Source organism: Micromonospora sp. B11E3 (assembly GCF_039871625.1).
Classification (GTDB): Bacteria; Actinomycetota; Actinomycetes; order Mycobacteriales; family Micromonosporaceae; genus Micromonospora.
Map to the genome: position 1 here is coordinate 1 of NZ_JBDPMC010000030.1, position 56,042 is coordinate 56,042.

57 protein-coding genes and 2 pseudogenes (1 of these 59 running past the window's edge) are annotated in these 56,042 nt (G+C 69.9%); 21 read left to right on the plus strand and 38 right to left on the minus strand.

Translation table 11 applies throughout. The annotated features are described in order from the left end of the window. Positions 1-125: 125 nt before the first annotated feature. Both ABGB16_RS16740 and ABGB16_RS16745 read right to left on the minus strand, forming a co-directional pair. On the minus strand, positions 126-638 hold the full coding sequence (locus ABGB16_RS16740) for a PQQ-binding-like beta-propeller repeat protein (protein WP_347668989.1): 513 nt from the start codon (positions 636-638) through the stop codon (positions 126-128). 13 nt (positions 639-651) lie between these two features. Further along, positions 652-1,113 (minus strand): MSMEG_3727 family PQQ-associated protein, encoded by a 462-nt coding sequence (locus tag ABGB16_RS16745; protein ID WP_347668990.1) that lies wholly within the window; start codon positions 1,111-1,113, stop codon positions 652-654. A gap of 475 nt (positions 1,114-1,588) precedes the next feature. Between ABGB16_RS16745 and ABGB16_RS16750 the strand changes: the two genes are divergently transcribed. From ABGB16_RS16750 to ABGB16_RS16760, 3 genes are all read left to right on the plus strand, one after another. Next, on the plus strand, positions 1,589-1,990 hold the full coding sequence (locus tag ABGB16_RS16750) for a heme-binding protein (RefSeq protein WP_347668991.1): 402 nt from the start codon (positions 1,589-1,591) through the stop codon (positions 1,988-1,990). Between the two features lie 343 nt (positions 1,991-2,333). Next, on the plus strand, positions 2,334-2,648 hold the full coding sequence (locus ABGB16_RS16755) for a transposase family protein (RefSeq protein WP_347668992.1): 315 nt from the start codon (positions 2,334-2,336) through the stop codon (positions 2,646-2,648). Further along, on the plus strand, positions 2,648-3,757 hold the full coding sequence (locus ABGB16_RS16760; RefSeq protein WP_347669060.1) for an ISAs1 family transposase: 1,110 nt from the start codon (positions 2,648-2,650) through the stop codon (positions 3,755-3,757). Before ABGB16_RS16755 ends, ABGB16_RS16760 begins: the two co-directional genes overlap by 1 nt. An 8-nt stretch (positions 3,758-3,765) precedes the next feature. Here the strand turns inward: ABGB16_RS16760 and ABGB16_RS16765 are convergent, their stop codons facing one another. From ABGB16_RS16765 to ABGB16_RS16790, 6 genes and pseudogenes are all read right to left on the minus strand, one after another. Continuing rightward, the gene (locus ABGB16_RS16765; RefSeq protein ID WP_347668993.1) at positions 3,766-4,302 is read right to left on the minus strand and encodes a manganese efflux pump; all 537 of its coding nucleotides are present in this window, start codon (positions 4,300-4,302) and stop codon (positions 3,766-3,768) included. Between the two features lie 380 nt (positions 4,303-4,682). After that, positions 4,683-4,850: pseudogene (locus tag ABGB16_RS16770) on the minus strand (IS6 family transposase); the annotation flags it as partial. Further along, positions 4,844-5,095, minus strand: a complete 252-nt coding sequence (locus ABGB16_RS16775) for an IS3 family transposase (protein ID WP_347668994.1) — start codon at positions 5,093-5,095, stop codon at positions 4,844-4,846. The pseudogene ABGB16_RS16770 and the gene ABGB16_RS16775, both read right to left, overlap by 7 nt. Continuing rightward, positions 5,071-5,367 (minus strand): transposase, encoded by a 297-nt coding sequence (locus ABGB16_RS16780; protein ID WP_347668995.1) that lies wholly within the window; start codon positions 5,365-5,367, stop codon positions 5,071-5,073. The genes ABGB16_RS16775 and ABGB16_RS16780 overlap by 25 nt, the downstream gene beginning before the upstream one ends. Positions 5,368-5,413: 46 nt before the next feature. Next, positions 5,414-6,451, minus strand: a complete 1,038-nt coding sequence (locus tag ABGB16_RS16785) for a transposase (protein ID WP_347669061.1) — start codon at positions 6,449-6,451, stop codon at positions 5,414-5,416. Positions 6,452-6,619: 168 nt separating this feature from the next. Continuing rightward, on the minus strand, positions 6,620-6,817 hold the full coding sequence (locus ABGB16_RS16790; RefSeq protein WP_347668996.1) for a polymorphic toxin-type HINT domain-containing protein: 198 nt from the start codon (positions 6,815-6,817) through the stop codon (positions 6,620-6,622). Here ABGB16_RS16790 and ABGB16_RS16795 point away from each other — a divergent pair. Beyond that, positions 6,786-7,229: a hypothetical protein gene (locus tag ABGB16_RS16795; RefSeq protein ID WP_347669062.1), complete on the plus strand. Its 444-nt coding sequence runs from the start codon at positions 6,786-6,788 to the stop codon at positions 7,227-7,229. The two genes, ABGB16_RS16790 and ABGB16_RS16795, sit on opposite strands and share 32 nt — an antisense overlap. 568 nt (positions 7,230-7,797) lie before the next feature. On the opposite strand, the gene ABGB16_RS16800 is transcribed toward ABGB16_RS16795, so the two are convergent. The 3 genes from ABGB16_RS16800 to ABGB16_RS16810 are packed head-to-tail and all read right to left on the minus strand — an operon-like array spanning position 7,798 to position 9,460. Continuing rightward, entirely contained in the window at positions 7,798-8,199 is a 402-nt protein-coding gene (locus tag ABGB16_RS16800) for a hypothetical protein (protein ID WP_347668997.1), read from the minus strand. Between the two features lie 44 nt (positions 8,200-8,243). Then, positions 8,244-8,702, minus strand: coding sequence for a hypothetical protein (locus ABGB16_RS16805; protein WP_347668998.1), 459 nt, complete (start codon positions 8,700-8,702; stop codon positions 8,244-8,246). Beyond that, entirely contained in the window at positions 8,660-9,460 is an 801-nt protein-coding gene (locus ABGB16_RS16810) for a polymorphic toxin-type HINT domain-containing protein (RefSeq protein WP_347668999.1), read from the minus strand. Before ABGB16_RS16810 ends, ABGB16_RS16805 begins: the two co-directional genes overlap by 43 nt. Before the next feature lie 176 nt (positions 9,461-9,636). Here ABGB16_RS16810 and ABGB16_RS16815 point away from each other — a divergent pair. After that, a pseudogene (locus tag ABGB16_RS16815) lies at positions 9,637-9,941 on the plus strand (acetate kinase); the annotation flags it as partial. A gap of 240 nt (positions 9,942-10,181) precedes the next feature. Here ABGB16_RS16815 and ABGB16_RS16820 read toward each other — a convergent pair. Further along, positions 10,182-10,859, minus strand: a complete 678-nt coding sequence (locus ABGB16_RS16820; RefSeq protein WP_347669000.1) for a hypothetical protein — start codon at positions 10,857-10,859, stop codon at positions 10,182-10,184. Between the two features lie 360 nt (positions 10,860-11,219). Between ABGB16_RS16820 and ABGB16_RS16825 the strand changes: the two genes are divergently transcribed. Together ABGB16_RS16825 and ABGB16_RS16830 are read left to right on the plus strand one after the other, a co-directional pair. Continuing rightward, positions 11,220-11,819: a DinB family protein gene (locus ABGB16_RS16825; RefSeq protein WP_347669063.1), complete on the plus strand. Its 600-nt coding sequence runs from the start codon at positions 11,220-11,222 to the stop codon at positions 11,817-11,819. Positions 11,820-12,287: 468 nt separating this feature from the next. After that, a complete protein-coding gene (locus ABGB16_RS16830; protein WP_347669001.1) occupies positions 12,288-12,968 on the plus strand; it encodes a metalloregulator ArsR/SmtB family transcription factor in 681 nt (226 codons plus the stop codon). A gap of 27 nt (positions 12,969-12,995) precedes the next feature. On the opposite strand, the gene ABGB16_RS16835 is transcribed toward ABGB16_RS16830, so the two are convergent. The 15 genes from ABGB16_RS16835 to ABGB16_RS16905 all read right to left on the minus strand — a co-directional run bounded on the left by ABGB16_RS16835 (position 12,996) and on the right by ABGB16_RS16905 (position 28,725). Then, on the minus strand, positions 12,996-14,318 hold the full coding sequence (locus ABGB16_RS16835) for an MFS transporter (protein WP_347669002.1): 1,323 nt from the start codon (positions 14,316-14,318) through the stop codon (positions 12,996-12,998). Continuing rightward, positions 14,315-15,592: a hypothetical protein gene (locus tag ABGB16_RS16840; RefSeq protein ID WP_347669003.1), complete on the minus strand. Its 1,278-nt coding sequence runs from the start codon at positions 15,590-15,592 to the stop codon at positions 14,315-14,317. The genes ABGB16_RS16835 and ABGB16_RS16840 overlap by 4 nt, the downstream gene beginning before the upstream one ends. Next, complete coding sequence (locus ABGB16_RS16845) at positions 15,589-16,905, minus strand: ATP-grasp domain-containing protein (protein ID WP_347669004.1); 1,317 nt, start codon at positions 16,903-16,905, stop codon at positions 15,589-15,591. Before ABGB16_RS16845 ends, ABGB16_RS16840 begins: the two co-directional genes overlap by 4 nt. Position 16,906: 1 nt before the next feature. Then, on the minus strand, positions 16,907-17,932 hold the full coding sequence (gene cysK / locus ABGB16_RS16850; RefSeq protein ID WP_347669005.1) for a cysteine synthase A: 1,026 nt from the start codon (positions 17,930-17,932) through the stop codon (positions 16,907-16,909). Continuing rightward, the gene (gene epsC, locus ABGB16_RS16855) at positions 17,929-18,567 is read right to left on the minus strand and encodes a serine O-acetyltransferase EpsC (protein WP_347669006.1); all 639 of its coding nucleotides are present in this window, start codon (positions 18,565-18,567) and stop codon (positions 17,929-17,931) included. The genes cysK and epsC overlap by 4 nt, the downstream gene beginning before the upstream one ends. A gap of 125 nt (positions 18,568-18,692) precedes the next feature. Next, complete coding sequence (locus ABGB16_RS16860; RefSeq protein ID WP_347669007.1) at positions 18,693-18,974, minus strand: hypothetical protein; 282 nt, start codon at positions 18,972-18,974, stop codon at positions 18,693-18,695. 24 nt (positions 18,975-18,998) lie between these two features. After that, a complete protein-coding gene (locus ABGB16_RS16865; protein ID WP_347669008.1) occupies positions 18,999-19,586 on the minus strand; it encodes an NAD(P)H-dependent oxidoreductase in 588 nt (195 codons plus the stop codon). Then, the gene (locus ABGB16_RS16870; protein WP_347669009.1) at positions 19,583-20,779 is read right to left on the minus strand and encodes an FAD-dependent monooxygenase; all 1,197 of its coding nucleotides are present in this window, start codon (positions 20,777-20,779) and stop codon (positions 19,583-19,585) included. The genes ABGB16_RS16865 and ABGB16_RS16870 overlap by 4 nt, the downstream gene beginning before the upstream one ends. Next, on the minus strand, positions 20,776-22,134 hold the full coding sequence (locus ABGB16_RS16875) for a dihydroorotase family protein (RefSeq protein ID WP_347669010.1): 1,359 nt from the start codon (positions 22,132-22,134) through the stop codon (positions 20,776-20,778). The genes ABGB16_RS16870 and ABGB16_RS16875 overlap by 4 nt, the downstream gene beginning before the upstream one ends. After that, the gene (locus ABGB16_RS16880; RefSeq protein ID WP_347669011.1) at positions 22,131-23,258 is read right to left on the minus strand and encodes an acyl-CoA dehydrogenase family protein; all 1,128 of its coding nucleotides are present in this window, start codon (positions 23,256-23,258) and stop codon (positions 22,131-22,133) included. Before ABGB16_RS16880 ends, ABGB16_RS16875 begins: the two co-directional genes overlap by 4 nt. Then, entirely contained in the window at positions 23,228-24,283 is a 1,056-nt protein-coding gene (locus ABGB16_RS16885; protein WP_347669012.1) for a PrpF domain-containing protein, read from the minus strand. Before ABGB16_RS16885 ends, ABGB16_RS16880 begins: the two co-directional genes overlap by 31 nt. Further along, complete coding sequence (asnB, locus tag ABGB16_RS16890) at positions 24,280-26,109, minus strand: asparagine synthase (glutamine-hydrolyzing) (protein WP_347669013.1); 1,830 nt, start codon at positions 26,107-26,109, stop codon at positions 24,280-24,282. The genes ABGB16_RS16885 and asnB overlap by 4 nt, the downstream gene beginning before the upstream one ends. 20 nt (positions 26,110-26,129) lie before the next feature. Further along, the gene (locus ABGB16_RS16895; protein ID WP_347669014.1) at positions 26,130-27,071 is read right to left on the minus strand and encodes a cysteine synthase family protein; all 942 of its coding nucleotides are present in this window, start codon (positions 27,069-27,071) and stop codon (positions 26,130-26,132) included. Continuing rightward, a complete protein-coding gene (locus ABGB16_RS16900) occupies positions 27,068-27,868 on the minus strand; it encodes an aldolase/citrate lyase family protein (RefSeq protein WP_347669015.1) in 801 nt (266 codons plus the stop codon). The genes ABGB16_RS16895 and ABGB16_RS16900 overlap by 4 nt, the downstream gene beginning before the upstream one ends. Beyond that, positions 27,865-28,725 (minus strand): TauD/TfdA family dioxygenase, encoded by an 861-nt coding sequence (locus tag ABGB16_RS16905; RefSeq protein ID WP_347669016.1) that lies wholly within the window; start codon positions 28,723-28,725, stop codon positions 27,865-27,867. The genes ABGB16_RS16900 and ABGB16_RS16905 overlap by 4 nt, the downstream gene beginning before the upstream one ends. A 305-nt stretch (positions 28,726-29,030) precedes the next feature. On the opposite strand from ABGB16_RS16905, the gene ABGB16_RS16910 reads away from it, so the two are divergent. Both ABGB16_RS16910 and ABGB16_RS16915 read left to right on the plus strand, forming a co-directional pair. Further along, positions 29,031-29,684, plus strand: a complete 654-nt coding sequence (locus ABGB16_RS16910) for a TetR/AcrR family transcriptional regulator (protein WP_347669017.1) — start codon at positions 29,031-29,033, stop codon at positions 29,682-29,684. Then, positions 29,681-30,130: a DUF6069 family protein gene (locus tag ABGB16_RS16915; RefSeq protein WP_347669018.1), complete on the plus strand. Its 450-nt coding sequence runs from the start codon at positions 29,681-29,683 to the stop codon at positions 30,128-30,130. Before ABGB16_RS16910 ends, ABGB16_RS16915 begins: the two co-directional genes overlap by 4 nt. A 39-nt stretch (positions 30,131-30,169) precedes the next feature. On the opposite strand, the gene ABGB16_RS16920 is transcribed toward ABGB16_RS16915, so the two are convergent. Both ABGB16_RS16920 and ABGB16_RS16925 read right to left on the minus strand, forming a co-directional pair. Then, positions 30,170-30,949, minus strand: coding sequence for a TylF/MycF family methyltransferase (locus ABGB16_RS16920; RefSeq protein WP_347669019.1), 780 nt, complete (start codon positions 30,947-30,949; stop codon positions 30,170-30,172). 100 nt (positions 30,950-31,049) lie between these two features. Continuing rightward, positions 31,050-32,411: a DUF6365 family protein gene (locus ABGB16_RS16925; protein ID WP_347669020.1), complete on the minus strand. Its 1,362-nt coding sequence runs from the start codon at positions 32,409-32,411 to the stop codon at positions 31,050-31,052. Between the two features lie 130 nt (positions 32,412-32,541). Between ABGB16_RS16925 and rfbD the strand changes: the two genes are divergently transcribed. The 3 genes from rfbD to rfbC are packed head-to-tail and all read left to right on the plus strand — an operon-like array spanning position 32,542 to position 35,342. After that, complete coding sequence (gene rfbD / locus ABGB16_RS16930; protein ID WP_347669021.1) at positions 32,542-33,465, plus strand: dTDP-4-dehydrorhamnose reductase; 924 nt, start codon at positions 32,542-32,544, stop codon at positions 33,463-33,465. Positions 33,466-33,468: 3 nt separating this feature from the next. Continuing rightward, positions 33,469-34,704, plus strand: coding sequence for a class I SAM-dependent methyltransferase (locus ABGB16_RS16935; protein WP_347669022.1), 1,236 nt, complete (start codon positions 33,469-33,471; stop codon positions 34,702-34,704). Then, positions 34,701-35,342: a dTDP-4-dehydrorhamnose 3,5-epimerase gene (rfbC, locus tag ABGB16_RS16940; protein ID WP_347669023.1), complete on the plus strand. Its 642-nt coding sequence runs from the start codon at positions 34,701-34,703 to the stop codon at positions 35,340-35,342. The genes ABGB16_RS16935 and rfbC overlap by 4 nt, the downstream gene beginning before the upstream one ends. Before the next feature lie 66 nt (positions 35,343-35,408). Here rfbC and ABGB16_RS16945 read toward each other — a convergent pair whose 3' ends face one another. Genes ABGB16_RS16945 through ABGB16_RS16960 form a run of 4 tightly spaced genes read right to left on the minus strand, consistent with a single transcriptional unit; the run spans position 35,409 to position 40,389 of the window. Continuing rightward, entirely contained in the window at positions 35,409-36,905 is a 1,497-nt protein-coding gene (locus ABGB16_RS16945) for an FAD-dependent monooxygenase (RefSeq protein WP_347669024.1), read from the minus strand. 20 nt (positions 36,906-36,925) lie between these two features. Beyond that, positions 36,926-37,951, minus strand: coding sequence for a class I SAM-dependent methyltransferase (locus tag ABGB16_RS16950; protein WP_347669025.1), 1,026 nt, complete (start codon positions 37,949-37,951; stop codon positions 36,926-36,928). Between the two features lie 37 nt (positions 37,952-37,988). Beyond that, the gene (locus ABGB16_RS16955) at positions 37,989-39,092 is read right to left on the minus strand and encodes a Gfo/Idh/MocA family oxidoreductase (protein ID WP_347669026.1); all 1,104 of its coding nucleotides are present in this window, start codon (positions 39,090-39,092) and stop codon (positions 37,989-37,991) included. 10 nt (positions 39,093-39,102) lie between these two features. Then, positions 39,103-40,389, minus strand: coding sequence for a DUF6365 family protein (locus tag ABGB16_RS16960; protein ID WP_347669027.1), 1,287 nt, complete (start codon positions 40,387-40,389; stop codon positions 39,103-39,105). A gap of 164 nt (positions 40,390-40,553) precedes the next feature. Between ABGB16_RS16960 and ABGB16_RS16965 the strand changes: the two genes are divergently transcribed. The 4 genes from ABGB16_RS16965 (at position 40,554) to rfbA (ending at position 43,754) form a co-directional block, all read left to right on the plus strand. Then, a complete protein-coding gene (locus ABGB16_RS16965) occupies positions 40,554-41,582 on the plus strand; it encodes a beta-ketoacyl-ACP synthase III (protein WP_347669028.1) in 1,029 nt (342 codons plus the stop codon). Positions 41,583-41,630: 48 nt separating this feature from the next. Further along, the gene (locus tag ABGB16_RS16970) at positions 41,631-41,885 is read left to right on the plus strand and encodes an acyl carrier protein (protein ID WP_347669029.1); all 255 of its coding nucleotides are present in this window, start codon (positions 41,631-41,633) and stop codon (positions 41,883-41,885) included. A 63-nt stretch (positions 41,886-41,948) separates the two neighbouring features. After that, a complete protein-coding gene (fabI, locus tag ABGB16_RS16975) occupies positions 41,949-42,788 on the plus strand; it encodes an enoyl-ACP reductase FabI (RefSeq protein ID WP_347669030.1) in 840 nt (279 codons plus the stop codon). A gap of 57 nt (positions 42,789-42,845) precedes the next feature. Further along, entirely contained in the window at positions 42,846-43,754 is a 909-nt protein-coding gene (gene rfbA / locus ABGB16_RS16980; RefSeq protein ID WP_347669031.1) for a glucose-1-phosphate thymidylyltransferase RfbA, read from the plus strand. Between the two features lie 79 nt (positions 43,755-43,833). Here rfbA and ABGB16_RS16985 read toward each other — a convergent pair whose 3' ends face one another. From ABGB16_RS16985 to ABGB16_RS17000, 4 genes are all read right to left on the minus strand, one after another. Continuing rightward, positions 43,834-45,186, minus strand: a complete 1,353-nt coding sequence (locus tag ABGB16_RS16985; RefSeq protein ID WP_347669032.1) for an acetyl-CoA carboxylase biotin carboxylase subunit — start codon at positions 45,184-45,186, stop codon at positions 43,834-43,836. 1 nt (position 45,187) lies between these two features. After that, complete coding sequence (locus ABGB16_RS16990; protein ID WP_347669033.1) at positions 45,188-45,763, minus strand: biotin/lipoyl-containing protein; 576 nt, start codon at positions 45,761-45,763, stop codon at positions 45,188-45,190. Next, positions 45,760-47,454: an acetyl-CoA carboxylase carboxyltransferase subunit alpha gene (locus ABGB16_RS16995; RefSeq protein ID WP_347669064.1), complete on the minus strand. Its 1,695-nt coding sequence runs from the start codon at positions 47,452-47,454 to the stop codon at positions 45,760-45,762. Before ABGB16_RS16995 ends, ABGB16_RS16990 begins: the two co-directional genes overlap by 4 nt. Positions 47,455-47,638: 184 nt before the next feature. Next, on the minus strand, positions 47,639-48,454 hold the full coding sequence (locus ABGB16_RS17000) for an AfsR/SARP family transcriptional regulator (RefSeq protein ID WP_347669034.1): 816 nt from the start codon (positions 48,452-48,454) through the stop codon (positions 47,639-47,641). Between the two features lie 699 nt (positions 48,455-49,153). Between ABGB16_RS17000 and ABGB16_RS17005 the strand changes: the two genes are divergently transcribed. The 5 genes from ABGB16_RS17005 to ABGB16_RS17025 all read left to right on the plus strand — a co-directional run bounded on the left by ABGB16_RS17005 (position 49,154) and on the right by ABGB16_RS17025 (position 55,380). Continuing rightward, positions 49,154-50,338, plus strand: a complete 1,185-nt coding sequence (locus ABGB16_RS17005; RefSeq protein WP_347669035.1) for a histidine kinase — start codon at positions 49,154-49,156, stop codon at positions 50,336-50,338. Between the two features lie 192 nt (positions 50,339-50,530). Next, on the plus strand, positions 50,531-51,799 hold the full coding sequence (locus ABGB16_RS17010) for a beta-ketoacyl-[acyl-carrier-protein] synthase family protein (RefSeq protein WP_347669036.1): 1,269 nt from the start codon (positions 50,531-50,533) through the stop codon (positions 51,797-51,799). After that, entirely contained in the window at positions 51,796-53,010 is a 1,215-nt protein-coding gene (locus ABGB16_RS17015) for a ketosynthase chain-length factor (RefSeq protein WP_347669037.1), read from the plus strand. Before ABGB16_RS17010 ends, ABGB16_RS17015 begins: the two co-directional genes overlap by 4 nt. 33 nt (positions 53,011-53,043) lie before the next feature. Beyond that, on the plus strand, positions 53,044-53,298 hold the full coding sequence (locus tag ABGB16_RS17020) for an acyl carrier protein (RefSeq protein WP_347669038.1): 255 nt from the start codon (positions 53,044-53,046) through the stop codon (positions 53,296-53,298). 57 nt (positions 53,299-53,355) lie between these two features. Next, a complete protein-coding gene (locus tag ABGB16_RS17025) occupies positions 53,356-55,380 on the plus strand; it encodes an ABC transporter ATP-binding protein (protein WP_347669039.1) in 2,025 nt (674 codons plus the stop codon). Positions 55,381-55,433: 53 nt separating this feature from the next. On the opposite strand, the gene ABGB16_RS17030 is transcribed toward ABGB16_RS17025, so the two are convergent. Continuing rightward, positions 55,434-56,042 carry the 3' portion of a cytochrome P450 gene (locus tag ABGB16_RS17030; protein ID WP_347669040.1) on the minus strand. 537 nt of this gene lie beyond the right edge of the window, so only the last 609 of its 1,146 coding nucleotides appear in the window; its start codon lies beyond the right edge, outside the window; the stop codon is at positions 55,434-55,436.

Below are 56,042 nucleotides of genomic sequence, written 5' to 3' on the forward strand. Positions count from 1 at the left end.
TCTGTGAGAGGACCACTTCATACCGGGGTTCTGCGTCTTTCCCTTGCACCACAACGGGTCCGGGCGTGTCCGCACCGGCCACCAGCACCGCTACCCGCCGCACTCACACCGTTACGCGGAAAGGCTCACTGACCGTTAACCGCGTCGAGCGCGAGCACATGAGCGTTCAGGGTGACGACGAAGACCTTTCCCTTGGCCACCGCGACCCCGCGGTTGACGTTGCCGCAGCACAACGGGGTATCGAACGGGATCGCATGCTTGTACTGCCATAGTTGTTCGCCGGTCCGGGCGTTGATGGCCCAGACCCAGCCGTCCCAGCCCGAGACGTACATGATTCCGTCCACGACGATGGGAGCGGCCTCGAACGCGTACGTCGACTGGCCCGCGTGCATGCCGAACGTGCCGAACTGAAAAGCCCACGCCGGAGCGAGTCGTTTGACGTTCGCAATGTTGATCTGGTCCAGCGGGCTGAACCGCTGCCCGTCATAGGCGCCGTAGTAGGTCAGCCAGTTCTGCGGTTCCGACCGGGCCTGGAGGATGCGTTCGTACGTGACATGGCGAGCCACCGGTGGCGCGAACCCGACCAGTTGGCTCACCGATCCGAAGTTGACGGCCGACCCTGCCTCTACATATTCCATCAGCTGCTCACTTCTACGGTCGTGGCTGTTCTGGACGGTCCAGGCGGGCCTGGCTCGGAACGTCACCCAGTACGACGATCGCCCCTTCCAGTCCTCGGCCCTCATCATTGGCGATAGGGGAACTGAACCAGTAGTAGCCCGGGCCGTCGAGGTTAATGGTGGCCGTTCCTCGTGAATAGATCGGCAGCCCCAGCCACTGACTGTCCCCATTGCTCGGAAAGAGCGCGGCGTGCCCGTTCTGGTCATCGTTGGTGACCTCGATTTCGAGGTCGCCCCCATGGGGCATGACGATAACCGCTGGCTCCCAGACCATTTCATCCAACGGAATCCGGAGTTTGGCGCTCATCCGGCCGTCCGGTCCCTCCTCGGCGTGTTCGAGGCCGCCGTGGGCGAGGAGTCGACCAATCGTCGCCCCGTTCTGCCTGTCCAACCCGAGCTCGCTCAGTGCGGCGGATATCTTATCCACAGTCGGCATCGAACCATCTCCTAAACCCCGAGTTCGCGCGTTCCCTCGATGAGCGGCGTCGCCCCGACACCGTCGGCAGGTTCATCCGGGCGGGACATCCCGGTGCCACCGCCCTGGTCGCTGCACCAGTGCCCGCTGCAACCGGCATCCATGTCGGCTTCGCCTCGACCACTCGCCACCTCACCGACTCCACCTTCCTGCTGCCGGCAGGCTTTCGCCCCAAAATCCGGATAACGCTGAAGAGCGCATGTGCGTAGGGTATGGTGGGCCGGATAAAGAGGCTTCTCCGCCATGATTTCCGACCTTTGGGAAGACGGACGGGCGGTTAATGATTCGGTTCGGCGCAGGTGCACCAGGATCCGAAGGAGTCGGGTCGCCAGCGCGGCGGGCTGGGGTGCCGGTCGCATCGAACCACGAGAAGCTGGTAAACGACCGGAAGGGAAATACTGAGGTGACAAGCGTTGCAACGCGGTCAGATGTGACGATGGATCAGGCGCAGATAGTCCTGGAGGCGAGCGTGCGGAAGGCACGCGAGCTGAATCTGCTGATGAATATCGCTGTGGTCGACGTGGGTGGCAACCTGAAGTCGTTCACCCGAATGGACGGCGCCTGGCTCGGCAGCATCGACATCGCGATCAAAAAAGCGCGTACGGCGCGGCTCTTCGATATGGCGAGCGGGGAACTCGGCCCCTTGGTTCAGCCCGGTCAGCCGCTTTATCACATCGAGTTCTCGAACCAGGGTCTGATTACCTTCCCGGGCGGGATTCCGCTGAAGGACGGTAACGGCCAGGTGGTGGGTGCCGTGGGCGTGAGCGGCAGCACCGTCGACAACGACCAGGTGGTGGCAGAGGCGGGCGTGTCGGCGTTCAGCGCGATGGCAGCGTGAGCCCCCGTCTGGGTTGCCCGTCACGGCGGGGTCACTGGGTAGGTGCCCGGGAGTTCGGATACGCGGCTGCGCAAGACGGTTCAGGCGGTGGTGGGGGTCCACGCGGCATTGTTGTCGAACGGCACCGCCGGGTTGGTGACGAATCGCAGGTAGTCGTCGCGGCAGGGCCCCGGCAAAGTCGTGGCGGTGTCTGACCTGAGTGGACTGGAGTAGAAGCGCCGTTGTTGATGGCAGCAAGACGGGCAGTGCACCGGCTCTGACCGTGTCCGAAGCCGCTGGCGGACTACTCGCTGCGCTGGCCGATCTGCCTGATCCACGGGCCCGGCGAGGTGTGCGACACCGGTTGACGGTCGTGGTGAGCGCTGCGGTGTGCGCGGTGGTGGCCGGCAACCGGTCGTACACTGCGATCGCTGAGTGGGTCGCCGACGTGCCGGCGGCGACCGCGTTCGCGCTGGGCATGGCCCCGGATCGGCGCCCGTCCGAGGCGATGATCCGCCGGCTGTTGCAGGCCATCGACCCGCAGGTACTGACCGCGGCGGTCAGCGTCTGGCTTGCCAGCCGGGCTGCTGCCGGCACGTCGGCGTCCCGGCGAGCGATCGCCGTCGACGGCAAGACCCTGCGCGCTCGCGCACCACCGACAGCACGGCCCGGCATGTGATGGCCGCCTGCGATCAGGCGGCCGGCGTGGTCCTGGCCAGTACCGACGTCGACGGCAAGACCAATGAGATCACCCGATTCCAGCCGCTGCTCGACCAGATCGGCGACCTGCGCGACACCGTGATCACCGCAGACGCGCTGCACTGCCAGCGTGAGCACGTCGACCACCTCGCCGAACGCGGCGCGCACTGGATCCTGACCGTCAAGGGCAACCAGCCGAGGCTGCACCGCCAGCTCTCCGGTCTACCCTGGCGGGCCGCCCCGGACGTCTTCCGCGACACCGACCGCGGGCGCGGCCGCCGCGAGATCCGCACCGTGAAGGCCCTGACGATCTCCACCGGCATCGACTTCCCACACGCCGCCCAAGCGCTGCAGATCCGCCGCCGCAGGCGGCGCCTGGACCAGCCGAAACGCTTCACCACCGAGACCGTCTACGCCATCACCGACCTGCGCGTGCACCAAGCGAAACCGGCACAACTGGCTGCCTGGATCCGCGGCCACTGGTCGATCGAAAACAAGATCCACTGGGTGCGGGACGTCACCTACGACGAAGACCGATCCCAGATCCGCACCGGAACCGGACCCGAGGTCATGGCCGCCTTACGCAACGCCGCCCTGCTCGGCGAGTTCGGCCGGATCGGGGTCGGTGTCGGCGGCGCGGGCAGCACCCCGACGGTGTCCATCGCGGCGGTGCCCCGTTTACGGTTCGCCGTCAGAAGAACATCCGTGCCGGTGGAGGCCGAATGCAGCCAGGCCAGCCGGCCCTCGACACGCATCCCGGTCTCGTCGAAGCAGGCCACCCGGGCGGCGGCGATCCGATCCCGGATCACCGGCAGGACACGCTCGATGATGCCCAGAGCGCTGCGTTTGACCCAGCAGTCCACCGTCGCCTCGGTGCCGCGAGCGCCGAACAGGTCCCGCAGCGCGGCCGCGGTACGAGACACCGACAGGAACTGCCCGTGCAGCAGGTACAACCCCGATCGCGGCCAGGCGTGGCCCGTAGGCCGCTGGTGCGGTTACACGGCGGGCGCCCAAAGGCGTCTCCCCTTTCGCCGGTCCATGTCCGGCCCAGTTTCCGTAGCTGATCCGTCTGGTTGCGCGGCCCGGTGAGTCGACCCTCAACTGTCGAACACGGCCAGCACCAGGGCCATGATGACGGTTGCTGAACCGCCCAATAGATCGGAGCGGATGCGAATGAGGCGGGAAGCTGCCCGCCCGAGCCGCAACCCGGCGAACGCCATCAGGGCCGTAATGGCGCCGAAGACCGATGCCGCGAGCCAGGGCGAGAAGCCGAGCAGGCCCAGGCTCGCGCCCGCCATGACGTTGTCCAAGCTCAGCGGCAGCGGCAGGCCAAAGATCATCCAGGAATGCGTCAGCTCCTCCGGACGGGCGCTTCGCAACGCCCGAACGAGGAGGTACAGACCGTACGTACCTAGCAAAATCGGTCCCAGGTAGCCGGCGATCAGCTCGATGGCCTGACTGGCCTGACGTCCAGCCAGCACGCCGACCAGGGGTGCTACCCCGTCGCAGACCCCGAACATCAAGGCCACCAGCGCCGCTTGGCCCTGCCTGAGCCCCAGCGGACCGAGCGCAACAGCTGTCCGGAAGTTGTCCAGGCTGAGGATGAACCCGAGGATCAGAAGGTTGGCGAGCACGCGGCCTCCTCACTGTCAACGGCCAGTTGGATCTCGCGTGGCCGGCCGGGAGCCGCCGTTGGCGGCCACGGGCTTCTCCCCATCGGCGGCGAGATGAATCCGAACAGCGCTGGATTTCTGCCGAGGTCCCCGTAGCGCCACGCACTGGTCTCGCCTTCCCGGTGGACGATCGGGTGCGAGGCACCGCAAGTGCCATCCCGATGGGTGCGGGACGGGCAGGGGTTCTGGTAGACCTTGGTCAGCCGCCGCAGGGGTGGGTCGACGTCCTGCACCTGCCGGACGATCCGGCCGCCTGGCCCGCGGTCGGCAAGACGGAGCTCTTCGGGGCGCCGTTGCGTTGTGGGATCGGAAGATGCGTGAAGCCTGTGCCGGGTGGGCGGTCAGATCGCTTGGGCGAGTTCGGCAAACGCCGCTGCGACCCGCAGAGCGGGCGGGGTGTCGATGGCGAGTTCGTAGTGGCCGCGGCGGAGGTTCTGCATGAAGGCGTGTCCGGCGATGATCACCTGCGCTGTCGTGTCCGTTCGTAGCCCGCGCATCGGTCTCAACCGGTGAGGTCCTGGGTCACCCGCGGGGAGCCGTAGGTGCCGCCGGAGGCGTCGAACGCTGCCCGGATCGCCTCGTCGAGCGCATCGCGGCGGGTCTGCCGTGCGGTGGGCCGCCGGTCACGCCACTTGTAGAACCACGACTGCGACAGCCCCAGCGCCCGGCAGGTCACCGCGTGCGGCACGGCATGCTCGGTCCTCTGGGCGGCGACGAAGCGGGCCACGATCACTTCGTCGCCTCCTTGACCCACAGGACCACGGATCGCTTGAGGACATCACGCTCCATCGCCAGCTCAGCGTTTTCCTTACGCAGCCTGGCCAACTCGGCGCGTTCGTCCTCACCGAGACCACCCGCGGCGGCCTCGCCCCGAGCCCGACGCTCCTGCGCCACCCAGTTCGCCAGAGTGCCGCTGTTGATACCCAGATCCCGAGCGACCTGCGCGATCGGCTTACCCGTCTCCCGCACGATCCGCACAGCGCCCTCACGGAACTCCCGGTCGAACCGTCTCCTCGTTTCAGCCATGACCATCTATCCCCTTAGGTCCGGCCTCCACGCTATCGGGGGAACCTCAGGCCGCGGTGGTGGCCACGTTGACGATCAGGTTCGGCGCCGGACGGGGACCGGTCTCACCGTCAGGGCCGCTGGTAGCGTCCGGTTCGTCGTGGTGGTCGCAGGTTTCGGTCAGGTGGACCTTGTAGCCGTTCCAGAACAGGTCGTCGCCTTTGGCGGCCCACCGGGTGTCGGTGTCGTACGGCGAGGTGATCCGTGTTCTGGCGGGCGGGAGACCGTCCGTGTCCGCCTCCCGCCGCCGGATCACCTCCCGCCCCCTGCTATCGGTGGTGATCAGATAGTTCTGCACCAGCACGACCCGCAGGGCCTGCACGGTGGGCAGTTCGGCCAGCCATGCCGGAGCCTGCGCAGCGAACACCGCGCGTAGCAGGGCGACGGCGTCGGTGCCGTAGACATGGGCGAGCCGGTCCCGCTTGGCCTGCGAGGCGGGCAGCCGCCAGGAATCGATACGCGGTCCGTACCGGTGCGCCCACTCGCCGACGTCGATCACCGTGGCCAGCCAGTCCGGTGCGGCCATCGATAACGTTTCCAGGCAGGCCCGTACCGACTCACCGGCCAGTTCGAGGCGGTTGAGGTCACGTACCGCGCTGATCACGTGGGTGGAGTCGGTGCGTTGTTTACCACCGGCGCCGATCAGACCCTGGCCGGCCAGCACGGTCAGCATCCGGGTGAAGACCAGTTCTTCCATGCCGTGCTCGACCAACCGGGCCCGGAACTTGCACAGCACGCTGGCGTTGAAGCCGGGATCGGTCAACTCCAGGCCGAGCGCGTACTTCCAGTCGATAGCCCGCGCGACCATCTGCGCGGCCTGCCGATCGGTCAGGTTCTCCGTGTATTGCAGGGCGGTCACCAGCGCCAACGCGCCCGGAGACTCGGCCGGGGCGCCCCGGACACCGAACGCGGCGGCGAACTGCTCATCGGTGAACACCTCGCCCAGGTGGTCGCGGGCGGACATCGCCACACTGCCGTTCGGGAACGCAGCCCGGGCCACCTGCACCGTCTGCTCCGGAATCTGGACCCGCGACCGCGGCTGCATCGACACTCGCACACCCCTCCGCATGGCCGGAAACGACAAGAACACGACCGCGAACAGGGATCATCACCCAGGAACCGGCCAGGCAGAACGATCCCGACGGCGTGTCACGAATTCGGCAGCAGAGTCGTCAACCCACCTGCCGTCGGTGGCGTCCCAGAACGGGTGGTGCTAGGTCGTCTTCACCACCGTCGTTTTGCCGGTCTCGGCGTCGCGCACGGTGACATCGGTCAGGTCACGATCCTGGTTGACGTGCAGCTGGGTGACCGGCTTCGCCGCACTCCGGCCGGTCTCCGGGTCGGTCGCGGCGACCTCGTCACCATGCTTCAGATCCTCGATCGGCTTACTACTGCCATCGGCCAGCAGCACCCGGGTCGACGGATCGAACCGCGGACTGACCTACGCCGTCGTCGGCAAGGGCACCTTCGTCCATCCCCAGGCGCCCGAACGCATCGGCACCGACGCCGACGGCCACCCCATCGCGGCCACGACCCAAGCGCCGGTCATCAGCGACAACCCGGCCCTGAACCGGCGCCTCGCCCTCTACCTCCTGGAACGGGAGCGCATCAGCGGCAAGATCGTCGACGCGTTCATGAACAGGGACACCACTGCAGCCTGGCAAGCCACCGAAGAACTCGCCACTCTCCAACACGCACACACCGACCTCGCCGACGACCTCGCCGCCTACGAAGCCAACCTCGGACGAGCCGCCAGCAGCGGAACGCCCGAACCCGCCGAGCAGCCGGCACCGACGAAGCAGCGCCGCAACCCCAAGGCATAGCCCAGCAGCCCCGCCGCCAACGGAGCCACTGGGCTAAAGATCGCTTCATAACCAAGAACGGCCCGGCTTCGCCGGGCCGCGCGCACGCGCCCGTGCAACGGCCAGGGCCGGCCAGGCGACATATCCCAGTCGAAGCGATCGAGGCCGTGGCCCATCACGGGTCAACTCACGCGACGGGTTCCAGGGATCGACGCCACGCCGCTACGCGCCGTGCCAACGATCAGCCGCAACTTCGGCATCCAGCCTGGACAGTTGGATCGGTACATTTGCACATGTTCCGGGCATCTGACATCAGCCCTGACAGCAACCGGGGCACACGACCATGCACCTCAACACACGCAGCTACCATGCGAATCGCTTATCGGAGCATCTCGTTGCATTGTTCGAATCCCAAAGGGAGGAGGACTCGGCGGGCATTCATGTCCCGACCGAGCCCCCCGTTAATTCTAGACTCAAACAAAGCTGGATAGGTCGCGGGGTTGGTCCGGTGTTTTCTGGATAAACGTCGCGTCACGCCGATCCCCCATCGTCGCGGAAGATGTGGGGGCATCAGCAGCAGCCGAGCGCTTCAGGAAACTCTGCCAAGCGATTCGATTCGCAGACCTGCCACTTCACAAGTCCACTGGAGTACACGCGTCGGAACAGGATCGTCCGCCTGCTCAATGTCAACGGTCAGTCGCTGGTCCTCTAATCGCGCACCGACAATAGTCCACATCTCGTTGTCGCGCTGGAACCAGTACAGCCACTCACCCAACTCCCATCCGCGAGCATCTTCCATCTGCGCCTTTTGAGCTAGTGGAGCTTCGCGCCACCGATTCAGCCACGCCTCATTCTCTTCGGGCGTCAACTCTTCGGCAAAGTGATCAAGGAGCCACCTGGGCAAGCGAGCCCTCCAGGAATCTTCGTCAGGCTCCATTACTCTCGCCTCAGCCAGAAGGAGAAAGAGGTCTCGCACCTCCTCAAGCGTCACGCCGAAATCGGAGGATTCTACCGCTACAAGTTGACTACGCACAGCTATGACCGCCTACGACCACTTCCGGGGATAATGTTGTCGAACATCATCTTAATATGCTGCGGCCTGAGCATATATTGGTCCGCCGCTTGGGTGGTGTCCACGACAAGGGGTTGATCGGGAAACTTCTTGGCCTGACTCTCCGGCACCGCGTTATTCCGCAGCCAATCACGGAACTCGCTCTTGACGTCGAACTCTTTGATCTCCGAATCCGCAAATCCCTGCCCCAGGCGCTTTTGCAAAAATTGTTCTGCCCTCTCCTCGACACCAAAGTTCAAGAAGATCGGCTTCTTGGCGTCCCGGAGGAGCACGCCGCCGTCATCCCTTACCCGAACCCTTTCGTTGCCCGCACCCTCGACACGGTAAACGGTACATACGTCCTTGTTGTTGTGGACGAGGACCGGCGTGTCACCGGTGATCACATAGTACGTGTGGATGTCGGCGACGGTGAGGTCGTGCATCCGCTTGTCGCCGGTGTAGTTGCGTACCTCGACGACGGTGAGCTGATCTCCGGGGCCACCGCCGCCCATGCCGGCGCCGGTGCCGTCGCCTTCCAGGCGCGCTTGTCGTCGTGCACGAGCAGCCGGTGGCCGACCGCGAGTTTCGCGGCGTCGACCCACCTGCCGTCGGTGGCGTCCCAGAACGGGTGGTGCTGGGTCGTCTTCACCACCGTCGTCTTGCCAGTCTTGCCATCGCGGACGGTGACGTCGGTCAGGTCACGATCCTGGTTGACGTGCAGCTGGGTGACCGGCTTCGCCGCACTCCGGCCGGTCTCCGGGTCCGTCGCGGCGACCTCGTCACCATGCTTCAAATCCTCGATCGGTTTACTGCTGCCATCGGCCAGCAGCACCCGGGTCGACGGATCGAAACTGTGCAGCGGCGCGCAGCCCGCCGAGTCGTCATCCTGGCGGTGCCGCCCCTGATAACCGGGCCCACCGGACGATCCACCCGCGGAAGCGGCCCTGGCCCCACCACCACTGGTGGCGTTCGAGCCCCTGCCGCCGGCCTTCACGTCACCACTGCCCGAGGCACGTCCGCCCAGTCTGGGCAGGCGGCTTCCGGCCGCGGCAGCGGCCTTCGCCCCACCCGCCGCCGCACGGAGGCCACCGCCGAGGCGGCTCAGGCCCGCCGACAGCGCGCCGTCCAGGCCGCCCTCGATCATCGTGCCGGCCAGACCGCTCCAGGGGAACTCCTGATCGCCCCGGGAGACGTCGACCATGAACCCGGTACCGGCGGCCATCGCACCGGCCGCGGCCCCGGCCAGGATCAGACAGCCCACCCCGGTGGCGCACAACGCGCCGATGGCGAACCGCCGCGACGAGCCCCGCCGCCGCGGTGGCGACGAACTTCAACGGATCCCCCTTTGTTCCGATCAGGGAGCAGAACGGCGACACACTCGCCTTCGACGTCTGCTGCCACCGGACCACCGCGTACGTCGGCGCGTGCTATGCGCCCTGCTCGGACGGATGGACCCAATCACCTTCACCGCCAGGGTCGGCAAGCACACCGCGCCGATCCACCCCGCCTCGCTGGCTGGTCCCAATCGGCTGGGAATCGCCGTTGACCCGGCGCGCAGCGACGCCACCGGCGACCGGGTGATCTCCCTCGACGACGTCGAGGTCACGGTCTGCGTGATCGGCACGGACGAGGAACGCGAGATCGCCCGCGAGACCCGGGAAGTGCTGGCGGCCGCCGGTTGACCGGCGGCCGCCAGCGGACGCTAGAGCTCAAACGGCTTGCACTCTAGCGCTCTCTCGATCACTTCTTCGTCGGAAAGTTCAGGGCCTTCGAAGAACATCAGATTGACAACTCGCGGGTAGACGAGCAACCTTTCCAGTTCATCAGACAGCGGACCAGACGCCTCGTCCGGGAGCTGCGGATCACGCAACTGCCGAATAAGCTGAAGGGCCCGTTCACGTCCGGCCTCGTCCAGAGATCTTCTAGCCAATCCCGTAATGACAGCCTGAATCGTGGGCACGTCGAGCCTGGCTCGAACACCTACAGGGGACCGGCCATTTCAGGCTACCCCGAATCTCCATCCAGTAACGGATCTCGCCGCAAATCACTTCGTCTTTGACGTGCAAAGAGACCCATGGGAGCGCCGACAGGATCAGCTCAACATCTTGCAGGGCCGAGAATTTTACTTCACCCAAAGGATTCACCCCACCCCCAAGGGGCGCATAGAAGCCATCACCAGCAGTAAGGTACTCGACTTTCCGGATCTCCGATTGCTCGATTGCGCATTCACGCTTGAGGGGTATCTGCCGCAGCGCCCACTCAGCAGAACCATCCGGCGAAAGGATTTCCGGGAGACCGGAAATCGGAGGATCGAATCGCAGAGCAAGTGCCGCGAATCTGAGCATCCAATAGGCGCCGATCGCAGCCCTAACGCCCCCAAGCTCGACAGCCAGCTTGATGGCCTCCGCAGCAAAGTTGAGGTCCTCTGCGCGGCGGTTCGGGACCATTTTCCGGAAGGGAGTGGCACTGACCTCCAAAGACTCAAAGATCGATAGCCACCACTGCGGAGAGGTGCCGCCAGGGAAGCGGTGGGTCACCCAGTCGGCAAGCCGCCCTTCAGGGAGTCCTCGCATTTCACGAAGATCGTGATCTACCCTCATCTACGGCGCCCTCCCACCAAAGTCTCGAATAACTGCGAGGGGAATCCTGATGTCAGCGCGGCCGAAGGCATCTACCCCTTGATTGATGAATGAAGCGGCACATTGGGCCACACGGCGGCGTGTAGTGACCCGTGAAGTTATCGAACGATGTGACTTTTCCACCACTTCCGATTGTGATCTGCCCAGCGCCAACAACCGGAGATCCACCACTGGCTATTGTGTGATGAATGCCAGGCAAATCGCGAACGATGTTTAGGTTACCTCGCTCCCCTACCGTCCAAAGATACCTGCCTCCGCCTTCGACTGCCTGCGCGAACTCGGGAGAGCCAGCCGCCATTGCGGACACCCCCTCGAAATCGGCTGCCATCTGCTCGAACGGCAAATCGTGCGAAGGCTGCGCTGCACCACTACCTCCAGGCGACTCGCGAAGACCTCATCTGGAAGCTCGACGGGCTGAGCGAACGCGAAGCCAGACTGCCCCGCACCGCGACCGGCAACAACCTGCTGGGAGTCCTCAAGCACTGCCTCAATGTCGAAGCCGGCTACTTCGGGCCTACCTTCGGGCGCGAATTCCCGACGCCTGAGGAACTGGTCCCCATGCAGGCGTACGAGGAGGACCCGCAGGCAGACTGGTACGCGCGGGAGGACGAGACGAAGGAGGGTCTGATCGACCTGTATCGCCGTGTCGGGGTATTCGCGGATCAGACGATCGAACAGCTGCCGCTCGACGCGCCGGGGCGGGTGTCGTGGTGGCAGCCAGGCAGACAGGCCGTGACGCTGCAAAGGATCATCATCCACGTGACCTGCGACCTCGCCCGTCACGCCGGTCACGCCGACATCATGCGCGAGCAGCACGACACGGCGATCGGCCTGCGGCGAGAGAACAGCAACATCCCGCACGACTATGACTGGCCGGCGTACGTAACCAAGCTGACGAAGCTGGCTGACCGCTTCGGATAGCCGCCCGGTTCCGTCGGTACAGTCGGTGAGTTCAGCGACCGCCCTTCGGCACGACCGTGCATAGCGCCACGGCACGTTCCATCACCCACCGTTACGCCCGGTCGGCGCCAGATCAGGGCGTTTTCGCTCGGTCGGCCGGCGCCACCGAGTCGGTGTGGTCAACGAGGGACGAGCGGTTGATCTCCGCGAAGGTTCGGAGCTGGCTGGCCTTCGATCCACCGAGGGTGTTGATGGTGCGGGACCAGGAGTCCTCTGGTCCCAGACCTGGTCATTGACCGGGAAGTTGTCCCAGATGGCGCGGCGGTGCCGGCGAATGTCGCCGGCACCGGCAACAGACCGTCGACGGCGGTGAGCAGGTCGTCGTCCGGGCTGGGCACCGGACCGCGCGCCGACCGGGCCCGGACCGCGCAGCTCCGGGGCCGGACGGTTCGGTGTTAGCATCGACCGACTGCCGCGGGATCGGGGCTCATGAACGAATTCGTTGAACTGGGCATCTACACCCAGTTGGCCCGGATCGGCAAGGCGCTGGCCCATCCCGTACGCCTGCGGCTGCTCGATCTGCTCGAGGACGGCGAGATCGAGGTCGATCGGCTGGCGCGTGCCGCCGACGTCAGCCTGAAGAACACCTCGGCGCAGCTGCAGCAGCTCCGGAGCGCCAACCTGGTTGTCACGCGCAGGCAGGGCAACCGGATCTACTACCGGCTTGCCGGGCCCGAGGTGTCGAGCCTGCTGTCCGCGCTGCAGTCGTGTGCCGAGCAGCGGCTCGCCGATCTACGTGAGGCCATCGCCGACCTGCTCGGCGATCCCGACGAAATGATGCCGGTGACCGTCGATCAGCTACGCACGCGCCTCGACGATCCTGGAGTCGTGGTGGTGGACGTCCGGCCCGCGCGGGAATACGCCAGGGGCCACATCCCTGGAGCGGTCAACCTGCCGGCGCAGGAGCTCGAGGCCAGGTTCGACGACATCCCCCGCAACGTCGAGATCATCGCCTACTGTCAGGGGCCGTACTGCGTGCTGTCCCCGGATGTCGTCCGCCTGCTGCGCGATCGTGGATACCCGGCCCGGCCGCTGGCGGGTGGTATGACCCGGTGGGCGCGTGAGGGCGGCACGGTGCAGCGCGGTGGGCAGATGGGCGCGGACCGGTGACCGGGCCGTCGGCACCGCCTCGCGGGTTCAGCGCCTGACTCCGCCCGGCGGGGCGGCACCGGGAAGCCCCGGAGCCGAGGGCTCCAACGCCGCGGGCTTCGCGAGCCCGTCCGCCGTGGACGGTTCCGGAGGGGACGCATGCGGTTCGACGGCCTGGCGGGGCAGCCGCGGCTCGAGCCGGGTGAGCGTCAGCGCCGAGCCCGCCACGCCAGCCGCCAGCACCAGCCACATCACCGCGGGCGACAGCGTCAGCAGGCTGGTGAGCACCGCCGGCGCCAGGGCCGTCGGGACGGCCCACGAGAGCTGGTACACGGCCAGGTGCCGGCCCCGGGTGTATTCCGGCGCGGCGTTGGCCACGAGGGCCGAGGCAGTCGCGCCGTGCAGGAGTTCGCCCACGGTGAACAGCACGGTCGCGGCGAAGACACCGGCGATGAGGGCGCGGTCGGACGAGACCAGGCCGAGCGCCTCGAACAGTAGAAAAGACATGCAGAAGACAGCCCCGCCGAGCGCCACCGCCCGGGTTCGCCGGAACCGCGTCAGATACCCGCTGACCGGGATCTGGAGCGCCGCGATGCCGATGGTGTTGACCGCGTACAAGACGCCGACAATCGAGTTCGGGGCGCCAAGGTCCTGGGTCACGTAGACGGGAAGGCTCACCGACAACACCATGTACCCGAATGCGGTCGGCACGTTCAGCAGGGTGAGGGCCAGAAACGGACGGTTGCGGAAGACCAGGCGGTACCCTCGCCGGACCCTGGCGCTGCTGTCGTGCGCGGGCGGCGGCGCCGCGATGGTCCGCATGAGGCCGGCGGTGACGAGGAAGGCGGCCCCGCTGGTCAGGACGATCGCCTGATAGGCGACGTCCGAGCCCCAGCCCAGGGCGGCGGCCGCGAGCAGGCCGCCGAGGCCCAGCCCCGCGTTACGCAGGCTCCGCTGGGCAGCGATCAGGCGGTCCCGGTCGGCGCCGCGGGCGATCTCGGCGACCAGGGACTGGATGGACGGCGGGAAGCTCCCGTCGCCGAGAGCGACGACCGCGACCGCGAAAAACATCGGCACGGGCGAATCTACGAGCGGGTAAGACGCGAAGCCTGCTGCGCGCAGCAGGTATCCGCCGATCACCACGGCCCGCGCCCCGAGACGGTCCACCAGGATTCCCGCCACGGGATTACTGACCAACGACAGCAGCGCCGCGGCACTCATGATCGTTCCGACCTGGACGATCGGCAGCCCGGTGACGTGGTGGAAGTACAGCAGCGAGATCGGCAGGTACATCCCGCTGCCGGTGGCGTCGACGACCATGGCGGTCATGTACCGCAGCCGCATCGACCCGCGGGCACTGCCGGCGTTCATGCCGGCACCACGATCTCGGTCTGAGCCTCGAAGCGGGCGCCCAACAGACGCAGCCGGCGCTCGCACTCCGTGCGCTCGGGTGCCGAGGCGACTGCGGCCACCAGGAAGTCGGAGGATCCCGACGCCGGATCCAACAGCTGCCCCGGCCGCGCGTAGACCCAGAAGTGTTCCAGCCAGTCCTCCTGGGGCGCCTGCGGCACCTGGCGCACGAGCCCGGGCCGTTTCATCATCAGGACCTGGCCGGCCATGCGTGTCGGCACGGGCCGCGGCCCACCGGCGACCGCTTCCTCCAGCCCGGGTAACGGCAGCCCGGCCTGGGCGCGGGTGGCGTACTCGCCGAGGTTCACGCCGAACATGGCGGCGAGGACCTCACGAACCTTCGCCCCGGCCGGGCGGGCGGCGATCTCGCAGACGACCAGCCGGTCGTCCGGCGTGTGGAAGATCTCGGCGTGGAAGGCGTGGTCGCGCAGCCGGCTGCGCTCCGGCCGCAGGGCGGCCAGCGCCCCCTCCGTCAGGTCCAGCAGTCGCTTGTTCAGCGGGTCGTCCGTATCGAGGGCGACGTCCACCCGGCTGCCCGCGTCCGTGCCGAACGACGCCAGGTCGTACTGGTACTGCGACGGCCAGCCCAGTACCATGCGGCCATCCACCACCAAGCCGTCGACGTGACACATGCGGCCGGGCACGTACGTCTCCAGCAGCAGGTCGTCGCGAACGCTGCCCGGTTCCGGCCAGGCGGCCGAAAGGTGCTGCTCAAGGGCGTCCGGGTCGTCGAGGATCCGCAGACCAATCGCGTTGTACCCATGGCGGTGCTTGCTGACCAGTGGAAAGCCGTGCAGCTCGGCGAAGGCCCGCGCCTCGGCCGCGACCCGCGGCACGGTGTAGCTGGCCGTTTCGATGCCCGCGACGCGCAGCCGCGCCTTCATGGTGGCCTTGTCCCGGAAGGGCGCCGTGTCGGACGGCCAGGCGCCGGCCAGCCCGTGCGCCTGCCGCAGCCCAGCCGCCAGGTCGACGTCCGCCTCGTGATGCGCGATCACGGTCTCCACGGCGAACTCGGCCGCCAGGCTCGACGCGCGGCGGCGCAGCGACTCCTGGTCGTCGAACGTGTTCAGGAACTCCAGCCGCCGGTAGCCCAGGTCGTCGTCGGGCACGGTCTCGCCGAACAGCTCCAGCCTGTCCCGGGCAGCGAGCACGACCACGTCACCGGGGTAGTCCCGCAGCCACTGGTCGTACGGAAACGGTTCGAGTGGGTTACGGTGCAGGACGAGTACGGTCACGCCCGCGCCTCCACGACGTCGCTGTGCTGCTCCACGGCCGGGTCCACGACCGCTACCTGGGCGATCCCCGGGCGGCCTCCGTGGCTCACCGTGCGGACCCGGATGTGCTCCCGGAGGACTGCGGCGCCGCGGCGGATCGCCGACTCGGGGTCGGGCGCGGTGACCGCCACCAGGCCCAGCCGGTCCCAGTTGTCGCGCAGTTCCCGGATGACGTCTCCCGGGTGCGCGCTCATCCGGACCGTGAGAACGTCCGGCAGCCGCCCCGCGTCCTCCACTCCCTCCACCGATCCGATCCGGCCCGGCTCGGCGACCAGGAACCGGGTGCAGGCGGCCGCTCGCTCCCGGGGGCGGCCCGAAAGCTCCGGCACCAGGCCGAAGGGCCAGCCGAGCGCGTACGTGGTCAGGTCCACGCCATAGGCACCCTCGACCAGTTCCGGGATGGCGTCCCCGGCGATCCGGTTGTGGCTCTCGATGACCACCGGGCCGTCGGGGCCGATGCGCATCTCGGTATGGCTCACGCCGTCCCGGAGGCCCACGGCGGCGAGGAACCGGCGGACGTACCGGCGGGCGGCCTCCTGGTCGGCATGCGGCAGCCGGGCGGGAACGACGTGTCCGACCTCGGCGAAGCCCGGTGCGACGAACTTCTCGGTGACCGCGACGACGACGTGCCGCCCGGCGAAGCTGAAGCACTCGACGCTGAGCTCCGGGCCGTCGACGTACTGCTCCATGATGAAGTCCTGGATCAGGAACAGGGTGGAGCCACGGTCGGTACGCTTGCCGCGCAGTTTCTGGACCCGCGCCCACACCTCGTCGGCGTCCTGGGGACCGCGGACGAGGAAGACGCCAAAACTCGCGGTGCCGTCGACCGGTTTGACGATGAACGCGCCGTGCTCGGCGCCGAAACGGTCCAGATCCGCCCGTTCGGTCAGGGGCGCCGCCGCGACCGAGGGCACGCCGGCGGCAGCGAGGTGCCGGCGCATCGCCCACTTGTCGCGCAGCAGGTGCGCGACCTCGTACCCCGTCCCGCCGAGGTCGTACCGGTCGTTGATCCGGCCCGCCGGTTCCAATCCCGGTTCGGTCAGCGACAGGGCGGCGTCGAATCCGGGATCGTGCCACAACTGGCGGACCAACGGCTCCACGGCCGACCAGTCGGTGTAGTCGACGATCCGCACCACGTCGGCCAGATCCTGTTGGGCGCTGGTCATCTTGGTGGGATGCTGCAGCAGCAGGACACGCAGGCCGAGCGCCTTGGCCTTGCGTACCGTGTCCTCGACCGCTCCGACCAGCAGCAGGGTGCCGTGTGAGCTCGTCACCTCAGTCCTCCCCCGATGAGAGTGGTTCTCGTACCGGCGGCACGAGCGTTCTGTCGCCGGCGCCGGCGGCTTCGTCGTCCGCCCAGATGCTCAGGTAGCGCTCTCCGGTGTCGGGCAGCACGGTGACGATGGTGCGACCGGCGTTCTCCGGACGCCGGGCCAGGCGCGAGGCGGCGTGGACCGCGGCACCCGACGAGACCCCCGTCAGGAGGCCGACCCGCCGGGCCAGCCACTGCGCCGTGGTCAGCGCCTCCTCGTCGGTGACGGTCAGCACCTCGTCGATGATGCTCCGGTCGGTGGTGTCCGCGACGAAGCCGCCGTTCATGCCTGGTATGGCATGGGTCCCGGGGGAACCGCCGGACAGCAGCGGCGACGTGGCCGGCTCGACCGCCACCGCACGCAGACGGGGATTGCGCTCCTTGAGATAGGCCGCCGCCCCGCACAGGGTGCCGCCCGTGCCGATGCCACAAACGAGCAGGTCGACCCGGCCGCCGGTGTCCGCCCAGATCTCCGGACCGGTGCTCTCGCGATGCGCGCGTACGTTGTCGGCGTTCTCGTGCTGCCGCGGGAACCACGATCCGGGGGTGTCTCGGTGCAGCTGCATGGCCCGGTCGATGGCGCCCTGGTACCGCTCGTCGCGCGGGGTGAGGACAACCTCGGCGCCGAGCGCCAGCAGCAGTCCGATCCTCTCCCTGGTCGCGCTGTCCGGCATGACGATCACGCACCGGTAACCCCGGGCGGCGCAGAGGGCGGCGAGGGCGATGCCGGTGTTGCCCGACGTCGCCTCGATCACCGTACCGTGACCCGGCCGGAGCAGGCCCGCGGCTTCGGCGCCGCGCAGCATCCACAGCGCGGTCCGGTCCTTGACGCTGGCGAGCGGGTTGGTGAACTCGAGTTTGGCCAGCAGGTCGGCGCCCGGGGCCGCGTGCGCAACGGGCAGCCGCAGCAGGGGGGTGCCACCGATGAGATCCTCTATCCCGGCCGCGATACGGCTTCCGGCCGGCCGGGTGGTCACGTGGGTGCTCACCAGCAACCTGCCGAGGCGGTGTGTCGCAGCAGGGCTACGGCGTGGCTCCTGCCGTCGCGTAGCGAGACGGCAGCGGCGGGGGCCAGCGCCCGGCTGTGCGACGAGACGTCGTCGATGACCAGGGCCTGCGCACCGATGACGGCGTCGTGTCCCACGGTCACCGGCCCCAGCACGGTGGCGTTGGTGCCGAGCACGACCCGGTCGCCGACCACCGGATGCCGCCGTTCGCCGGCGCTTCGTCGCCGGTCGCGCCACCACCCGACTGCGCCGAGTGTCACCTGGTGGTAGATGGTGACGTCGTCGCCCACGACGGCGGTCTCGCCGATCACGACCCCGGCTCCGTGGTCGATGAAGACCCGGCGGCCGAGGACGGCACCGGGATGGATCTCCGTGCCGGTGAACGCCCGCGCGAGGAGCATCAGCAGTCGGGCGGACAGCCGACGGCCGCGGCGGTGGAGGGGGTGGGCCACCCGGTGCGTCCACACTGCCGGAAGCGCTGGGTGCAGCAACGCCTCCAGGGCGTTGCGCGTGGCAGGGTCTCGCTCCACGACGGTCCTCAGGTCCTCGGCGAGCAGTCGCAGCAGGCCGGGCGAGCCGACGGCCGCGCACGGACGCGTCTGCGCGATGGTCCTCACAGCTCCTCCGATCCGGCGAACGACGGTCGGCGATGCGGACGCCCTGGTGACGAAATGTTAGCCGCCTTGCACACAGCGCTGTACCCCCATTCTAAAGAATTCCGGAATTTCGATCGATGTGGCGCTCAGATCCGCGCCTCACGCGGCAGGGCGGCCACGATCTCCTGGTCGAAGTTGACCGCGCTGCACCACCGTCCGGGACCAAGCCGGAGCCATACATCGCTGACGATGCTGCCTTCCACCACCGTCTCGCCGACCGTCCAGCCGTCGGCGCGGTGACGGGTGACGCCGTCGGGCAGGAGCACCTCGACGATCTCGCTGGTGAGCGACGGGCCGGTACGCACGTTGGCGTCCCGCCAGATCAGCCCGGCCGTGAAGTCCGTTCTGGGAGCTGGGGAGGTGGTCATCGTGTCTCCTTTTTCCGGTACTGTTCAGGTACGCGCGGGCAGGGGTTCGGCCGCCGCCCTGGCGGTGAACCGGCTCATCGCCAGCACCTGGGCCAGCAGCGCACTCATCCGGGTACGGCATTCCGGGTCCGCCTCGGTCTGCTGAGCGTCGAACGCATGCGGGTCGGTCACGGTCACACCGAGCGGCGTGGGCCACGCGCGCAGGGCGTGGCACACGGTCCGTAGGGTCGCCAGGGTCGACACGGCACCCTGGGCGCCGGCGCCGACCGCCACGCAGCCCACCGGCCGTCCGTCGAGGAAGGGTCGCGGGCCGTCGAGGTCGTTGACGTAGTCGAGGGCGTTCTTGAGCAGGCCCGAGACGGTGCCGTGGTATGCCGGCGAGACGAGCACGACACCGTCCGCTCGGCCGAGGGCGTCGAGGAACTCCCGGGCCCCGGCGTGGGTGCGCGACAGCCCCGGCCGATAGAACGGGAACTGCAGCGCGGCCCCGGGGAAGACAATCGTCCGGGCCCCGTACGCGGCGCACTCCCGTGCGCACCATTCGGCGACGCGTTCCGATGTGGAACCGGGTCGCAGCGACCCGCTGACCATGACGACGAGCGGCGTGGTCATCGCGGCACACCTCCTGTGAGGGGCAGCCCCACGGGCTGCCAGTCCATGAACGACAGGGCAGCGGCGTCCTTCCTGCCGCGACGTCTCATGACGTCATCGCGCCTGCGGGCCTGCCGGGCTCCGGCGCCCTGGTCGAACTCGCCCTGACGACGCGACTCGAGCACCACCGCGGCGGCACGTCCGACCCGCGCGTTCTCGTACGCCCGCACGGCGGCCGCGACGTCGCTCGTGGCGCCCGTCGCGGCGGCCAGCACCGCGGCGTCCTCCAACGCCAGGTTCGCGCCCTGCCCCAGCGCGGGCACCATCGGATGGGCCGCGTCGCCGAGCAGCACGACCTGCCCGTCCGACCAGCGGTCCACCGGGTCCCGGTCGCGAATGTCGGTCACCGTGATCTCGTCGACCGGCGAGTCGGCCACCATCCGCAGGACGGACGGACACCAGTCGTGCATCAGGTGCAGCAGGGCCGCGTGCGCACCGGCCGGTCCACGCGCCGGCCACTCGGCCGGCGACGCACTGATCTTCGCCGTCCAGTAGCACCTGCCGCCGCCCACGGGAGCGGTGAACAGTTGCAGCCCAATGCCGTTGACCACGAAGCTCTGTGGCCGGTCCGGCGGCAGGGTCGCCCGCCCGCGCACCGACGTGTATCCGCGGTACAGCGGCGCGCCGTCCCCGACGACCATGGCGCGTACGACCGACCGGAGCCCGTCGGCGCCCACCAGCAGATCGGCCTCGAGGACGCGGTCGTCGGCGCGCACCGACACCCGCCCGGCCCGCGTGGTGTGGCCGTGCACGGTCGTACCGAGCTCGACGCGGACGCCTGCGGCGCACGCCTCGTCGGCGAGCGCGCGGTGCAACGCGACACGCATCACCGCGATCATCGGGCGGCCCAGGCGCCGGCACACGTCACCTATCGGCTCCCGGGCGAGCACCCGGCCGGTCGCGTCCATCAGCAGACGCGTCTCGCCGGGGCGCACGACGTGACCGATGCGGCGCAGGCGTTCGCCCAGGCGCGGACTGATCGCGTCGGCTGCCGCGACGCCATTGGGGTGAAGCATCAGACCGCCGCCGGTGGCCGCCGGCTGCCCGGCACGCTCGAGCACCGTCACCGACCAGCCGCAGCGGCCCAGAGCGGAGGCCGTGGCGAGCCCGCCGATCCCGCCGCCGGCCACCACGGCCGTCCTCGCCGTCGTCACCGCAGCCACCTCCCCTCGGGCCGGCCGAACGAGCCGGTCTCGGCGTCCCAGATCACCTCGCCCCGGCGTACGGTGCGGCGCACGCGGCCCGTCATCGTCCAGCCCTCGTACGCCGACCATCCGCACTTGGACCACGTCTGCGGCGCCGACAGCATCCAGGTGACGTCCGGCTCCAGCAGCACGAAGTCCGCGTCGGCGCCGGTCTCCAGCCGCCCTTTGCCTGGCAGACCGAACAGCTCGGCCGGGGCACTCGCGAGCAGGCGCGCCAGCCGCACGGCGGCCACGTCCGGGTCCTCATCGGGCCAGCGTCGGCGCATGCCGGTCCAGACGGCGACGGCCAGTTCCTGGACTCCGGGCAGGCCGGGGGGCGAGTCGCGGACCGAACGGGTCTTCTCCCGGACGGTGTGCGGGGCGTGGTCGCTGCCGACACTGGCCGCCTGGCCGGTGCGCACCGCCTCCCACAGCCGGTCCTGGTCGGCCTGGTCCCGGATCGCGGGCGACAGCCGGGTGCGCGCGCCGAGGCGGCGCGCGTCAGCGCGGGTGAAGGACAGGTGGTGGCCGGTCACCTCGAATGTGAGCGGCAGGCCGGCGGCCCCGGCGGCGCACACCAGATCGGCTTCCTCGGCGCTGGACAGGTGCAGGATGTGGGCCTTGGTGCCGTACCGACGCACCAGCTCCACCACCCGGGCGACCGCCGCGATGGCCGCGGTGCGCGGGCGCCGGGGCTCGTAGTCGAGATAGTTGCGGGGCTCCCCCCACCACCGGTCGAGCAACGCGAACAGCCCGCCGTCCTCGGCGTGCAGCACGAGCCGCACGCCGCCCCGGGCCGCCGCCGCGAAGGCATGCTCGAGCCGGCCGGGATCGTCGAGCACGGTCGGCGCGGTGTGGTGGCCCGCCATGAAGATCTTCGCACTGGTGGCCACCGTCGGGTCGAGTCCGGCGAGCAGCTCCGGGCGCTGTGGGTCCACGCCGATGTGGAACCGGTGGTCGACCAGCGACTGTCCCGCGACCAGCCGCGCCTTCGCGTACACCGCCTCTTCGCTGAGCGTGGGCGGCAGGGTGTTCGGCATGTCGATGACGGTGGTGACGCCGCCCGCTGCGGCGGCGCGGCTGCCATGCGCCCAGTCCTCCTTGTGCGTCAGGCCGGGGGTACGGAAGTGGACGTGCGAGTCGATCAGCCCGGGTAGGACGTAGTCGTCGCCGGCCTCCAGCACCGGCACACCCGGCGGCACGACGGCGGTGCTGTCCTCGACGCCGGCGATGGTGCCCGCCCTGATCAGCAGGTGCCCGGCCCGGACCCCGTGCGGAGTGATGATCCGCCGTCCGCTGACCACCATGTCGAGATCGACCCTCATGCCCATGCCGCCGCCACCAGATCACGGCAGAGCTCGTTCGCGGGACCCATGAGGGCCACCGCACGGGCGTCCGCGAGTAGCCGGTTGACCCGGGCGGCCGCCATGTAGCCCGACGACCCGAGCATCCGGGCGACGTCGACGCACACCTGCTCGGCGGCCTCCGACGCGTAGACCTTGCTGTGCAGCGTGGTGAGCCCTGGCTGGGCGGACGACCGGGCACCCGCCCGTTCGACGATCGCCTCGATGGACTCGACGCGGGTCGCCAGGTCGGCGATCCGGTGCGCACCCGAGGGCGTCGCAGCGGGGCCCCAACGAGCCCGGTGCTCGCGTGCCATCGCGAGGGCCGCCCGCGCGATGCCCGCCGCCACGGCGCCCAGAGTGGCACCGGAGTCGCGAACCCCGGCGATGATCTCAGGTGCCCGGCCCGGCGGGCCGAGCCGGTCGTCGTCGGTCACCAGGCATTGCCGAAGCGACACGAAGCCGGTCGCGGAGCCCCGCATGCCGACGAGGTCCAGGCTCAGGTCCGGGGCCAGGCCGGGGTTCGTGCCGCGCACGAGGAAGAACGACTGGCCTGATGAACCGTAGAGCGCGGTGTCGCCGGCCTGCGGCTCACCGGTGCCGACCAGGACGAGGTAGAGGTCGGCCACCGAGGCGCCGGTGGTGAAGGACTTGGCGCCGTCCAGCACCCACATGCCGTCCGAGCGCCGTACGGCCGTGCTGGTGAGGTTCCGCTTCGCGGCACCCGCGCCGGGCTCGCTCCACGCCGAGGCCGCCAGCCACGACCCGTCCGCCAGGCGGGGCAGCAAGGACCGCCGCTGCCGCTGTGTCCCCCACTCGGCGATCCGCGCGCACACGGCGAAGTGCTGGAACGCGATGATCGCCAGTGACGGGTTCGCCTCCGCGAGCCGGAGCACCGCGCGATTGACCTCCACTGCGCCGCCACCCCGGCCGCCGTGTCGCGCCGGAACCGCCGTGGCCAACAGACCGGAGCTGCGCAGCACGGCCAGAGCCTCCGGGTCCGGACGGCCCGTGACTGCGGTCCGCTCGGCCGAGACCTGGAGCACTTCCTCGGCCTCCGCGGACAGTTCGCTGTTCATACCGGTGTCACCGACGACGCCAAGCATCGGGAAACCTCCTCGAATTGCAGCCGGGCCAGAGGTTCGAGCAGGAACGAACCCTGGAATTCGACGCGTTTGCCGGCGACCGAGGCGTACGCGAGGGCGGCCACGCCGCCCACCTCCCCCAGGGCCGTGGTGACCGTGGTCCGGCCGTTGGGTGTGACGATCTCGATGGGACGGCCGACGGCACCGGCTGCCTGGGCGATCTGCTCGGTCACGGTGCCTGGTACCCGTAGGGCCGACGCCAGGCAGACAGCGCCGGTCAGCGCGATGGTGGGGTGCCAGCCGGGCACGGTGACGGCGCGCGCGGCGATCCGTCCCGGGCCGGCCGGGAGGATGGCCGCGATCTTCGGGAACGCACCCGCCCGCGGCCAGCCCAGGTGATCCGCCGCGGCCGCGCGGATCCCGGTCATCCGGGCGAACAGCTGTGGACTGTGGCCGAACAGCGTGGCGGGATCGGCGAAGCCGAGGCTGCGCGCGTCGACGAAGGCGTACGGGTTCCCGGCCGAGACCAGCGACACCTCGGCCTTTGTGCCGCCACTGTCCAGCAGGGTGCGCGGGCTGCCGGTCAGCAGCAGGGCGGTGACCGGGACGGGCTCCGGACGTACGAAGTGGACGGTGAACTCCGCGCTGTCCCGGGTGATCCGGTCGACCTCGCACACGACGTGGTCGCCGTTGTTGCGTACGTGGACCCGGATTCGGCCGTCGGCCGTCAGCCTGCCCACCATTCCCATCCGCTCGGCCGCCAGGACCGCCGACAGGATGGAGTGCCCGCACGAGCCGCGCAGGTCGAACCGGTCCACCGCGCCCGGCAGCGCCTGCACAAACCGGTAGTCCAGGTCGAACATGGGATGTACGGACGGCTGAACCAGCGCGAACTTGAGGACGTGGCTGCCGCCGGCCGCGAACAGGTAGCCCCGGGCCGCAGCGAGGTACGCGAGCAGTTCGTCCTGGTCGGCGGGCAGCCGGTCGCCGTCGAGGACGATCGTCGGGCAGGGGCTGCCCGCGGCGTACGCCAGGTGCCCGATCATGTCGTCACCGCCGCGACCCCGGCGGTCCGTCGGTCACGTTGGAACTGGTCGAGCCAGACCTCGTACACGAGCAGAGCCCAGATGGTCACCGCCGTCTCGTCCCGCGGTCGCCGGGACTGCGCCGTGAACAGCGCGTCGACCGCCACCGGGTCGAGGCGTCCGCCGGCTGCCAAGCGCGAGCCCGCCAACACGTCCCGGCCGTACTCCCACAGCGGCTCGCCAGGTCGCAGCATCGCGGTCACCGGCAGGGTGAAGGGTTGCTTCGGCCGGCTCAACACCTCGTCGGGCAGCAGGCCCCGGGCGGCGCCGTACAGCGCGCGCTTGACCGCGTCGCCCCGGATACGCAGGTCGTCCCCGAGTGCCCGGCCGAGGCTCAGCACGCCGGGCTGGCAGAACGGCAGCCGCACCTCGACGGCGCTCGCCATGCTGAGGTGGTCCACCCGGCGCAGGTGGTACGCCGGTAACCGGTAGCGCTGCTCGAAGGCCAGGATCCGCCCGAGCACCGTCTGCGCCCCGGTGTGCAGCAGGTCGAGGGCTTCCGGCGGGATCGGCGACCGGTGCCGGACGAAGGCCTGGTACTCGTCGGCGTAGAGCGCGTACCGGCGCGCAGCGGGCAGGACCGCGAGCTCGTCGAGGTAGCGCGGGAGCCAGTCCGCCCGCGACCCGCCGGCCACCGCCGCACGCATCCGGGAGTACCCACCGAAGACCTCGTCGGCGGCATCGCCGGTCAGGGCGACCTTGAAGCCGGCGTCGTGTACCGCGGCGAACAGCCCGTAGGTGCTCAGGGTGATGGGGTCGGCGTTGGGCTGGCCCAGGTGCCAGACGACGTCCTCGATCATCGAGGGGAACGCCGCCGGGTCGAGTTCCACCTGGTGGTGCACCGTGCCCGCGGACCGCGCGACCCGCTCGGCGTACCCTCGCTCGTCGAAGGGCCACGAGCCCCGGTAGGCGACGTTGAACGAGTGCACCGGCCGGTGCCGGGCCGCCAGCGCGGTGACCAGGCTGGAGTCCAGGCCTCCGGAGGTGACGACGGCGACCGGCACGTCCGCGACGAGCAAGCGGCCCACCTCGGCGGTCAACCGGTCTCGCACCAGCCGCGCCGCGGTGTCCAAGGAGGTCACCGGCGGGCACTCCGAGAGGCGGCGGATTCTCAGCCGCGGTTGCCCGTCCAGCTCGCACCGCAGGGTGGTGGCGGGTGGCAGGACCTTCACGTCACCGAACATGGTCTGTTCGCCGAATGGCGTCTTGGTGGCCAGGTAGGCGTCCAGGCCCTCCTGCCACAGGTCTGTTCCGACCGCCTGGAATCCCAGCAGCGCCGGTATCTCCGAGGAGAAGTACAACGACCGCTCCGCCGGGTCCCACCGGTAGTAGAGCGGCTTCATACCCGCGGGATCGGTCACCAGCAGCAACGTCGGCACGTCGCGCCGGTCGAGGACGGCGATGGCGTACATGCCGTCGAGCAGGTCGGTGAAACCCTCGCCGTACGCGTCGTAGAGGGCCGGGATGATGCCGCCATCGCAGCGGTCGGCGAACGCGTATCCCCGGGCCCGGAGCAACTCGCGCAGCTCGTCGTGGTTGTAGATCTCGCCGTTGAACACGACGGCGATCCGGTCGTCCAGCTCGTAGGGCTGCGCGCCGCCGTCGAGGTCGACGATGGCGAGCCGGTTGTTGCCCACCCCCCAGCCCGGCGCGTGGGTGCTGCCCGTGCTGTCCGGGCCCCCGTGCCGCTGCAGGGCGGCCACCGCCCGGACCTCGTTGCGGGACGGCCTCGCGTTGAAATACCCATATATACGGCACATGGCCCTTTCCTCCGGGTGCACGGACACGCCCCGTCCGAGCGGACGGCCTACTCGTGCGCGAGGGACAGGTAGCGTTCGCCGGTGTCGGGAAACACGGTCACGATCGTGGCGCCGGCCCACTCCGGCCGGAGCGCCACCACGCGGCAGGCGTGAGCCGCGGCACCGGAGGAGACGCCGACCAGGAGCCCATTGGCACGGCCCAGCTCACGCCTGGTCTGGGCCGCGTCCGCGTCGGACACGGCGATCACCTCGTCGATGAGGGACAGATCCGTGATGGTCGACACGTAGCCGGCGCCGATGCCCGGGATGGCGTGCGGCCCGGCCTCGGCGCCGGAGAGCACCGCGGAACCGGCGGGCTCCACGGCGACCACGTACGGGTCCGTCCGCTCCTTGAGGTACCGGGCGGTACCGGTCAGCGTGCCGCCGGTGCCGACCCCGCACACGAAGACGTCTACATCTCCCCCGCACGCCTGCCACAGCTCGGGTCCGGTGGTCTCGTAGTGGGCCCGTACGTTCGCCGGGTTCTCGTCCTGGTGGGCCAGCCACGAGCCGGGCAGCGATCGTTGCAGCTCCTCGGCCCGGCGCCAGGCCGCGGGCAGGCCCTCCTCGTGCGGTACGAGCACCACCTCGGCGCCGAGCTCGCGCAACACCTGCCGGCGTTCCGCAGTGGCGTCGTCGGGCATGAGGATGACGCAGCGCAGGCCGCGAACCGCGCAGAACGCGGCGATCGATATGCCGGTGCTGCCGGAGGAGCACTCGATAACTGTCGTGCCGGGGCCGAGCCGGCCCTGCCGCTCGGCCGCCCGCATCATGTAGAGCGCCGGCCGGTCCTTGACGCTCAGCAGCGGATTGAGGTATTCCAGCTTGGCGACGACCTGAACGTCCGGCGGAACGCCGGTCAACCGGACCCGCAGCGCGGGTGTCCGCCCGACAATGTCCTCGATCGACTCGGCGTACCGGCTCCGGACCCCCGGCACGGCGCGGGTCACCGGTCCGCTCCCTCGGCACCGCGCGCGGCCGCCAGATGCCGCGCCGCCGCTTCCTGGAGGTGGGTGATGTCGCTGGAGACGGTGGCGAAGGTGAACCCTTGCTTGAGCCGCTGCGCCGCGGTGGCCCCGTCGGGGCAGTGCATGCCACTCGCGATGCCCACCCGCGCGGCCGCTTCCGTGATTTCTTTCAAGGCGCGGGACAACTCGTCGGCCACGGCGGGATCCCCGAAGTAGGCCCCGCCGAGCGCGACCGTCAGGTCGGCGGGCCCGACGTAGACCGCGTCGAGCCCGGGCGTGGCACAGATCGCGGCGAGGTTCCGCAGCGCCGCCACGGTCTCGATCATGATGATGCACGCCACCGCCTCGTCCAGCTCGGCCGGCACCGAACCGAGGCGCAACTCGGCGCGCACCGGCCCACCCATGCTCCGCGTGCCCGTGGGCCAGTGGCGGCACGCCCGCACCGCCCCGGCCGCCTCCTCCACGGTGTCCACCATGGGAACAATCACCGCGCGGGCGCCGGCGTCGAGCGCGATGCCGATGGTGGCGGAGGCGGCGGAAGGGACCCGGATGACTCCGGCCGACCGGCCCATGGCGTCGACCGCCAGCATCGCGTTGCGCCACCCGGCGGAGTCGGTGACGCCATGCTGCCCGTCGACACCGATGTAGTCGTAGCCGACGCCGGCGAGGCGTTCGGTGCCCACGGGGTTGTCGCAGGCCACCCAGTATCCGACGAGCTGCTCGCGGGACCGGAGCCGGGCGGGGAAGGAGCCCGGCCCGGTGGCCGCCGCCGGTTTCACCGCTCCTCCTGCACGACATAGCTGGTCTTGCCGTCCAGGCCGACCGGGACGTCCCCCGTGATCGAAACCCGGTGCAGGACGCGCTTGTGATCGTCGTAGTCGTCGACCGCGTAGTGCTGCGTGCAGCGGTTGTCGAAGATCAGCACGTCACCGAGCTGCCAGCTCCAGCGGATGACATGCTCCGGCCGGCGGACGTAGGACTGGAGCACGTCGATGATCGGCCGCGACTCCCGCAGCGTCATCCCGACCAGCCGCTGGGCAAAGCCACCGAGGAACAGACACGGCTCGCCCGACTCCGGATGCACCCGCACCACGGGGTGCGCCGCCTCGTACCGCTTGGCCAGGAAAGCCCTGCGCACCTCGTCGCCGCGCTCGGTGCCGAGTCGCGGTTGCTCGGCGTGGTTGGTGTGCACCGCCCAGAGCCGGTCGGCGACGTCGCGCAGCTCGGCCGGCAGTGCTCTGTACCCGGCCTCGGCGTTGGCGACCAGCGTGTCGCCCCCGTACGGCGGGAGCACAACGCTGCGCAAGGACGTGCCGAGCGACGGGGTGACGGTGAAGCTGATGTCGCTGTGCCAGTGGTTCGCCCGTTGATCCTCGCCGTCCACCGGGATCACCTGCGGATTGTCCTCGGCGGTACGCATCAGCGGGTGGCGCTGGGTCAGCGGGCCGAACCTGCCCGCGAAGGCGAGTTGGTCCGCGTCGGTGATGTCCTGGCCGCGAAAGACCAGCACCTTGTACTTCAGGAAGGCGGCGTGCAGCTGCCGGAAGATCTCGGCGGACAACTCGGTACCGAGGTCGACTCCGGTGACGACGGCACCGACTCGTCCACCGACCTCGCGGATGCCGAACGATGACATGGCCACTCCTCTCTGTTCGGCCCGGGCGGTCACCCGATGCCGGACGGCAGGCCGGCACGAGGCCGGGCGCGGATGGAGGACAGGGCCTGCGCGGGCCGCGGAACTGCCGGGCCCGGCGGCAGGCGCGGGAGGGCACGGGCCGAGTCGGCCCACGACGGACGGCGCGGTCGGTCGCCGGTGACGGCGATGTCTCGGCGAGGACGTTAGGAGGGTCGGATCGAGCGCCGGTCGAGAGCGGCTCGCCGCTTCGTCGCTGAAACAACCCTCCTTGACGGAGTGAGCACTCACTCGTTAATCTGCTGCCTATGACGAACGACTCGCCACCCGCCCGCCCGCGCACGCGCGCCCCGGGCATGACCCCCGAGCAACGTCGTCGCATGATCATCCAGGCGGCGCTTCCGCTTGTCGCCGAGTACGGCAACGCGGTGACCACCCAGCAGATCGCCCGGGCGGCGGGCATCGGTGAAGCGACGATCTTCCGGGTCTTCGCGGACAAGGAGGAGCTGCTCCAGGCCTGCGTGGCCGAGGCGATGGACAGCACGACCCTGCTCCAGCAGCTGCGTTCCATCTCGCTGGAGCTGCCACTGGCGGAGCGCCTCGCCGAGGCCGGCGACACCCTGGACGGGTACCTGGCTCGAATGGGTGCCGTGATATCCGCCCTGCAGGCGTCCGGACTCCAGCGGGGCCGTGCGGCAGTCAACGACCGGTCCGGTGACGGCTCCACGGAAACCGCCTCCAGCGGCGCCCGGCCCCCGGATCCGACCCGCGAGGCGCTCGCCGAACTGTTCGAGCCGGAGCGTGGCCGCCTGCGGCAGCCCGTCGAGACACTGACCGAGATCTTCCTCAGCCTGGCGTTCGGACGAGGCAGGTTCCTGGCCACCGGCCAGCCGAAGATCGACATGGCCCAACTCGTCGACCTGTTCCTGAACGGCGCCGTCGAACCGAAGGAGCGCCCATGACCACTCAGAACATGCTCGCACCCACGCGGCCACGGTCCCGGCGCCGGTCACGTGCGCTCGCCGTCGCGGCGGCCGTCGTGCTCCCGTCCCTCATCTGGATGGTCACCGTGTTGGCCTTCGGCCACCGGCTGATCGTGACCGACGGCTCCGGGAGCCGGTCGCAGGAGATCGGCCTGCCGCCGGTGATCCTGCTGTCCCTGGTCGTCAGCCTCCTCGGCTGGGGACTGCTCGCACTGCTGGAACGCTTCACCCGGCGCGCCGGTGTCATCTGGGCGGTCGTGGCGGTTCTGGCGCTCGGCGTGTCGTTCCTGCCCCTGACCGGGCCGGGCACAGCGTGGGCGAGCCGCGTCGCGCTGGGGCTGATGCACGTCACCGTGGCCGCGGTCCTCCTCACCGTGTTCCTCAGGACGAGCACAACGGCTCGCGGCCGGACGCAGGAGAGCTGACGCCGACCGGCGGGCGCCCGGCAGACGGCGCGTCGGTGGTCACGTCCGGCGCCAGAACACCGCGTTGTTGTCGATGCTCTTCACAGCGTCGTCCACGCCGTGTTCGCGCCGGTAGTCGTGCACGGCCTGCCGGCAGGCCGTGATGTCGTAGTCGTCCACGATGAGGTAACCACCGGGCGACAGCCGCGGATACAGGCTCGTCAGGGCGTCCATGGTGGAGTCGTAGAGATCACCGTCGAGGCGCAGCACGGCGATCCGGTCGACCGGTGCGGAGGGCAGCGTGTCGGCGAACCAACCGCACAGGAACCTGACCTGGTCGTCCAGCAGCCCGTATCGGCGGAAGTTCTCCCGTACGTCCTCCAAGGAAACCGACAGGACGTCGTTGAACCGGTGCAGGCCGAGTTTCTGATCCAGCGGGTGGCCGACGCCGCCGGCGTCGGGAATGCCGGCGAAGGAGTCGGCCGCCCACACCGTGCGGTCGGTGACCCCGTGCGCCTTCAAGATGGCGCGCATGAGGATGCAGACACCGCCACGCCACACCCCGGTCTCCACCAGGTCGCCCGGGACCTTCTCGGCGAGAACGGTCTCCACGCACTCCTGGACGTTGTCCAGCCGGTTCGTTCCCACCATCGTGTGCGCCACGGTCGGCCAGTCCTGGCCGGCCGCGCGCCGCTCGGCGTCGTACGCGGTATCCGTCAGCCAGGACGTCGACTCGGCGGCGTCCTGATAGACGGAGTTGACCAGGACACGCTTCATGAGGTCCAGGTATAGATCCACGCCTTCGGACACGGGCTGTCCTTCCCCTTCGTCGATGGCCACGTACTGGTCGGCACGCGGCGGTGAGCAGTGGCGCGTCGTGGGCCGTGAACGGCCGTTCCGGCGGCCCGCCGGACGGGGCGGGCCGCGCCCGCACGCAGGCTCAGGAGACGGACACCGTGGTGCTCCCGAGGCCGGCCCGCCGCACCGCCGCGGTGAACACCTCGGCGGTAGGCGGCAGCGCGTCCACGGCCGCCAGATAACGCGCACGCCGATCCGCCAGCCGCCGCTGGGCGCCCGGGTCGTAGAGCAGCCCCGTCAGGTCGTCGACGATCCCGCCCCCGTCGAGCACCTCGCGCTGCACGACCGCGTCGAGGTACGGGTTGCCGGCCAACATCGGTTCCAGGAAGGAGTGGAATCCCTTTGGCCACAGACGGAACGGCTCGATCGGCAGGGTCTCCGCGAGCCACTCCGCGACCCGCGCGTCCGGATCCGGCCACTGCCGCAGGACGGCGGCGGCCGCGTCCGCGTCCGGCACGTCGAACCGGTTGGCGAGCAGGATGGCGGGAATGTCCATCAGGGTCGCCCTGATCGCCGTCAGACTGTTGACGGCCAGCGACAGAACCACGTCGGACGCGCTGAGCAGAGCGTGGTACCGCTCCGGCGGACACGTCGGCACGAAGTGCACGCGCTCGGCCGGGAGAGCCCGGAACGCTGCCGGCATGACACCGACGAAAAGGAAGTGAGTCCGCTCGGGCAGGCGCCGTAGGTGACCCGCAAGGAGCGCGGGAACCCGCTCGGCGAGACGGTGGATCATGTCCGGCAGCCCGCGCTCGTCCGGATCCGGCTGCTGCCAGGACGACACCGGCACCATCACCAGCCGGTCATCACCGGACAGCCCGAGATCCTCACGCACCATGGCCCGCTCCGCTGCGCTCAGGCGGACCTCCGCGGGCAGAATCCGGTACGGGAACCCACGACCGGAGTCACCGGCGTCGAACTGACCGACCGGCACGGGGCGCAGGTGTGCCGGCATGTCGAGGATCCGGCGGCTGACCGCGCGCTCGGCGGGCAGCCCGCAGACGTCGAACTGGAAGGAGGTCTTCTCCCAGTCCCACAGGTCGACCGGCAGCACCGGCACCTGGTAGTCGTCCAAGAACCAGGGATTGAGGTCGAACCGGCGCGACAGTGTGCTCCAGTAGGTCAGGTAGTCGGCGAGGACGATGACGTCCGGTCGTGCCTCACGCACGACCCCGTCGATGACGCTCCGGATATTCCTGCCCTGCACCGGATCGGCGACGGTGTGACGGAATCCGTGGTGGTGGGCGGTCTGCTGGCCGGCGGGCGAGACGACGAACTCGCACTCCATCCCGGCGGAGCGAAGCTGCCGGGTGAGTCCGGTGCCGATCAGGGTTTCGCCGTACGCTGCGTCGGACAGCGCGAAGGTCAGTACTCTCATGCTGATCATCTCCGTGGCGGGTTCGCCGATGGCGTCGACCGCGCTGCCGCGGGCGTCCTCCGGCACAGTGCACCCACCATTGACGTGGCCCCTCAACCGGCACTCGACCGGTGATGGAGGGCGCCGGTACGCCGGGCGGCGCCGGTGCTGGCGCCGCGTCGAGGGGCGTTCGAGCGGCCGTTCCTAGCCTGCGACCATGAGCCGCTGGCTGATCACCGGCGCCGGAGGGCTGCTGGGCCGGGAGCTGACTCACCGGTTGAACCATCACGGTCACGAGGCGTACGGCCTCGACCGCGAGCACCTGGACATCCGTGACCGTGTCGCCGTGGCGGCCGCGGTGTCGGCCGTCGCGCCGGACGTCGTCGTCAACTGCGCCGCGGTGACGTCGATCGAGCGGTGCGAGGCGGACCAGGAACTGGCCATGGCCGTCAACGCCGCCGGCGTCCGGAATCTCGCCGAAATCTGCGCGGGCACCGGATCCCGGCTCGTGCACATCTCGACCGACTACGTCTTCGGCGGCCGGGCGAGCCTGCCGTACCCGGAGGACGCGCCCCCGGACCCGGGCAACGCCTACGGCCGTACGAAGGTGGTGGGTGAGCGGGCGGTACGGGAGGCGCTGCCGGACACGGGGTACGTGCTGCGCACCTCGTGGCTGTACGGCACCACGGGCCGGAGCTTCGTCCGCACGATGATTCGACTCGAACGCGAACAGGAGTCGACGGCCGTGGTGGACGATCAACGCGGCCAGCCGACCTGGGCAGGCGACGTCACCGAGCGGATCCTCGACATGCTGCGCCTGGGCGTGCCCGCCGGCATCTACCACGCCACCAACTCCGGCTCGGCCACCTGGTACGAGCTGGCCCGCGAGGTGTTCGCGCTGCTGGGAGCCGACCCCGCCCGAATCCGCTCCACAACCAGCGCGGAACGCGGCGAGACCGTCGCCCGCCCCGCCTTCAGCGTGCTGGGCCACGGTCGCTGGCGGGCGGTGGGGCTGCCGCCGCTGCGGCACTGGCGGACGGCCCTGCACGCCGCTTTTCCGCAGGTGCTGCGGGCAGCAGACGCGACGGAGGCCGCCACCGGCGGCGCTCGCGACCGGACACACGTCCAACCGAAGGAGTGATCCATGACTGTCAGGACGGGATGGGCCGACCAGCCGCTCGCCGCGGATGTCGCGACGGACGCCGTCAAACGGCTGCTGGCGGCCACGTCGACCCGCGACAACGACGTCAGCCGGGTGATCGACGCTCTCGGCGCCGAGCTGACCGCGCGCGTGCTCCTGGACGAGATCGTGTTCCGTGCCGAGCTGGACGACCTCGCCTCGCCGGCCGGCGAAACGGCCTCCGTCATCCTGGACCTGGCACACCGCGGCAATCTCCTACGCGCGTTGATCACCGTCCGACCGAAGGGCACCGAGGTGTACGGCGAGGTGGCGCGGTACGCGCCGGCGGCCGACGAATTGCCGGCGCCGGTCGTGCGGCAGGAACTCAGCGAGGTCGCCGTGGCCCTGTTCGGGCCCGCCGAACTCACGTCGGCGGCAACCCGCACGATCCAGTGGCCCGGGCACGAGGTCGTCGTGCCGTCACCGGAACGGCTGGCCCTGCCGGCGATCTTCTATGCGACGGTACAGCGGATCGTCCGCGCCCTGGATCGCCGGGACCCCGTCGACCTCACCGAGCTCGCAGTCCGCTGCGGCACGGACAAGTGGGGGGCGTTGCACCAGTACCCGCGGCACTACCAGCGTCACTTCGGCCCTCTCCGGGACCGCCGGCTGACAATCCTCGAGATCGGCATCGGCGGTTACCACGACCCCGAGCAGGGGGGTGCCTCACTGCGCATGTGGCGGCACTACTTCCCGCGGGCGGTGATCTACGGGTTGGACATCGTCGACAAACGACCGCTCGACGCGCCGCGAGTGGTCACGGTTCGCGGCGACCAGTCCAAGACGGAGCAGTTGGAGGAGTTCGCCCGACGTCACGGCCCGTTCGACATTGTCATCGACGACGGCAGCCACGTCAGCCGTGACGTTCTCATCAGCTTCCGGGCGCTCTTCCCGCACCTGCGCCCCGAGGGGCTGTACGTGATCGAGGACCTGCACACCTCGTACTGGCCGGAGGTGTTCCACGGCAACGACGAAAACCTCGACGACCCGCGGTACACGGTGGGATTCCTGAAGACGCTCGTCGACGGCCTGCACCACGAGGAGCTGCTGCGTCCCGAGGCGCGCGAGCCCCTGCCTACCGACACGCAGATCACCGGGCTGCACCTGTACCACAACCTCGTCGTGATCGAGAAGGGTCGCAACACCGAAGGCAGCCCGGTGGCGGATCTGCTCAGGGAGGAACGGGCGGCCCAGCAGTGACCGGCTTCCCGCCCACCCGCCCACCGGGTGGCCTGCTCATCGCGGGCGCGGCGGTCTACACCCCCCATCTGTTCGGCGATGACCGCGGCACGTTCCTCGAGTGGTTCCGCGCGGACTGGCTCGCCCAGCAAACCGGGCACCGGATGGACGTGAGTCAGGCCAACTGCGTGGTGACCAAAAAGGGGGCGATCCGCGGCGTCCATCTCATGTCCACCCCTCCCGGTCAGGCGAAGTACGTGACGTGCGTCGACGGTGCGGTGCTCGACGTGATCGTGGACGTACGGGTCGGCTCACCGACCTTCGGCCACTGGGAGGCGGTGGTCCTCGACGACCGGGAACGCCGGGGCGTGTACCTGGCCGAGGGACTCGGACACGCCCTGATGGGCCTCACCGACTCCAGCGCGGTGGTGTACCTGTGCTCGACCCGGTACGGCCAGGCGCCGGAGATCGCGGTCGATCCACTCGACCCGGACCTCGGCATCGGCTGGCCCTCCGACGTCGAGCCGATCCTGTCCGCCAAAGATGCCGGAGCGCCCTCGCTGCGGGAAGCCCGCCGAGCCCGGCTGCTCCCGCGCTACGACGAGTGCCTTCGGCACTACGAGGACATGCGCGCGACTCGCCTCGCGTCGAGCGGCTGACCCGGCCGCCCTCGGGGCCACGGCGGCGGTGGCCGGATTCCGGCCCCCGCCGCCGTGGTGCGGTGCTCAGGCGGCACCGAACCACCGGGCCAGCGCCTGCCGCAACCCTCGCGGGTCCGCCGGTGCGGCCGACACGGCCCAGGCGACGTACCCGTCGGGTCGGACCAGCAGGCCGGCGGCGGGGGCGTCGTCGCAGTCGGCCCGCACGACGCGAACTCGCTCCGACCATGGGGAGGCGACATCCGCGACGCCCGCGGTGAAGTCGAGCAGGACGCCCGCACCGCTGTGCAGCAGCGACACCAGGCTCGTGCCCCCGTCGGAGGTCTTCACCGCGACGTTGCGCGCGAACGAGCCGGTCAGCGGATGGGCGTCCTCGTCGCCGAAGTCGTACCGGGCGCCTGCTCCGCTCGCCAACTCCGCCAGGTAACGGTTCACGTCCGGGAACTCCAGGAGCTTGCCGAACAGGGATCGCAGTGCGGTGACGTTGCGGTGCGGGTCGAGCAGCGCGAGCTGGGTCCGGCTGTAGTCCAACACCGCCTCGGCCGCCGGCCGCCGCTCGGTGCCATAGGTGTCGAGCAGTTCGCCCGGGGCCCAGCCCCGCAGTGCGCCGGCCAGTTTCCAGCCGAGGTTCGCCGCGTCCTGCAGGCCCAAATTCAGCCCGAGACCGCCGTACGGGAAGTGCACGTGGGCGGCGTCGCCGGCCAGGAAAACCCGACCGTCCCGGTAGCGACTCGCCAGCCGGGTGGCGTCGCCGAACCGGGTCATCAGGGTCGGATCGACGATGTCCAGGTCCCGCCCGAGGATGCGACGTACCGCGCCCCGGAACTCGTCGAACGTCACCGGCGCGTCCCGGTCGGGGTGCGGCCGGCCGAACTCGGTGGTGACGATCCTGACCACGCCGTTGGGGCGGGGATTGATGTTGACGGTCCCGACCTCGGTACGGGTGATGCCGCGCCGCTCCTGTCCCATCGACGGCAGAACGCAGTCGCACAGCATGCCGCCGACACTGGCGTCCGTACCCTCGAAGGAGATGCCCGTGGCCTTGCGGACCGTGCTCCGCCCGCCGTCGCAGCCGACGAGGTAGGCGCCGCGGACCAGCCGCATGCCGTCTGGCGTGGCGACCTGCACCGTCACCGTGTCCGCCTCCTGGCGCACGCCGACGACCTCGTGCTGGTACGCGACGACGACGCCCAACTCCCGCGCTCTGGCCTCCAGCACCTCCTCCACCCGGGTCTGCGGGACGTTGAGCAAATACGGATGGTCCGCGTCGATACGGTCGAGTTGCAGCAGCGGCCACATGCCCGCGAACGGCATCTTCGGCCAGGGCGCCTTCGGATGCAGCAGCGGCACGAGCAGCCCTCGACGGTCGAGCGTCTCGGCCGTGCGGGCGTGCAGCCCCCAGGCCCGCGCGTCGGTCGGCCGCCGGTCGGCGCGCTCAAGCACCACCACGCCGACCCCGGCCAGGCCCAACTCGCTGGCGAGCATGAGGCCCACCGGCCCGCCGCCCGCGATCACCACCTCGGCGGTGAGCATCTCGTCGGTGGTGCCGGTCTGCTTGGTCATGCCGTATCCCTTCTCGATGGTCATGCCCGGTGACCGGCGATGTAGCGCAGCGGCAGCCCCGGCCTGTCGTGCGTCTCCAGCCCGGTGAGACCGGCGCCGGCGAGCATGTTGCGGTAGACGGTCGTCGAGTGCAGCTCGCCCGTGGACGTCCAGGCCAGCATGAGCAGGTTGAGCATCGCGGCGTGGAACTCGCGCTCCGGCGGCTGGTCCCCGGTGGTGAAGCTGACGATGACCAACCGTCCGCCGGGCCGCAGCCGGGCCGCAAGCCGGCGGACGAGTTCGGCGCAGCGACGGGCGGAGAACTGGAAGAGGAAGTTGCCCAAGAGGATCACGTCGTACTGGGCGTCCGGCAGCACGTCGAACGCGTTCCCGGGCAGGTACCGAACCCGGTCGGCGACGCCGAGCTGGTCCGCGTACGTCTCGGCCACGGCGAGCACCTCCGGCCAGTCGAGACACGTCACGGTGGCACGCGGGTCGCCCTTGGCGAGGGTGAAGCCGAGCAGGCCGTGCCCGCAACCGATGTCGAGGACGTCGAGGGACTCGCGGCTCGCGGCCCACGGAAGGATCTGCTCGGCGACGAACTCGGCGCTCGGCCGGACGGCGAAGGTGAGATGGGTGGCGAAGTCGACCCAGTACGGGTAGCCGGGGGACTCGGCGTCGGTCTCGAGCAGGGTCCCGCCGTGGCGCACGGCCCCGGCGAGGTCGCGCATGGTGTCCCACTCCGCGTCGCCGGCGGCGACCTGGATGATGCCGCCGCAGTACTGGGGGCTTGTGCTGACCAACAGCTCCTCGGCGCCGTCGACGAGGCTGAACTGTTCTCCCTCCGCCCTGAGCAGCCCGGCCGCGGCCAGCGCACGCAGCAGCATCCGGGTCCCCCGGGGGTTCGTGCGCAGCATCGCGGCCACGTCGTCGGGGTCGGCCGGCCCCTTCGCCAGGCTGTCGAAGACCTTCAGCTCGAGCGCGGCCCGCAGCAGGTACGTCGACTTGTACGCCGTCATCATGCTGAGCAACCGCTCGCGGCTGACCGGTACGACGGTCTCGGGCATTGCAACCTCCGTGTCTGGATCGATGAGAGCCGACCTGCTACCGCTGCGGCGGAGGGCAGGCGAGCCGACCGCCACCGGCGCGGGCCGAACGGGCGGCGGCGTCGAGGACCAACTGGCCCCGGTGACCGTCCGAGATCGTGGGGTGTCCGGTGCCGGTGCCCCGGAACACCGCGACCATGTCCGCGGCCTGCCGGGCCGAGCCAAAGCTGTGCACCAGCATCAGCTCCTCGAAGGAACCCGGAGTCACCTCGCCGGCCTCGACACCGTCCGCGGAAATCACGACCGGCTCACGACCGGCGCGGGTGAGGACGACCTCGGTCGGACGATCCGAGGTGAAGGTGACCGCGCCCGCGCTGCCGATGACGTCGAGCTCGTGGTGGAAGCGCCGGTAGGGGCTCGGCGGCAGGACGCGGCTGAGCACGAGGGAGGCGGAGACACCGGTCTCGAGCAGCAGGTCGACGGTGCAGTCGTCCCAGTTGCGGACCGGCCGCGGGATCCCGTCGCCGTCCGGCCGCTCCGCCACGACGGTGACTGCGGTGGCAGCGACCGACGCGATCTCCCCGCCCAGCCACCGGACGATGTCCACCGCGTGCGGGCCGAGGTCGCTGAGCACCCCGTAGGCATACTCGGCGTCGTCGTAACGCCAGGTCCACGGCGCACCGGGATCCCCCGAGAGCGCAGCCCTGGTGACGTAGCGCAGGTGACGGACCTCGCCGATCTCGCCCTCGGCGAGTATCCGGCGCAGGGTCGCCACGGCGGGGTGCCAGCGTTGCGTGAAACCGACCACCGTCCGTACGTTCCGGCAGGCGTGTACCATCCGCTCGGTTTCCCCGCCGTCACGAGCCAGGGGCTTCTCGCAGAAGATGTCGAGGCCGCGATCGGCCGCGGCGGTGACCGCCGCCAGGTGACTCGACGGCGGCGACGCGATGACGAGCGCGTCGAGGTCGACGGAGTCGAGCATGGTCTCCAGGTCGGCGAAGGACCGCGGTATCCCGCTCGCCGCAGCGGCCGTGGCCGCCCTGGCGGCATCCCTGCCGCACAACGCGGCGACCTCCACGCCGACCATGTCCCGTAGCGGGGGCAGTAGGTAGCGCTGCGCCCACCAGCCGTGTCCGTGACAACCGATCCGCAGCGTCTTCATGGCATCTCCTTCACAGGGTCGCTCCGGACAGTCCGGCCCGCCGCGCAGCCGCCGTGAACACCTCGGGGGTCGGTGGCAGCGCGTCGACCGAGGCGAGGTAGCGGGCGCGGCCGGCCGCCAGCGCGTCGCGGGTGGCTGGTTCGTACAGCACCCCCTCGATGCCGCGCACCACCGCTTCCTCGTCGAGCAGCTCGTACTGCGCGATGGCCTCGAGGTAGGCGTTGTCCTTCAGCAGGGCGGACATGAACGTGTACAAGCCCTTGGGCCACATGCGGAAGGGCTGGATCGGCACCGTGCCGGTCAACCATTCCCGCGTCCGTGCGCTCAGGCCCCCCAGCTCGCTGTCGACGGCCGCGACGGCCGACGCGTCCGGCACGTGGAACCGGTTGGTCAGGAGGACGGCCGGAACGTCCATCAGCATCGCCCGTAGCATCGTGGTGCCGTTGGCGGTCAGCGACAGCACCGCGTCCGCGGACACCATCAGCGCGTGATAGCGCTCCGGCGGGCACAGCGGCAGAACATGCACCTGCTCGGCCGGCAGGGCGCGGAACGCCGGCGGGACGTAGCCGACGAAGAGGAAGTGCGTCGTGGCCGGAAGCCGGCCCAGGTACCCGGCCAGCAGGCCGGGTACGCGCTGCGCGACCCGGCGGATCATCTCCGTCGTGCCGGGGTCGTCCGGGCCCGGCTGCTGCCACGACGACACCGGGATCATCATCAGCCGATCCTGCGGGCCGAGCCCCAGCTCGGAGCGGACGCGGGTACGTTCGGCCGCTGTCAACCGGCGTTCCGGCGTCAGCAGGCGGTAGGGGAAGCCCCGGCCGGTCGTCCCGCTGCCGAGATGGCACACCGGGACGGGACGCAACTGCGCCGGCATGGCGAGGATGCGCCGGCTCACCTCACGCTCGTACTCGCGGCCCAGGACGTCGAAGCGGAACGAAGTGTCCTCCCACTCCCAGATGTCGATCGGCAGCACCGGTTTCTGGTAGACGTCGATGAACCAGGGGTCGACGTCGAACCTTCGGACGAGGGTTCCCCAGTAGTTGAGGTAGTCGGCGAGCACGATCGTGTCCGGCCTCGTCTCGCGGACCACGGCGTCGACGACGGCTCGCACGTCCCGAGTTTCGCCGGGCTCCATCACGGTGTAGGAGTAGCCGTGGTGGCGGACCAGTGCCTCCGCCGTACGCGAGATGACGTAGTGACAGTCGGCGCCGGCCGCGCGCAGCTGGTCGGTGAGCCCTACCCCGATGAGCGTGTCCCCGTATGCCACCGTGGACAATGCGAAGCTGAGGATCTTCATAGCCGCCCCTGTCGCGCCGGATGGAAGCCACCGCCGCCACGTCTCGGCCGGGTGGCACGGCATCCAAGGGTCGTCGCGGGCGCTCAAGGAATGCTCGATCGGCACCGCGAGGGCTCGAGGTACCGTCGAGCAGCGCTTTAGGCGGCCCGCGCACGCTCGGCCCCATGCGACCCACAGAGCGAGCCGGTACCGACGCCCGGGCGGCGGTCGTGTGCGGTCTCGGCGCCTGGTTGCCGCCGACCGTCGTGACCAACGACGACCTCGCCCGCCGCCTGGACACCTCCGACGAGTGGATACGTACCCGTACCGGTATCCGTGCCCGGCACGTGGCCTCTCCCGGGATGCCGACCTCTCACCTGGCCGCGGAGGCGGGTGCCCGGGCCCTGGAATCGGCCGGGGTCCACGACGTCGACATGGTGGTGCTGGCCACCACCACCCCCGACCGGCCGTGCCCGGCGACCGCCCCGGTGGTCGCGACGCGGCTCGGGCTCACCGGGCGCCCGGCGTTCGACGTGTCGGCGGTGTGCACCGGGTTCCTCTACGCCCTCGCCACGGGCGCCGGCATGATCACATCCGGAGCCGTCGAGACGGTCCTCGTCGTCGGCTCCGAGGTGTACAGCACCATCCTCGACCCCGCGGACCGTTCCAGTTCCGTGATCTTCGGCGACGGTGCCGGCGCGGTGGTCCTACGCGCCGGTCACAGGAGCGAGGACGGCGCCGTCGGGCGCAGCGAGCTCGGCAGCGACGGCTCGCTGGCCGACCTCATCACCGTCCGGGCGGGGGGCTCCGAGCAACGCTCGTCCGGTGCGCCCGCCCTCCCCGCGGACCGCTACTTCTCGATGTGGGGAAAGGAGGTCTTCGCCCACGCCGTCACCCGCATGGCTGAGGCGACCCGGGCGGCGTTGGCGGGCGCCGGCTGGCACGCGGCCGACCTGGACCGGTTGATCGGCCACCAGGCAAACGTCCGCATCCTGCACGCCCTGGGCGAGTACCTGGACATCCCCCGGGAACGCCTCGTGATCCATCTCGACCAGATCGGCAACACGGCGGCGGCGTCGATCCCGCTCGCCCTTGCCTACGCGCAGTCGACGGGCGAACTGGCACCCGGAGCACGGGTGGCGCTCACCGCCTTCGGCGGCGGCGCGACCTGGGGCGCGACCACGCTCACGTGGCCCGCGCTCAAAACCGTGTGAGACCGGCTCCGACGCCGGTCGAACGACCAGAACAGGAGAAGCCAGGACATGACCGATGTGACGCCGCCCACCTTCGAACAGTTGGCCGCGATCGTGGAGGACAAGCTGGGCCTCCCGCCTCGGCGGATCCAGCCGGACACCGTGCTGAGCGAAGTGGACATCGACTCGTTGTCGCTCATCGAGGTCTCGCTGGCTCTTGAGAAGCAGTACGGGGTGCACCTGGAGACCGAGGACGTCGACACCGCGATCACCGCCCGCGACCTGCACGATCTCGTACTGTCCGCGTCCACCGCCCGGCCCTGACCTGACTTGCTGGGTCCGGGCGGCACACCGGCGCCCGGGCACCCGCGCAGAGAGGTGAAGGACATGACTGCCCGGCACCGGCCCCACCCGGCCAGCGACGCCGTCACGCCCGCCGCACCGGAGCGCCGGCGCGGCACCGGGCTGCTCGACGGCAAACGGTTGTTGATCACCGGCGTGCTGACGGAGTCGTCCATCGCGTATCACGTCGCCCGGATAGCCCAGAACGAGGGCGCGCGGATCGTCCTGACGTCGTTCGGCCGGGCGATGCCGATCACCAGGGCGATGGCGGAGCGACTGCCCCAGCCGCCGCCGGTTCTGCCGCTCGACGTCACCGACACCGGCGACCTGACGGCTCTGGCCGGCCGGGTACGCAAGGAACTCGGTGCGCTCGACGGTATCGTGCACTCGATCGCCTTCGCGCCGCAGAACGCCCTGGGCGGCGCCTTCCTGGAGACGCCCTGGACGGATGTCGCGACCGCGCTGCAGGTCTCGGCATACTCGTTCAAGGCGCTCGTGAGCGCGTGCCTGCCGCTCCTCGGTCCGGGCGCATCCGTCGTCGGTCTCGACTTCGACGCCGCCCTCGCCTGGCCCGGCTACGACTGGATGGGCGTGTCCAAGGCGGCCCTGGAGTCCGTGACCCGTTACCTTGCGCTGTACTTGGGTGACCGGTCCATCCGGGTCAACCTGGTGGCGGCCGGGCTGATCAAGACTCTCGCCGCCCGGTCGATTCCAGGGTCCGCGCGGCTGGAGGAGATCTGGCGCACCCGGCCGCCGATCGCGTGGGACGTCAAGGATCCGGTTCCCGCCGCCCAGGCGTGCGCGGTCCTGCTCTCCGACTGGCTGCCTTCCACCACCGGCGAGATCCTGCACGTCGACGGCGGCCTGCACGCTGTCATGACCTGAGCGGCGTCGGTGACGGGCGAGCCTCGTCGCCAGCGCCGCTTTCTCGGAGGGAGTCCCGTGAAGGGAATCATTCTCGCCGGCGGGCACGGGACCCGGTTGCATCCCATCACCCTCGGCGTCTCGAAACAGCTCCTGCCCGTCTACGACAAGCCGATGATCTACTATCCGCTGTCGGTGCTCATGCTCGCCGGCATCCGCGACATCCTCCTCGTCTCGGCACCCTCGGACCTGCCGCAGTTCCACCGGCTCCTCGGCGACGGGTCGCAGTTGGGACTGAGACTGACCTACGCGGAGCAGCCGGAGCCGCGTGGGCTCGCCGAAGCCTTCATCATCGGGGCGGAGCACATCGGTGACGACCATGTCGCGCTGGTGCTGGGAGACAACATCTTCCACGGCTCCGCCTTCTCGGAGGTGCTGCGGCGTACGGCGAAGTCCGTCAACGGGTGCGTGCTGTTCGGATACCCCGTGAAGGACCCGGAACGCTACGGCGTCGCCGAGGTGGACGCCAGCGGCCGGCTGCTCTCCCTGGAGGAGAAGCCCCTCATCCCCCGTTCCGACCGCGCGGTGACCGGCCTGTACTTCTACGACAACGAGGTCGTCTCGATCGCCCGACGGCTGCGGCCGTCGGCGCGGGGGGAACTCGAGATCACCGACGTCAACCTCGACTACCTCGGGCGCGGCAAGGCTTCCCTCGTGGACCTGGGCCGCGGAACAGCATGGCTGGACACGGGAACGTACGACTCGCTGATGGAAGCGGCGAAGTACATCGAGATCCTCGAGAACCGTCAGGGCATTCGCATCGCCTGCGTGGAGGAGGTGGCGCTGCGGATGGGATACATCGACGTCGACGCGTGCCATCGGCTGGGCGAGGCGATGCGGAAGTCCGCCTACGGCCGGTACGTGATGGAGGTGGCGGACCTGGCTCGCGCCCGCCTGGTCGGTGAGATCGCCCGAGTGCGGGGCTGACCAGCCATCCGTCCGGCAACGCGGGTGCCGAGCTCAGTATGACCGGCTCGGCACCCGCGTTGTGGCGACCCGCGGGACCTCAGCCCCCCGTGGCCAGGATCCGGTCCGTCAGCGTGGTGTCGTGCTCGGCGGCCCGGAACCGGGGGTCGTTGAGGGCGGTACGCACGAAGTCGATGCTGGTGCGCACTCCCGGGCCGGCGATCCGGAACTCGTCGAGCGCACGGACCATCCGCGCCATGGCCTGGGGCCGGTCCGGCGCCCACACCACGGCCTTGGCCAACAGCGAGTCGTAGTTGGGCGGCACGCGGTAACCGGGATATCCGTGGGTGTCCACCCGGATGAACGGTCCGGCGGGCGGTTCGAAGACCTCCAGCAGCCCCGGAGCCGGCACGAACCCACGCGAGGCGTCCTCGGCGTTCACCCGGCACTCGATCGCCGCGCCGCGGATGACCACGTCGGACTGCCCGATCGTCAGTGGCTCGCCGGCGGCGACCAGCAGCTGCTGACGGACGAGGTCGATGCCGGTGACCATCTCGGTGACCGGGTGCTCGACCTGGATCCGGCAGTTGACCTCCATCAGGTAGAAGTCCTCGCCGTCAACGAGGAACTCGAAGGTGCCCACCCCGACGTAGCCGACGGAGAGGGCGCCCGTCACGGCGGCCCCGGCCATCCGCGCCGCCAGGCTTTCGGACAGACCGGGCGCGGGAGCCTCCTCGATCAGCTTCTGGTGGCGGCGCTGCACCGAGCAGTCACGGTCGCCGAGATGCACGGCGTTGCCGTGGCGGTCGCAGAGCACCTGGACCTCCACGTGCCGGGCAGACTCCAGGTAGCGCTCGAGGTACACCCGACCGTCCCCGAACACCGCCTGCGCCGTGGCCCGTACCTCCTGGTAGGCGCGGGCGAACTCGGCCGCGCGGCGGACCACGCGCATGCCGCGTCCGCCGCCGCCGGCCACGGCCTTGATGATGACGGGGTACCCGATGCCGGCCGCGATCTCCTGTGCCGTGGACAGGTGCTCGACCGGCTCGGGGCTGCCCGGCAGCACCGGTAGGCCGGCGCGCGCCATCAGGCTCCGCGCCAGCGCCTTGTCGCCCAGCCGCGACATCACCGAGGGCGGCGGGCCGATGAACGTCATCCCGTTGGCCGCGCAGATCTCCGCGAAGTCGGGATCTTCGGAGAGGAATCCGTATCCGGGATGGATCGCCTGCGCTCCGGTGATCCGCGCCGCCTCGATCACGGCAGGTATGTTGAGGTAACTGCGCTTCAACGGCGACGGTCCGAGGTGGACCGCCCGGTCGGCCTGGCGGACCACGGCCGACTCCCGGTCCGGCGTGGCGTAGACGGCCACCGTGCGGATGCCCATCTCCCGGCAGGTGCGAGCCACCCGGACGGCGATCTCGCCGCGGTTGGCGATCAGAACGGTGTCGAACATGTCAGCTCCGATCGCCTCTGGTCGCTGCGGTAGCACGGGGCGCTATGGCCATCAGCTGCTCGCCATACTCGACACCGGTCGAGTCGCCGACGACCACACGCATTACCTCGCCGTCGATGTCGGCCTCGACCGGCAGCATCATCTTCATGGCCTCCAGGATGGCGATCTGCTGGCCGGCGACGACGGCGTCGCCCTCGCGTACGAAGGGCTCGGCGCCGGGTTCGGGAGCCCGGTAGAACGTGCCGACCATCGGCGCGCAGACGTAGTGCAGCGGGGTCTTCCCGACGGCATCGGCCGCCTGCGCGGCGGCGATTCCACCGGCCGCGACCGCCCCGGTCACGGCAGCGGCCGTGCTGGCGGACTCCTGGGCGTACCGCTGCGCGTCATCCAGGACGGCGGGATCGCTCCATTCCATCTCGACGCGCGCCGCGCCGCTCTCCAACCGCAGCCGCCGCAGCGATGCGGGAGCGGCCGAGATGAGGCGCTCAGCGGTCCGGGCGACCGCCTCGACGGCCGCCTCGGCGCCGCTGGCGTCCGCCAGCTCGACAGGTGCGCTCGTGCTCGTCTGCTCGCTCACCGGTTGGCTCCTTCCACGATCACAATCTCCTGCGTCGGTGCGCCGAGGCGCCGGAAACGGCTCCGGCGTCGCGCGATCAACTGGTCCGGCCGCAGGGGCTGCAGGTCTTCGAGGGCGGCGGCGAACGCCGCGCGCAGGGCGGCGGCGGCCGCGAGCGGGTCCGCCTGTGCCCCGCCCTCAGGCTCCGGAACGACACCGTCCACGATGCCGGCGCGCAGCAGGTCCGACGCCCGCAGGCCGAGGGCCGACGCCGCCCTGGGCGCGGCCGCCGGGTCGTCCCAGAGGATGGCCGCGCAGCCTTCCGGGCTGATGACCGAGTAGACCGCGCCGGACAGCATCAGCACCTGGTTCGCCACCGCGAGGGCGAGCGCGCCGCCGCTGCCACCCTCACCGGTGACGGCGGCCACAATCGGTACCGGCAGAGCCGCCATCAGCCGCAGCGCCTCGGCGATGGCGACCGCCTGGCCGCCGGCTTCCGCCTCGACACCGGGGTAGGCACCGGGGGTGTCGATGAGGGTGAGGACGGGCACGCCCACCTTGGCGGCAAGCCGCATCAGCCGGACGGCTTTGCGGTATCCGGCTGGTGTTGCCATCCCGAAGTTCCTGGCGATCAGGTCGGCGGGCTGGTGTCCCTTCTGGTGACCGATGACGACCACCGGCTGCCCGTCGAAGCGGCCGATGCCGCCGACGATCGCCGGACAGTCCCCACCGGAGCGGTCGCCGCGCAACTCCTGGAAGCCGTCGATCAGGTACCCGATGTAGTCGAGCGTCGTAGGCCGCGCCGTGTCCCGGGCGCGCTGCACGGTCGCCCACGGCTCCTCGTCGGTCAGCCGGTCCGGGTCGTGGATCACGGGCACGGCCCCGGACGCGCGACGGTGCGGCACCACTGGCGCGGCGAAGGCGAGCAGACGGGCCAGCGCGGGACGCAGGGCCGCCCGCGGTACGACGTCGTCGACGAGCCCGTTCGCCAGCAACGACTCCGCCTCTTGGAATCCGCTCGGCAGCGACTGCCGGATGGTCTGCCGAATGACCCGGGGCCCCGCGAAGCCGAGACGGGCCCGGGGCTCGGCGATGATCACATCGCACAGCGTGGCGAAGGACGCCGCCACGCCACCGTAGGTCGGGTCGGTGACCAACGAGACGGTGAGGATCCCCTCCTCATCCAGTCGGCCCAACGCCTGGCTGGTCTTCGCCATCTGCATGAGGGAGAGAGCGCCTTCCTGCATCCGCGCGCCGCCGGAGGCGGTCACGAGAAGCAGGGGCGTGCGGTCGGCCAGCGCGGTCTCGGCGGCCAGGGTGATCATCTCACCCACTGCGGCGCCGAGGCTGCCGCCCAGGAACCGGAAGTCCATCACGGCCGCGACGACCGGGTGCCCGTCGATACGGCCGCGCAGACAGAGGACGCCTTCGTCCAGTCCGGTGCTCAGGCGAGCGCTGTACAGCCGGTCGGTGTACGGACGGGTGTCGACGAACCGCAGGTGGTCCTCGGAGTCGACGGCGAACGACAGGGGTTCCACCGAGCCGGGGTCGAGCAGTTGGCGCACCCTCTCCGGCGCGGTCAGCCTGGCATGGTACTGGCACTCCGGGCAGACCAGCAGGTTTCGCTCCAGCCGCCTTGTGTAGACGAGTGCCCGGCAGCGGGGACACGCGGTCCATTCCGGCGCTGTCGCTGCCTGGACGGACGCCGGCATCGTCGCGGTCACCGTTCTCCTCCCCCGCGGAGGCACCGCGCGGCGCGGCGCGCGGGCTGGGCCGGCCGGCACGATGGGTCCGGCCATGTCGGCTGCCTGTTCATGTCGTCCCCTGCTGTTACCGCTGGCACTGGGCAATGGTGGTGGTGACCGCCGGCGGTCGCCGGACGTCGCCGTGGCGGGCTCATGCCCGTTGCCCGACGGCTGCCGAGGGCAGCGCGCCGACGAGGCGGAACATGTCCACCGACGACGACGTGAGCACCTCGTGCTGAAGGCGCTTGAGCTCCTCCGACGGCTCCAGCCCGAGCTCGCTGTCGAGGATGCCGCGCAGGTCCTGATAGGCGTTGAGCGCCTCGGCCCGTCGGCCGGCCAGGCTTAGGATGGTGATGAGCTGACCGTGGAACCACTCGTTGAGCTGGTGCTCCTTGACGAGGGTGCGCAACTCGGGGATGAGTTCCCGGTGGCGACCGAGCCTGATGTTGGTCTCGATGTACAGTTCGGTGGCGCGCAGCCGGAGTTCCTCCAGGTAGACGATGTGCGCGACGAGGGCATCGCCCGCCGGGATGTTGGCCAGCACGGCCCCGTGACACATGTCGAGTGCCTGCCGCAGATGCTGCGCGGCGGCCTCGTCTTGGCCGTTGCGAAGTTCCCGCCGACTGCGGTCGATGAGCTGCTCGAACATGATGCTGTCCACTTCGTGGTCCTCGACCTCCATCCGGTACCCGGGCGGGCAGGTGACCAGCAGTTGGCGCCCGGGCGCGCCGACCGCTTCCGCAACGAACGCCTTGCGGGCGTGGTAGACATACGTCTGCAGGGTGGTGAGGGCACTGCGTGGCGGGTGATCTCCCCACAGCTCGCGGATGAGGGCCTCGACCGGCACGACGCCGTGGGTCTTGGCCAGCAGCAGGGCCAGAACCTGGCGTACCTTGGGCGAACGCAGCCGGAAGGGGCGCCCGTCGTCAGTGCTGATCTCGAAGGGGCCGAGGAGCCTGAATTGCATGGGTGATCTCCGCTCGACGATGGCCTGGATGAGTGGTGACGATCCCGCGACCGCCCGGGCATGTGCGGCAGACGGCGACGCCCTTCGGCCGGCGGTCCTAAACAGGTTCCAACAGGGTCGAGTCCTCTGCTAGTGCGGCCATACCGGCCGGGGCCGTGAAATCTCACGGCCCATCCATGACGGATTCACAGACACCCATGCAGAGTTCACGGATCGCTCCCGCCGGGTACCAACCCCGCACCACATTCATGCCGGCCAGCGGGTCGGAGTCGGTGCGTTCGGGCACCAGAGGAAGGGCCCGGACGTCCGCAAAGAATTTGTAACAAGATGGCCATCCGCGCGGTGTGCAAACAGTTCACCCGGTCCCCGTCGCTCCCTCCGCAACGCAACGGCCGGACGACGTTGTCGCCGAGTTGATTTTTTCGCCAATTCCGAGATGCTGCAAAGCGGTAGATCCGGGACATCCCAACACGCCCGGGCGACTACCTGCGCCTGTCATGGCCGCCTGCGGGACGTTAGCCAATAAAGGCACAAACGCCGATATTCCACCCAAGGTCCAGCCCGGGACATAGACGGTGAGCAGCAGAGTTCTCACTCAGCGAAGTAAGCTGTCTCGCGGTGGGCCACCGCGACGGAGAGGGAACAGCCGATAAGCCTTTGAGCCCGACAGCAGGTCACGACGGGGGTTCCATGACGAACGTGTCCACCAGTCCGCCCACCTCTTCCGCCGCCCGGCTCACGGGCCGCCATATCGGTACGGCGATAGCGGTCGCGGTCGCACTGCTCAGCTATTCCATCCTCAGCGTCAGCCAGATACTGCGGCACCACCCCACCGCGACGGAATTCACCGCCTCCATCGTCCTGCACGCCATTCTGCTGCTCTTGCAGATCAGGCATTCCCTGTCGGCCGGGCCGGGCCACCGGCCGGTCCACCTGCGAACGCTGGCCGTGCAGGCGGCCATGACATACGGCCCGTTCCTGCTCTTTCCCGAGTCCTGGTCCGGCATGCCGGGCCTGCTCGCCGGGTCCGTGCTCCTGCTCCTGCCCACGCTCCCGGCCTGGCTGCTGTTCGCCGTGGCTGTCGCGTTCACCGACGGGATCCTCGCCACGCTCGGGCGTCCGGCCGCCGACCTCGTCGAGACCACGGCCCTGACGAGCCTCACCGGGCTGGCCGTCTTCGGCCTGTCACACCTGACCCGTCTCGTCTGCGTGATGGGGCAACTTCCAGAGCGGACCGCACGCGTGGCGCAGGCCGCGACGGAGCGGGAACGCTTCCGGATACGACGTGACCTGCACGACACCCTCGGCTACAGTCTGTCGCTGATCGTCCTGAAGAGCGAGCTCGCGTACCGCCTGGTCCCGGCCCGCGACGACCGCGCCCGGGAGGAGATACGTGAGGTGGTGCGCACCTCCCGCCGGGCGCTGACCGAGGTCCGCGCCGTGGCGAGCGGCTCCCTCACGATGTCCCTACCCGCCGAGACCAGGTCCGCCGCCGGCATGCTGAGCCAGGTCGGGATCGACACCACCGTCAAGGCCGAGGTGGACCAGCTGCCGGCGTCGGTAGACGTGGTTCTCGCCACCGTACTGCGCGAAGGCGTCACGAACCTGCTGCGGCACAGCCGGGCCCGCCACTGCCGCATCGAGATCGTACGGGCCGGCGCCTCGGTCCGCCTGACGATCTTCAACGACGGCGCGGGCACGGACGCCCGGAGCACGCCGGCCGCGGAGGGCGGTAATGGCATCGGCAACCTGCGTTCCCGGCTGGCGGAGATCGGCGGCGGGCTGACCGTCACGCGGCTCGCACCGGACGGGTTCCTGCTCCGCGCCGTGGCGCCGCTGCCCGCCCGTGTCGACCAAGGCGCTTCCCGGACGCCTTGTCGGTGAGGTGTCCCCTCCCCTGCTCCGCCTGCCCGGGCATGGACGGGGTGGCGCCCGTGCGGCGGCCCGGTTTCGTCAGCTCTCGAGCGATGTTCCAGAACCGCCGCCCAAGCTCGAGCCACCAGTCTTCGACCGTTCCCGGAGCCGACAGGGAGAACCGACCATGCACTGGGCGAAAGACGTTCCGATGGAGCCGAGATGAGCCGAAGAAGGATCGTGATCACCGGGCTGGGAATCGTCGCCCCCGGCGGGATCGGCGCCAAGGCATTCTGGGAGCGGATCACGGCGGGCCGCACCGCGACGAGACCGATCACCGCGTTCGACGCCTCGGCCTTCCGGTCGCGCATGGCCGCAGAGGTGGACTTCGACGCGTCCCAGGAGGGCCTGTCGGCGCGGGAGAACAGGCGCCTGGACCGGGCTGCACAGTTCGCTCTCGTCGCCACGCGGGAGGCATTGGGCGACAGCGGGCTGGTGCTGGACGGCGACCCTACCCGCGTCGGCGTGAGTATCGGTAGCGCCGTCGGATGCACCGTCAAGCTGGAGGAGGAGTACGTCGTCCTCAGCGACACGAGCCGGCACTGGGAGGTCGACCACCGGTACGCGAGCCCCCACCTGCACGACTACTACATGCCGGGATCGCTCGCGGCCGAGGTGGCCTGGGAGGTCAACGCCCAGGGACCGGCCACGGTCGTCTCCGCCGGCTGCACGTCCGGCCTGGACTCCCTCGGGCACGCCTGCGACCTCATCCGAGAGGGCGGCGTCGATGTCATGGTCGCCGGCGGCACCGAGGCCCCCATCTCGCCCATCACCGTAGCCTGCTTCGACGCCATCAAGGCGACCTCCGCACGCAACGACGACGCGGAGCACGCCCTGCGGCCGTTCGACCGCACCCGGGACGGCTTCGTGCTCGGCGAAGGGGCGGCGATCCTCCTGCTCGAGGAACTGGGCCACGCGCTCGCCAGGGACGCGCGGATCTACGCCGAGATCACCGGCTTCGCCGCGCGCAGCAACGCATACCACATGACCGGTCTGCGCGCCGACGGCGTCGAACTGGCCGCCGCCGTCACCGCGGCGCTGGCCGAGAGTGGTCTGCCAGCCGAGGCGATCGACTACGTCAACGCCCACGGCACCGCCACCAAGCAGAACGACCGGCACGAGACAGCGGCTCTCAAGGCCAGTCTCGGCGACCACGCTTACCGCACCCCCGTGAGTTCCATCAAGCCTGTGGTCGGCCATTCCCTTGGCGCGGTGGGCTCCATCGAGGTCGCGGCGTGCGCTCTGGCGATCGCGCACGGGACGATTCCCCCGACCGCCAACCTGCACGAGCCGGACCCGGAACTCGATCTGGACTACGTACCGCTCGAGGCCCGGGAGGGCCGGATCAGCACCGTACTCAGCGTCGGCAGCGGATTCGGCGGATTCCAGAGCGCCATGGTGCTGGCGCGTCCTAAAAAGGCGACGGTATGACCACCGCGGTGGTGACCGGCCTCGGCGTCGCGGCGCCGAACGGCCTGGGGCACGAGAGGTTCTGGTCGGCCACCCTGCGGGGCGAGTCGGGCATCGGTCCGGTGCGGCGCTTCGACGCGAGCCGCTACCCGTCCCGCCTGGCCGGCGAGGTTCCCGAGTTCGATCCCGACGAGCACCTGCCGAAGCGCCTCATCCCGCAGACCGACCGGATGACGCAGCTGGCGCTCGCCGCGGCGGACTGGGCCCTGACGGACGCGGGTGTGCAACCCGGGACCTACGACACCGAGCAGATGGGTGTCTCGACGGCGGGCGCGTCCGGCGGCCTGGAGTTCGGCCAGCGGGAACTCGACAACCTGTGGGGCAAGGGGCCGCAGCACGTCAGCGTGTACATGTCCTTCGCCTGGTTCTATGCGGTCAACTCGGGACAGATCTCGATCCGGCACGCGATGCGGGGGCCGGCCGGGGTGTTCGTCGGCGACCAGGCCGGCGGGTTGGACGCGGTCGCCCAGGCACGCCGCAACATCCGTAAGGGGCTGCGGTTGGTCATGTCCGGGGGCGCGGACAGCTCGCTCTGCCCGTACGGATGGGTCTCACGGATGAGCGGTACCCAGCTCAGCACCCGCGACGACCCGAACCGGGCCTACCTACCGTTCGACGTCGACGCGCACGGGCATGTGCCCGGCGAGGGCGGCGCGATCCTCGTCGTCGAGGACGCCGACTCGGCACGCAGCCGCGGTGCCCGGGCGTACGGCGAGATCGCGGGGTACGGGGCCTCGTTCGACGCCGCGCCGCGCCACGGCGGGCAGCCCGGCCTGCGCCGCGCGGCCGAGGTCGCCCTGGCCGACGCCGGTCTCGAGCCCGCCGACATCGGCGTGGTCTTCGCCGACGGGTCCGGCTCCACGGAGCAGGACGGCGTCGAGGCCGCAACCATCACGTCCGTCTTCGGCGCGGGTGCCGTTCCGGTCACCGTCCCCAAGACGATGACCGGCCGGATGAACTCCGGCGGCGCACCGGTGGACCTGGCTTGTGCCCTGCTGGCGCTCCGCGACGGCGTCATCCCACCCACCATCAACGTACGCACCGTCGACCCCGCCTACGAGATCGACCTGGTAACCGGGACTCCACGCAGGTGGAAGCCGAAGGCGGCGCTGGTGCTGGCCCGCGGCACGGGCGGGTTCAACTCGGCCATGGTGCTGCGGGCAGCCGGCTGAGCCCTGCAAGCACGACACGAGAGAAAGGTCATCATGCGACAGATCACCCTGCACCGACTGCAGAGCATCATGCGCGAGTGCGCCGGCGAGAACGAGGACGCCCAGCCGCTCGCGGACGCGGCAAACCGGACCTTCGAGGAGCTGGGCTACGACTCCCTGGCACTGCTCGAGACGCAGAGCCGGATCCACCGGGAGTTCGGCGTCGCCCTGCCCGACGAGGCGGTCGTGACAAGCAGCACCCCGCAGGCAATCGTCGACCACGTCAACGGACTCGTGAACGCCCGCTGACCCGGGCAGCTCGCCTGACGACACCCCACGATCAGACGATCCCGCGGAGGAAAAGGTATGCGGCGCGGCCCCATCGACGACCCGGTAAGTGTCGGCGACAGCGGACTCACCGGTCCTCTGGAGATCGGCGAACCACCGTTGCGGAAGCCGGGAGTGGGGCTCCGATCGCGGCTGCGGGGCTCGCGTGCCCGGCTGCTCAGCACACTTCGGGGCCTTCCCCGGGTGCTGCGCATCACCTGGCAGGCGAGCCCCGCGCTCGCCCTCGGGCTGCTGGTCGCCACCGTGCTGAGCGGTCTGGCGCCAACCGCGGCCGCCTACGTCGCCAAACTGCTCACGGACACGGTCGTGGAGGGGCTGGGCGCGGACGGCGGTCCCGCCCGAGTGGCGCTCGGCGTACCGCTGACCGGCTGGTCCACCATGGTCACGCCGACCACCAAGGTGGTCGCCGTGACCGGTGCGCAGCTGCTGGTGTTCGCGCTCATGGCCGCGGGGACCGCGGCGACGAACATCTGCCGGCAACTGCTCCAGGAGAAGGTGGCGCTCAGCATCCGACACCAGGTGATGGCCCACGCCGCTCGCCTCGACCTGTCGTTCTTCGAGTCGTCCGACTCCTACGACCTGCTCCGGCAGGCGAGCGACGGCACGGCCACCCGGCCGGTGTCGATGGTCTCCGGGCTCTTCGACCTCGTCAAGACGCTGATCACCTTCGGCAGCATGCTGGGCCTGCTCATCGTCGTGAGCCCGTGGATCGCCCTGGCCGCGCTGCTCGCCCCCATCCCCGCTTTCCTGGCCGACCACAAGTTCGGCGTCCGGGGCTTCCTGCTGATGATGTGGGGCTCGCCCCTCGTCCGACGCATGGAGTACCTCAACACCCTGACGACCACCGACACGTACGCCAAGGAAGTGAAGTTCTTCGCCCTCGGTCGGTACTTCGTGGATCGGTACCGCCAGCTCGGAGAGGTCTACTACCGCCGGCAGGCGCGGTTGATCCGGGGCCGGAACCTCGTCGGGGTGACCTGGGGCTTGATATCGATGTTCGTCAATGCACTCGCCTACCTCTTCATCGCGCTGGAGGCGATGGCGGGGCGGATGACCATTGGCGACATGGCCCTCTACACGGCGGCGGTGGCGTCCGTGCAGTCATCCGTACAGATGATCTTCTTCGGCATCACCGGCCTGCACGAGAGCTCGCTCTACCTGGCCAACCTGTACGGCTTCCTGAACGCCGAGCCGGCGATCACCGCCCCGGAGCGTCCTCGGCGGCTACCCGGCCGGGTGCGCGGCCACGTGGTGTTCGAGAACGTCTCGTTCCGCTACCGCGGCACCCAGCGATACGCGCTCCGTGACATGAGCTTCGAGATCCGGCCCGGCGAGACCGTGGCGGTGGTGGGTCGCAACGGCGCGGGCAAGTCGACGCTGCTGAAGCTGTTGTGCCGCCTGTACGACCCGGACGACGGCCGGATCCTCCTCGACGGCGTGTGCCTGCGCGAGTACGACCCTGAGGACTTGCGGCAGCAGATGAGCGCCATGTTCCAGGACTTCGTCATGTACCAGGGCACCGCCGCGGAGAACATCGGCGTGGGTGACCTGCCCGCCTTGGAGGACCGCCGGCGCATCGAGGAGTCGGCCACCAAGGGCGGCGTCGACACCTGGGCACGACGATTGCCACAAGGGCTCGACACCACGCTGGGACGATGGTTCTCCGGGGGTGTCAGCCTCTCCGGCGGCGAATGGCAGCGGATCGCGCTGGCGCGCGCCTTCATGCGGGACTCGGCCGTCCTGCTGCTCGACGAGCCCACCTCGGCCCTCGACGCCGAGGCCGAACACGACCTTTTCCGCAAGCTTCGCGAACTCGCGGAGGGCCGCACCACCCTGTACATCTCGCACCGCTTCTCCACGGTCCGGCACGCGGACCGAATCCTCCTGCTCCGCGGCGGAACGCTCGCGGAGCAGGGAGGTCACGACGAGCTCATGGACCTCGGCGGGGACTACGCCACCCTGTTCAACCTGCAAGCCTCCGCCTATCTCGATCTGGAGTACGGCGGCCCGAGGGGACGACGAGCCGTGCCGCACGACCGTTGACGCCCACACACGGTAGGGCCCGGTTCCGGCGCCGGTACCGGGCCCTACCGCGGTCAGCCTTCCAGGAGCACGGGCAACTCGTGCAGGCCGCGCATGATGTTTGCGCGCCACCGCACCTCGTCGGCAAGCCGCATCGACGGGAACCGGCGCACGATCGTGCCGATCGCCACCTGCGCTTCCATGCGTGCCAGTGGCGCGCCGAGACAGTGGTGGATCCCGTGGGAGAACGCCAGGTGCGGGTTGGGGTCGCGCGTGATGTCCAGCCGGTGCGGATCCGGGAACCTGCGAGGATCCCGGTTGGCCCCGCCGAAGGAGACGAGGACGACGTCACCCTTCCGGATCACCGTGCCGTCCTCGAGGTTCACGTCCTCCTTCGCGATCTGCCCCGCAGCGCTGAAGGAGCTCTCGTAACGCAGGAACTCCTCCACCGCCGTGCCGATGAGTTCCGGGTGCTGCTTGAGCTGGCTGTGCTGGTCGGGATTCGTCAGCAGGGCGTGGATCCCGTTTCCGATGAGGTTGGTCGTCGTCGCGTAGCCGGCGGCGATCAGGGCGATCCCCAGTTCGACGAGCTCCGGTCCGCTGAGCCGCTCACCACCGTCGTGCGCGGCGATCAACGCGCTCATGAGGTCGTTGCCCGGCGAGCGGCGCTTGGTCTCGATGAG

Bases quoted from the DNA above. Each gene is read 5' to 3' on its own strand.
- ABGB16_RS16785 (WP_347669061.1), bottom strand. From the start codon at position 6,451: ATGCAGCCGCGGTCGCGGGTCCAGATTCCGGAGCAGACGGTGCAGGTG.
- ABGB16_RS16875 (WP_347669010.1), bottom strand. From the start codon at position 22,134: ATGAGGGTCGATCTCGACATGGTGGTCAGCGGACGGCGGATCATCACT.
- ABGB16_RS16985 (WP_347669032.1), bottom strand. From the start codon at position 45,186: ATGTTCGACACCGTTCTGATCGCCAACCGCGGCGAGATCGCCGTCCGG.
- ABGB16_RS16950 (WP_347669025.1), bottom strand. From the start codon at position 37,951: ATGCCCGAGACCGTCGTACCGGTCAGCCGCGAGCGGTTGCTCAGCATG.
- ABGB16_RS16995 (WP_347669064.1), bottom strand. From the start codon at position 47,454: ATGCCGGCGTCCGTCCAGGCAGCGACAGCGCCGGAATGGACCGCGTGT.
- ABGB16_RS16945 (WP_347669024.1), bottom strand. From the start codon at position 36,905: ATGACCAAGCAGACCGGCACCACCGACGAGATGCTCACCGCCGAGGTG.
- ABGB16_RS17015 (WP_347669037.1), top strand. From the start codon at position 51,796: ATGACCACCGCGGTGGTGACCGGCCTCGGCGTCGCGGCGCCGAACGGC.
- ABGB16_RS16905 (WP_347669016.1), bottom strand. From the start codon at position 28,725: ATGTCATCGTTCGGCATCCGCGAGGTCGGTGGACGAGTCGGTGCCGTC.
- ABGB16_RS16820 (WP_347669000.1), bottom strand. From the start codon at position 10,859: ATGAGGGTAGATCACGATCTTCGTGAAATGCGAGGACTCCCTGAAGGG.
- ABGB16_RS16860 (WP_347669007.1), bottom strand. From the start codon at position 18,974: ATGACCACCTCCCCAGCTCCCAGAACGGACTTCACGGCCGGGCTGATC.
- ABGB16_RS16750 (WP_347668991.1), top strand. From the start codon at position 1,589: ATGGATCAGGCGCAGATAGTCCTGGAGGCGAGCGTGCGGAAGGCACGC.
- ABGB16_RS16965 (WP_347669028.1), top strand. From the start codon at position 40,554: ATGCGACCCACAGAGCGAGCCGGTACCGACGCCCGGGCGGCGGTCGTG.
- ABGB16_RS17025 (WP_347669039.1), top strand. From the start codon at position 53,356: ATGCGGCGCGGCCCCATCGACGACCCGGTAAGTGTCGGCGACAGCGGA.
- ABGB16_RS16935 (WP_347669022.1), top strand. From the start codon at position 33,469: ATGACTGTCAGGACGGGATGGGCCGACCAGCCGCTCGCCGCGGATGTC.
- ABGB16_RS16835 (WP_347669002.1), bottom strand. From the start codon at position 14,318: ATGAACGCCGGCAGTGCCCGCGGGTCGATGCGGCTGCGGTACATGACC.
- fabI (WP_347669030.1), top strand. From the start codon at position 41,949: ATGACTGCCCGGCACCGGCCCCACCCGGCCAGCGACGCCGTCACGCCC.
- ABGB16_RS16885 (WP_347669012.1), bottom strand. From the start codon at position 24,283: ATGATCGGGCACCTGGCGTACGCCGCGGGCAGCCCCTGCCCGACGATC.
- ABGB16_RS16760 (WP_347669060.1), top strand. From the start codon at position 2,648: ATGGCCGCCTGCGATCAGGCGGCCGGCGTGGTCCTGGCCAGTACCGAC.
- ABGB16_RS17020 (WP_347669038.1), top strand. From the start codon at position 53,044: ATGCGACAGATCACCCTGCACCGACTGCAGAGCATCATGCGCGAGTGC.
- ABGB16_RS16780 (WP_347668995.1), bottom strand. From the start codon at position 5,367: ATGGCTGAAACGAGGAGACGGTTCGACCGGGAGTTCCGTGAGGGCGCT.
- ABGB16_RS16960 (WP_347669027.1), bottom strand. From the start codon at position 40,389: ATGAAGATCCTCAGCTTCGCATTGTCCACGGTGGCATACGGGGACACG.
- ABGB16_RS16865 (WP_347669008.1), bottom strand. From the start codon at position 19,586: ATGACCACGCCGCTCGTCGTCATGGTCAGCGGGTCGCTGCGACCCGGT.
- rfbD (WP_347669021.1), top strand. From the start codon at position 32,542: ATGAGCCGCTGGCTGATCACCGGCGCCGGAGGGCTGCTGGGCCGGGAG.
- ABGB16_RS16830 (WP_347669001.1), top strand. From the start codon at position 12,288: ATGAACGAATTCGTTGAACTGGGCATCTACACCCAGTTGGCCCGGATC.
- ABGB16_RS17010 (WP_347669036.1), top strand. From the start codon at position 50,531: ATGAGCCGAAGAAGGATCGTGATCACCGGGCTGGGAATCGTCGCCCCC.
- ABGB16_RS16915 (WP_347669018.1), top strand. From the start codon at position 29,681: ATGACCACTCAGAACATGCTCGCACCCACGCGGCCACGGTCCCGGCGC.
- ABGB16_RS16880 (WP_347669011.1), bottom strand. From the start codon at position 23,258: ATGCTTGGCGTCGTCGGTGACACCGGTATGAACAGCGAACTGTCCGCG.
- ABGB16_RS16910 (WP_347669017.1), top strand. From the start codon at position 29,031: ATGACGAACGACTCGCCACCCGCCCGCCCGCGCACGCGCGCCCCGGGC.
- ABGB16_RS16805 (WP_347668998.1), bottom strand. From the start codon at position 8,702: ATGCACGACCTCACCGTCGCCGACATCCACACGTACTATGTGATCACC.
- ABGB16_RS16955 (WP_347669026.1), bottom strand. From the start codon at position 39,092: ATGAAGACGCTGCGGATCGGTTGTCACGGACACGGCTGGTGGGCGCAG.
- ABGB16_RS16745 (WP_347668990.1), bottom strand. From the start codon at position 1,113: ATGCCGACTGTGGATAAGATATCCGCCGCACTGAGCGAGCTCGGGTTG.
- ABGB16_RS16970 (WP_347669029.1), top strand. From the start codon at position 41,631: ATGACCGATGTGACGCCGCCCACCTTCGAACAGTTGGCCGCGATCGTG.
- ABGB16_RS16810 (WP_347668999.1), bottom strand. From the start codon at position 9,460: ATGGTCGACGTCTCCCGGGGCGATCAGGAGTTCCCCTGGAGCGGTCTG.
- ABGB16_RS17000 (WP_347669034.1), bottom strand. From the start codon at position 48,454: ATGCAATTCAGGCTCCTCGGCCCCTTCGAGATCAGCACTGACGACGGG.
- ABGB16_RS16740 (WP_347668989.1), bottom strand. From the start codon at position 638: ATGGAATATGTAGAGGCAGGGTCGGCCGTCAACTTCGGATCGGTGAGC.